The 56,033-nt window shown below is 70.2% G+C and carries 56 protein-coding genes and 1 tRNA gene (1 of these 57 running past the window's edge); 41 read left to right on the top strand and 16 right to left on the bottom strand.

The annotated features are described in order from the left end of the window. Both AC1DVZ_RS09385 and AC1DVZ_RS09380 read left to right on the top strand, forming a co-directional pair. A protein-coding gene (locus tag AC1DVZ_RS09385) for a sodium:solute symporter family protein (protein ID WP_477617917.1) crosses the window boundary here: on the top strand, positions 1-193 show its final stretch. Its footprint begins 1,571 nt before the window's first position; only the last 193 of its 1,764 coding nucleotides appear in the window; its start codon lies off the left edge, out of view; the stop codon is at positions 191-193. A gap of 11 nt (positions 194-204) precedes the next feature. Continuing rightward, entirely contained in the window at positions 205-528 is a 324-nt protein-coding gene (locus AC1DVZ_RS09380; protein WP_477617916.1) for a hypothetical protein, read from the top strand. Between the two features lie 198 nt (positions 529-726). On the opposite strand, the gene AC1DVZ_RS09375 is transcribed toward AC1DVZ_RS09380, so the two are convergent. The 3 genes from AC1DVZ_RS09375 to AC1DVZ_RS09365 form a co-directional block, all read right to left on the bottom strand. Next, on the bottom strand, positions 727-999 hold the full coding sequence (locus tag AC1DVZ_RS09375) for an MFS transporter (RefSeq protein ID WP_477617915.1): 273 nt from the start codon (positions 997-999) through the stop codon (positions 727-729). Positions 1,000-1,226: 227 nt separating this feature from the next. Then, positions 1,227-1,628, bottom strand: coding sequence for a VOC family protein (locus AC1DVZ_RS09370; protein WP_477617914.1), 402 nt, complete (start codon positions 1,626-1,628; stop codon positions 1,227-1,229). Further along, entirely contained in the window at positions 1,625-2,353 is a 729-nt protein-coding gene (locus tag AC1DVZ_RS09365) for a TetR/AcrR family transcriptional regulator (RefSeq protein WP_477617913.1), read from the bottom strand. The genes AC1DVZ_RS09370 and AC1DVZ_RS09365 overlap by 4 nt, the downstream gene beginning before the upstream one ends. A 172-nt stretch (positions 2,354-2,525) precedes the next feature. On the opposite strand from AC1DVZ_RS09365, the gene AC1DVZ_RS09360 reads away from it, so the two are divergent. Beyond that, positions 2,526-3,572, top strand: coding sequence for an NAD(P)-dependent alcohol dehydrogenase (locus AC1DVZ_RS09360; protein ID WP_477617912.1), 1,047 nt, complete (start codon positions 2,526-2,528; stop codon positions 3,570-3,572). 15 nt (positions 3,573-3,587) lie between these two features. On the opposite strand, the gene AC1DVZ_RS09355 is transcribed toward AC1DVZ_RS09360, so the two are convergent. Then, entirely contained in the window at positions 3,588-4,391 is an 804-nt protein-coding gene (locus AC1DVZ_RS09355; RefSeq protein WP_477617911.1) for a dioxygenase family protein, read from the bottom strand. A gap of 193 nt (positions 4,392-4,584) precedes the next feature. Between AC1DVZ_RS09355 and topA the strand changes: the two genes are divergently transcribed. The 12 genes from topA (at position 4,585) to AC1DVZ_RS09295 (ending at position 18,816) form a co-directional block, all read left to right on the top strand. Beyond that, entirely contained in the window at positions 4,585-7,395 is a 2,811-nt protein-coding gene (gene topA, locus AC1DVZ_RS09350; protein WP_477617910.1) for a type I DNA topoisomerase, read from the top strand. A gap of 7 nt (positions 7,396-7,402) precedes the next feature. Continuing rightward, positions 7,403-8,761, top strand: coding sequence for a serine hydrolase domain-containing protein (locus AC1DVZ_RS09345; RefSeq protein WP_477617909.1), 1,359 nt, complete (start codon positions 7,403-7,405; stop codon positions 8,759-8,761). Between the two features lie 283 nt (positions 8,762-9,044). Continuing rightward, positions 9,045-9,818: an ABC transporter ATP-binding protein gene (locus AC1DVZ_RS09340; RefSeq protein ID WP_477617908.1), complete on the top strand. Its 774-nt coding sequence runs from the start codon at positions 9,045-9,047 to the stop codon at positions 9,816-9,818. 5 nt (positions 9,819-9,823) lie between these two features. Then, positions 9,824-10,531, top strand: a complete 708-nt coding sequence (locus AC1DVZ_RS09335; RefSeq protein ID WP_477617926.1) for an ABC transporter ATP-binding protein — start codon at positions 9,824-9,826, stop codon at positions 10,529-10,531. Between the two features lie 80 nt (positions 10,532-10,611). Beyond that, positions 10,612-11,865, top strand: coding sequence for an ABC transporter substrate-binding protein (locus AC1DVZ_RS09330; RefSeq protein ID WP_477617907.1), 1,254 nt, complete (start codon positions 10,612-10,614; stop codon positions 11,863-11,865). 126 nt (positions 11,866-11,991) lie between these two features. Further along, positions 11,992-12,864, top strand: a complete 873-nt coding sequence (locus AC1DVZ_RS09325; protein WP_477617906.1) for a branched-chain amino acid ABC transporter permease — start codon at positions 11,992-11,994, stop codon at positions 12,862-12,864. Next, the gene (locus AC1DVZ_RS09320) at positions 12,861-13,886 is read left to right on the top strand and encodes a branched-chain amino acid ABC transporter permease (RefSeq protein ID WP_477617905.1); all 1,026 of its coding nucleotides are present in this window, start codon (positions 12,861-12,863) and stop codon (positions 13,884-13,886) included. The genes AC1DVZ_RS09325 and AC1DVZ_RS09320 overlap by 4 nt, the downstream gene beginning before the upstream one ends. Before the next feature lie 79 nt (positions 13,887-13,965). Then, entirely contained in the window at positions 13,966-14,739 is a 774-nt protein-coding gene (locus AC1DVZ_RS09315; protein ID WP_477617904.1) for a MerR family transcriptional regulator, read from the top strand. Between the two features lie 63 nt (positions 14,740-14,802). Then, a complete protein-coding gene (locus AC1DVZ_RS09310; protein WP_477617903.1) occupies positions 14,803-15,387 on the top strand; it encodes a GNAT family N-acetyltransferase in 585 nt (194 codons plus the stop codon). Positions 15,388-15,486: 99 nt separating this feature from the next. After that, positions 15,487-16,104 carry a dTMP kinase gene (gene tmk, locus AC1DVZ_RS09305; protein WP_477617902.1) on the top strand — a complete coding sequence of 206 codons (618 nt, stop codon included), beginning with the start codon at positions 15,487-15,489 and terminating at the stop codon, positions 16,102-16,104. Beyond that, positions 16,101-17,240, top strand: a complete 1,140-nt coding sequence (locus AC1DVZ_RS09300) for a DNA polymerase III subunit delta' (protein WP_477617901.1) — start codon at positions 16,101-16,103, stop codon at positions 17,238-17,240. Before tmk ends, AC1DVZ_RS09300 begins: the two co-directional genes overlap by 4 nt. A gap of 34 nt (positions 17,241-17,274) precedes the next feature. Then, a complete protein-coding gene (locus AC1DVZ_RS09295) occupies positions 17,275-18,816 on the top strand; it encodes an alpha/beta hydrolase (protein ID WP_477617900.1) in 1,542 nt (513 codons plus the stop codon). Positions 18,817-18,879: 63 nt separating this feature from the next. On the opposite strand, the gene AC1DVZ_RS09290 is transcribed toward AC1DVZ_RS09295, so the two are convergent. Next, positions 18,880-19,677, bottom strand: coding sequence for an SIMPL domain-containing protein (locus tag AC1DVZ_RS09290; protein WP_477617899.1), 798 nt, complete (start codon positions 19,675-19,677; stop codon positions 18,880-18,882). Between the two features lie 187 nt (positions 19,678-19,864). On the opposite strand from AC1DVZ_RS09290, the gene AC1DVZ_RS09285 reads away from it, so the two are divergent. The 3 genes from AC1DVZ_RS09285 (at position 19,865) to AC1DVZ_RS09275 (ending at position 21,736) form a co-directional block, all read left to right on the top strand. Continuing rightward, positions 19,865-19,938 (top strand) — tRNA-Thr (locus AC1DVZ_RS09285). A 94-nt stretch (positions 19,939-20,032) separates the two neighbouring features. Next, positions 20,033-20,374 (top strand): DUF2200 domain-containing protein, encoded by a 342-nt coding sequence (locus AC1DVZ_RS09280; RefSeq protein WP_477617898.1) that lies wholly within the window; start codon positions 20,033-20,035, stop codon positions 20,372-20,374. Positions 20,375-20,503: 129 nt separating this feature from the next. Next, on the top strand, positions 20,504-21,736 hold the full coding sequence (locus tag AC1DVZ_RS09275) for an RNA polymerase sigma factor (protein ID WP_477617925.1): 1,233 nt from the start codon (positions 20,504-20,506) through the stop codon (positions 21,734-21,736). A 99-nt stretch (positions 21,737-21,835) separates the two neighbouring features. Here the strand turns inward: AC1DVZ_RS09275 and AC1DVZ_RS09270 are convergent, their stop codons facing one another. Further along, positions 21,836-22,471 carry an ANTAR domain-containing protein gene (locus AC1DVZ_RS09270; protein ID WP_477617897.1) on the bottom strand — a complete coding sequence of 212 codons (636 nt, stop codon included), beginning with the start codon at positions 22,469-22,471 and terminating at the stop codon, positions 21,836-21,838. Between the two features lie 250 nt (positions 22,472-22,721). Between AC1DVZ_RS09270 and AC1DVZ_RS09265 the strand changes: the two genes are divergently transcribed. From AC1DVZ_RS09265 to AC1DVZ_RS09250, 4 genes are all read left to right on the top strand, one after another. Further along, positions 22,722-22,928 (top strand): hypothetical protein, encoded by a 207-nt coding sequence (locus tag AC1DVZ_RS09265; protein ID WP_477617896.1) that lies wholly within the window; start codon positions 22,722-22,724, stop codon positions 22,926-22,928. A gap of 28 nt (positions 22,929-22,956) precedes the next feature. Beyond that, a complete protein-coding gene (locus AC1DVZ_RS09260) occupies positions 22,957-23,841 on the top strand; it encodes a diacylglycerol/lipid kinase family protein (RefSeq protein ID WP_477617895.1) in 885 nt (294 codons plus the stop codon). Then, positions 23,838-24,542: an alpha/beta fold hydrolase gene (locus tag AC1DVZ_RS09255; protein WP_477617894.1), complete on the top strand. Its 705-nt coding sequence runs from the start codon at positions 23,838-23,840 to the stop codon at positions 24,540-24,542. Before AC1DVZ_RS09260 ends, AC1DVZ_RS09255 begins: the two co-directional genes overlap by 4 nt. A gap of 122 nt (positions 24,543-24,664) precedes the next feature. After that, complete coding sequence (locus tag AC1DVZ_RS09250; protein ID WP_477617893.1) at positions 24,665-26,809, top strand: catalase; 2,145 nt, start codon at positions 24,665-24,667, stop codon at positions 26,807-26,809. A gap of 10 nt (positions 26,810-26,819) precedes the next feature. On the opposite strand, the gene AC1DVZ_RS09245 is transcribed toward AC1DVZ_RS09250, so the two are convergent. Beyond that, entirely contained in the window at positions 26,820-27,299 is a 480-nt protein-coding gene (locus AC1DVZ_RS09245; RefSeq protein ID WP_477617892.1) for an SRPBCC family protein, read from the bottom strand. 410 nt (positions 27,300-27,709) lie between these two features. Here AC1DVZ_RS09245 and AC1DVZ_RS09240 point away from each other — a divergent pair, with 410 nt between their 5' ends. The 8 genes from AC1DVZ_RS09240 to AC1DVZ_RS09205 all read left to right on the top strand — a co-directional run bounded on the left by AC1DVZ_RS09240 (position 27,710) and on the right by AC1DVZ_RS09205 (position 33,249). Next, complete coding sequence (locus tag AC1DVZ_RS09240) at positions 27,710-28,249, top strand: ABC transporter substrate-binding protein (RefSeq protein WP_477617891.1); 540 nt, start codon at positions 27,710-27,712, stop codon at positions 28,247-28,249. A gap of 234 nt (positions 28,250-28,483) precedes the next feature. Continuing rightward, positions 28,484-28,810 carry a hypothetical protein gene (locus AC1DVZ_RS09235; protein WP_477617890.1) on the top strand — a complete coding sequence of 109 codons (327 nt, stop codon included), beginning with the start codon at positions 28,484-28,486 and terminating at the stop codon, positions 28,808-28,810. Positions 28,811-29,315: 505 nt separating this feature from the next. Further along, positions 29,316-30,398 carry a sigma-70 family RNA polymerase sigma factor gene (locus AC1DVZ_RS09230; protein WP_477617889.1) on the top strand — a complete coding sequence of 361 codons (1,083 nt, stop codon included), beginning with the start codon at positions 29,316-29,318 and terminating at the stop codon, positions 30,396-30,398. Positions 30,399-30,400: 2 nt separating this feature from the next. Continuing rightward, entirely contained in the window at positions 30,401-31,294 is an 894-nt protein-coding gene (locus AC1DVZ_RS09225) for an STAS domain-containing protein (RefSeq protein WP_477617888.1), read from the top strand. Then, positions 31,291-31,677 (top strand): STAS domain-containing protein, encoded by a 387-nt coding sequence (locus tag AC1DVZ_RS09220; RefSeq protein WP_477617887.1) that lies wholly within the window; start codon positions 31,291-31,293, stop codon positions 31,675-31,677. Before AC1DVZ_RS09225 ends, AC1DVZ_RS09220 begins: the two co-directional genes overlap by 4 nt. Then, on the top strand, positions 31,670-31,993 hold the full coding sequence (locus AC1DVZ_RS09215; protein WP_477617886.1) for a phosphatase RsbU N-terminal domain-containing protein: 324 nt from the start codon (positions 31,670-31,672) through the stop codon (positions 31,991-31,993). The genes AC1DVZ_RS09220 and AC1DVZ_RS09215 overlap by 8 nt, the downstream gene beginning before the upstream one ends. Positions 31,994-32,067: 74 nt before the next feature. Further along, on the top strand, positions 32,068-32,493 hold the full coding sequence (locus tag AC1DVZ_RS09210; protein ID WP_477617885.1) for a hypothetical protein: 426 nt from the start codon (positions 32,068-32,070) through the stop codon (positions 32,491-32,493). An 81-nt stretch (positions 32,494-32,574) separates the two neighbouring features. Beyond that, complete coding sequence (locus AC1DVZ_RS09205; RefSeq protein WP_477617884.1) at positions 32,575-33,249, top strand: DUF6766 family protein; 675 nt, start codon at positions 32,575-32,577, stop codon at positions 33,247-33,249. A gap of 10 nt (positions 33,250-33,259) precedes the next feature. On the opposite strand, the gene AC1DVZ_RS09200 is transcribed toward AC1DVZ_RS09205, so the two are convergent. The 3 genes from AC1DVZ_RS09200 to AC1DVZ_RS09190 all read right to left on the bottom strand — a co-directional run bounded on the left by AC1DVZ_RS09200 (position 33,260) and on the right by AC1DVZ_RS09190 (position 36,099). After that, a complete protein-coding gene (locus tag AC1DVZ_RS09200) occupies positions 33,260-33,637 on the bottom strand; it encodes a hypothetical protein (RefSeq protein WP_477617883.1) in 378 nt (125 codons plus the stop codon). A gap of 11 nt (positions 33,638-33,648) precedes the next feature. Further along, positions 33,649-34,326, bottom strand: coding sequence for an HAD family hydrolase (locus AC1DVZ_RS09195; RefSeq protein ID WP_477617882.1), 678 nt, complete (start codon positions 34,324-34,326; stop codon positions 33,649-33,651). A 69-nt stretch (positions 34,327-34,395) separates the two neighbouring features. After that, entirely contained in the window at positions 34,396-36,099 is a 1,704-nt protein-coding gene (locus AC1DVZ_RS09190) for an alpha-amylase family protein (protein WP_477617881.1), read from the bottom strand. Positions 36,100-36,247: 148 nt separating this feature from the next. Here AC1DVZ_RS09190 and AC1DVZ_RS09185 point away from each other — a divergent pair, with 148 nt between their 5' ends. Then, a complete protein-coding gene (locus tag AC1DVZ_RS09185) occupies positions 36,248-38,113 on the top strand; it encodes a GAF domain-containing SpoIIE family protein phosphatase (RefSeq protein ID WP_477617880.1) in 1,866 nt (621 codons plus the stop codon). Positions 38,114-38,208: 95 nt separating this feature from the next. Here the strand turns inward: AC1DVZ_RS09185 and AC1DVZ_RS09180 are convergent, their stop codons facing one another. Beyond that, positions 38,209-38,892 (bottom strand): phosphatase PAP2 family protein, encoded by a 684-nt coding sequence (locus AC1DVZ_RS09180; RefSeq protein ID WP_477617879.1) that lies wholly within the window; start codon positions 38,890-38,892, stop codon positions 38,209-38,211. A 90-nt stretch (positions 38,893-38,982) separates the two neighbouring features. Next, on the bottom strand, positions 38,983-39,423 hold the full coding sequence (locus AC1DVZ_RS09175) for a YkvA family protein (RefSeq protein ID WP_477617878.1): 441 nt from the start codon (positions 39,421-39,423) through the stop codon (positions 38,983-38,985). 397 nt (positions 39,424-39,820) lie between these two features. Between AC1DVZ_RS09175 and AC1DVZ_RS09170 the strand changes: the two genes are divergently transcribed. The 4 genes from AC1DVZ_RS09170 to AC1DVZ_RS09155 are packed head-to-tail and all read left to right on the top strand — an operon-like array spanning position 39,821 to position 44,992. Further along, positions 39,821-43,645, top strand: coding sequence for an ATP-binding protein (locus tag AC1DVZ_RS09170; protein ID WP_477617877.1), 3,825 nt, complete (start codon positions 39,821-39,823; stop codon positions 43,643-43,645). Then, positions 43,632-44,051 (top strand): roadblock/LC7 domain-containing protein, encoded by a 420-nt coding sequence (locus AC1DVZ_RS09165; RefSeq protein ID WP_477613829.1) that lies wholly within the window; start codon positions 43,632-43,634, stop codon positions 44,049-44,051. Before AC1DVZ_RS09170 ends, AC1DVZ_RS09165 begins: the two co-directional genes overlap by 14 nt. A gap of 4 nt (positions 44,052-44,055) precedes the next feature. Next, positions 44,056-44,427, top strand: a complete 372-nt coding sequence (locus tag AC1DVZ_RS09160; protein WP_477617876.1) for a DUF742 domain-containing protein — start codon at positions 44,056-44,058, stop codon at positions 44,425-44,427. 28 nt (positions 44,428-44,455) lie between these two features. Further along, positions 44,456-44,992 carry a GTP-binding protein gene (locus AC1DVZ_RS09155; RefSeq protein WP_477613827.1) on the top strand — a complete coding sequence of 179 codons (537 nt, stop codon included), beginning with the start codon at positions 44,456-44,458 and terminating at the stop codon, positions 44,990-44,992. An 80-nt stretch (positions 44,993-45,072) separates the two neighbouring features. Here the strand turns inward: AC1DVZ_RS09155 and AC1DVZ_RS09150 are convergent, their stop codons facing one another. From AC1DVZ_RS09150 to AC1DVZ_RS09140, 3 genes are read right to left on the bottom strand one after another with little or no spacing between them, the layout of a single operon-like run. Continuing rightward, positions 45,073-46,554, bottom strand: a complete 1,482-nt coding sequence (locus AC1DVZ_RS09150) for an LLM class flavin-dependent oxidoreductase (RefSeq protein ID WP_477617875.1) — start codon at positions 46,552-46,554, stop codon at positions 45,073-45,075. A gap of 35 nt (positions 46,555-46,589) precedes the next feature. Continuing rightward, positions 46,590-46,979, bottom strand: coding sequence for a VOC family protein (locus AC1DVZ_RS09145; RefSeq protein ID WP_477617874.1), 390 nt, complete (start codon positions 46,977-46,979; stop codon positions 46,590-46,592). Between the two features lie 24 nt (positions 46,980-47,003). Beyond that, on the bottom strand, positions 47,004-47,837 hold the full coding sequence (locus AC1DVZ_RS09140; RefSeq protein ID WP_477617873.1) for an alpha/beta fold hydrolase: 834 nt from the start codon (positions 47,835-47,837) through the stop codon (positions 47,004-47,006). 57 nt (positions 47,838-47,894) lie between these two features. On the opposite strand from AC1DVZ_RS09140, the gene AC1DVZ_RS09135 reads away from it, so the two are divergent. From AC1DVZ_RS09135 to AC1DVZ_RS09125, 3 genes are all read left to right on the top strand, one after another. Beyond that, positions 47,895-48,350: an SRPBCC family protein gene (locus AC1DVZ_RS09135; protein ID WP_477617872.1), complete on the top strand. Its 456-nt coding sequence runs from the start codon at positions 47,895-47,897 to the stop codon at positions 48,348-48,350. A 96-nt stretch (positions 48,351-48,446) separates the two neighbouring features. After that, positions 48,447-49,766, top strand: coding sequence for an MFS transporter (locus AC1DVZ_RS09130; protein ID WP_477617871.1), 1,320 nt, complete (start codon positions 48,447-48,449; stop codon positions 49,764-49,766). 367 nt (positions 49,767-50,133) lie between these two features. Continuing rightward, entirely contained in the window at positions 50,134-51,498 is a 1,365-nt protein-coding gene (locus AC1DVZ_RS09125) for a C40 family peptidase (RefSeq protein WP_477617870.1), read from the top strand. Positions 51,499-51,651: 153 nt separating this feature from the next. Here AC1DVZ_RS09125 and AC1DVZ_RS09120 read toward each other — a convergent pair whose 3' ends face one another. Then, positions 51,652-52,209, bottom strand: coding sequence for an inorganic diphosphatase (locus AC1DVZ_RS09120; protein ID WP_477617869.1), 558 nt, complete (start codon positions 52,207-52,209; stop codon positions 51,652-51,654). Between the two features lie 110 nt (positions 52,210-52,319). Here AC1DVZ_RS09120 and AC1DVZ_RS09115 point away from each other — a divergent pair, with 110 nt between their 5' ends. The 3 genes from AC1DVZ_RS09115 to tilS are packed head-to-tail and all read left to right on the top strand — an operon-like array spanning position 52,320 to position 55,934. After that, the gene (locus AC1DVZ_RS09115) at positions 52,320-53,759 is read left to right on the top strand and encodes a D-alanyl-D-alanine carboxypeptidase/D-alanyl-D-alanine-endopeptidase (protein WP_477617868.1); all 1,440 of its coding nucleotides are present in this window, start codon (positions 52,320-52,322) and stop codon (positions 53,757-53,759) included. A gap of 14 nt (positions 53,760-53,773) precedes the next feature. Then, entirely contained in the window at positions 53,774-54,847 is a 1,074-nt protein-coding gene (locus tag AC1DVZ_RS09110; protein ID WP_477617867.1) for a zinc-dependent metalloprotease, read from the top strand. A gap of 43 nt (positions 54,848-54,890) precedes the next feature. Further along, positions 54,891-55,934: a tRNA lysidine(34) synthetase TilS gene (gene tilS, locus AC1DVZ_RS09105; RefSeq protein ID WP_477617866.1), complete on the top strand. Its 1,044-nt coding sequence runs from the start codon at positions 54,891-54,893 to the stop codon at positions 55,932-55,934. The last annotated feature ends 99 nt before the right edge of the window (positions 55,935-56,033 follow it).

The following is a 56,033-nucleotide window of genomic DNA, read 5'->3' as shown; positions in this document are numbered from 1 at the left end:
CATCGTCAGCGTCCTCGTGACATTGGTGACCAAGCCGAAACCCGCCTCCGAGCTCAAGGGGCTGGTCTACTCCGAGACTCCCCGGGAGGACCTCGTCGACCCCGAGGAGGCCTCGTTGCCATGGTTCCAGCGGACCCTGCCGCTGGCCGGGATCGCCCTGGTCATGGTCCTCGTACTCAACTTCGCCTTCTGAGAGGAGTAGTCATGTCCGACAAGAAGTCCGACCCGTCCACCCCGGGTGCCCCGGCCAAGAAGACCGCTGGCGCGTTCGACATCCGCAACATCATCGGGGCCCTGCTGGGCATCTACGGCGTGCTCCTGCTCTTCGCCGGGTTCGCCCTGGACACGGCAGAGGCCAAGACCGGAGGGATCAACGCCAACCTGTGGACCGGGCTCGCGCTCGCCGTCGCGGCCGCGGTGTTCCTCGTCTGGGCACGGCTCAAGCCGATCGTCGTGCCGGACCACGTCGAGCCGGTCGAGGACGACCCGACCCGCCCGGCCCCGCGGCGACGTCCCGGCGGCCACTGACGCCTGCAACGCGACCGGGGACACGACGCGCCGCCGGACAGCGGGTGTGCGCCCGATCTACGCGGCGTTTCGCGTCCTCGGTGAGGTATGCCGCGTGGTCACCACCCGGCATACCCGCACCTCTGGCCACTGGTGCCGCACGTGACCACCGCAGAGACCCCCCCACATGCCACACCTGTGGCCAGAAGTCGGGGAATGTCAGCGGGTCTCGTGCACCGGTTGGCGACGCAGGGCCTGGCTGCCGGTGAAGGCGAGGACCGCCGCGGCGGCGACCCCCAGCGCACCCCCGCACAGCCACATCAGCCGTGGGATCAGCTCGAAGAGGGCTCCGGCGAGCGGTGGTGCGATGACCGTGCCACCGATCGAGGCCGCGCCGTAGAGGCTCTGGTAGCGGCCGTGCATGCCCTCGGGCGCCCGGTCCGAGGTGTGGGCGTTGGCGGTCGGCTTGTAGAGCATCTCGCCCGCGGTCACCACGGCCACGGTCGAGGCGAGCGAAGCCAGGGCCCCACACGGCCGCGATCGATCCTGCGGCGCCCTCACTCAGGCCGCGGTCGGAGACCAGGTAGAGCGGGATGAACACCCACGCCATCGAGCCCAGGGCGTTGACGAACCGGCCGACCAGGAGCCACCGGACCCAGCCCGGGAGGTCCTTCACGCCAGCGTCACCGCGTGGCTTCGCCTGACGAACCGGCCGTGCGTCACCACATGGCCTCGAGGTCGGGGTGTCCGAGAGCAGGCGGGTCGTAGGTGGGCTGGTAGAGCGTCATCGTCCCGGCGCCGGGCACCCTGAGCTGGATCGTCGAGCCCCACTGCTGCTCGGTGACCTCGCCCTCGAACTCGGCCCCGCGCCCACGCAGTTCCGCCACGGTGGCCGCGACGTCGTCGCAGATGAGGGACAGGTCGAACCGCTGGTCCGTGCCGCCGGACCGTCCTTCGTGCTCCCACGTCGCGGGGTGGACCCCGAGCTCGCTCGGGCCAGTGGCGAAGATGAGCCACCCGCCCCCGGTGTCGGTCGCCGGGAACTGCAGGACGTCACGGAAGAAGGCGCGAGCGGCGTCGGGGTCCTCGGCGTAGACGAGGGTGTGCAGTGCTGTGATCATGAGCCCACGGTAGAAGCCCGGCGGCGCTCCAGCCCGTCGAGCACGACATCCAGCCCGAACTCGAACTCGCTCTGGTCGTCGCACCAGCCCAGGGTCGAGCCCGGGTCGTCGTGCGCCACCTCGCCGAGCATCGCCACGAGGTGCGGGATCTGCGTCGCCATGGCCGCGAGCAGCTCCTCCGAGGCGTCGCCCGCAGCGGCGTCACCGGGGTCGAACAGCTCCTGCGAGAAACCGATGACCCGGCTGCCGAGGGCGTGCAGCGAGTGGTGCGTCAGGTCGTTGCTGAACCCGCCGGCCCGCAGGATCGCCACCACGCCGTCGAAGTAGCGGACGATGTCGAGGCTCATCGTCGTGCGGGTCTCGAGGACGCCGGGGGCCCACCGGTGTCGCAGCATGACCTCCCGGGCGGCGAGGGCTCGCGCCCGCAGTGCGCCCCGCCAGTCCTCGGCGGGATCCGGGGCATCGGGCAGCGTGACGGCGGCCAGGATCTCGGCGGCGACCTGGTCGACCATCGCGTCGAGCAGGGCCTCCTTGCCGGCCACGTGGTTGTAGAGCGACATCGCCTCGACGCCGAGCTCCTGCCCGATGCGGCGCATCGAGACCGCCGCGATGCCCTCGGTGTCCGCCACGTCCACCGCGGCACGCATGACGCGCTCACGACTGAGCGGCGTGCGGGGTGCGCCCTTCGCCGGGTCGCGGGTGGCGCTCTCGACAGTGTCGGTCACGGCAGTCTCCGGGTGGGCGGGGTGGGTCCCGGCGTGGGATCCACGGCTGGGTCGTTGTCAGGAATGCTAGCTCTCGGCCGTTGACAGACTTACGGCGTAGGTCTAACTTACACCGTACATTTACACCGTAAGTACGGCATGACCCACCAGCCGATGAACCCAGGAGCCCGCCATGACCGACCTCGACCAGAGCCGCCCGCCCGCGCCGCGCACGAGCCCGGCGCGCGGCATACCCACGACGATGCGGGCCGCCGTGCACGAGCGCTACGGCCCGCCCGAGGAGGTGGTGTCGGTGCGGACCGTTCCCGTGCCTGACGTCGGCGCCGACGATGTGCTCGTGCGGGTGGGCGCGGCCTCGGTCAACGCGCTCGACTGGCACTACGTCACGGGGCTGCCGATGTTCGCCCGCCCCACGCTGGGGCTGCGCCGCCCGAAGCGGCAGACGCCCGGCGCTGACGTCGCTGGAGTGGTGGAGGCCGTCGGGTCCACCGTGACCCGACTCGCCATCGGCGACCGGGTGTTCGGCGAGGTGTCGGGTGGCGGCCTCGCGGAGTTCGTGGTGGCGCCGGCGGACTGGATGGTGCCGGTCCCCGAGGGCGTCGGGATCGAGCAGGCGGCCACCGTGGGGGTCGCCGCCGAGACCGCGCTGCAGGGCCTGCGCGACTGGGGCGGCCTGCGCCCGGGGCAGCGGGTCCTGGTCAACGGCGCGTCCGGCGGGGTGGGCAGCTTCGCCGTCCAGCTGGCCAAGGCCCTGGGCGCCTCGCACGTGACGGCGGTGTGCAGCACCGACAACGTCGAGGCGGCACGACGCGGCGGTGCCGACCGCGTCATCGACTACACGAAGGAGGACCTGCGCTCGCTCGACGACACTTTCGACCTGTTCTTCGACAACGCCGGCAGCCTGAGCCTGCGCGACAGCCGACGCCTGCTCGTGCGCGACGGGACCTACGTCATGGTGACCTCGCCGAAGTCGAAGTGGCTGCGCCCCCTGCCGCGGATGCTCAGCGTGCCGTTCTACTTCGCGTTCGGCAGCCAGCGGGCGCCTGCCTTCAAGGTGGCCTCCCGCAGCGTGGCCGACCTCGAGTTCCTCATCGACCTGGTGGCCGATGGCCGGCTGAACCCTGTCATGGACCGGCGCTGGGCGCTCGCCGATGCCGCAGAGGCACTACGGGTCCAGGGCGAGTTCCACTCGCGTGGAAAGTCCGTCGTCATCCCCTGAGGGAGTCGGATCGGGTCAGGCGAACTGCCAGGACCGCTTGCTCAGGCCGAACCAGAAGCCGTCGATGACGCTTTCGTTCTCGAGGCTTCCCGACTCGTATGCCGCGCCGAGACTGACGTAGAGCGGTGCCCAGTGCTCGGTGCGGGGGTGGGCCTCGCGCGCGGCGGGGGCCTTGTTCATGAAGTCGAGGATCGCGTCGACGTCCTGGCGCTCGAGCGCCTCCGCGGCCCAGTTGTCGAACTCGGCGGAAGCTGCGGGCGGGGTGCCGTCAGCACCTGCGGCCGGGTTGAACCAGCGCAGGTTGTGGGTGGTGAAGCCGGACCCGACGATGAGCGTGCCCTCGTCTCGCAGTGGTGCGAGCTTGCGGCCGAGGTCGAACAGGGCCCGGGGGTCGAGGGTCGGCATCGACATCTGCAGCACGGGGATGTCGGCCTCGGGGTACATCTCGACGAGGGGGACGTACGCACCGTGGTCGAGTCCGCGGGTCTCGTCGCGGTGGACCGGTGTGTCGCCGGAGTGCATCAGCCTGGTGACGTCGGCCGCGAGCTGTGGCGCACCGGGCGCGTCATACGTCACCTCGTAGTAGTGCCGCGGAAAGCCGTAGAAGTCGTACACGAGGGGGACGTCGCCGGAGGTGGCGGACAGCGAGAGGGGCGCTTCCTCCCAGTGGGCGGAGACCATGAGGATGTTGGTCGGCTTGCCGAACCGCGTCGACCAGGTCGCGAGCTGGTCGGTCCACACCGGGTCGTCGGCCAGCGGTGGCGCGCCGTGGCTGAGGTACAGCACCGGCTGGCGGGTGTCGGTCACGGACGGGCTCATGGGAGGAGCATACAACGACTACGGTTGAACATTCAACTACTCCGGTTCCACACTGAGCGACGACCAGCCGACGCCTTGCGGAATGCGGACGCGGCGTGGCGAATTTGACCCTCTCGGATACCGTCATCCGCGATGCCGTGTCCATGCAGCGACGAATCCGCTGCACATGGGGTCAGGAACGGAAGGTTCAACCATGAGTGAGGGGCGCAAGCTCGTCATCGTCGAGTCGCCGGCCAAGGCGAAGACGATCGGCGGCTACCTGGGCAAGGACTGGGACGTCGAGGCCTCGGTCGGTCACATCCGCGACATCCCGACCCCGTCGGAGATGCCCGCCGACATGAAGAAGGGCCCGTTCGGCCGGTTCGGCGTGGACGTCGACAACGGCTTCGAGGCCTACTACGTCGTCGACTCCGACAAGAAGAAGAAGGTGTCGGAGCTCAAGCGACTGCTCAAGGGCGCCGACGAGCTCTACCTCGCCACTGATGAGGACCGCGAGGGCGAGGCGATCGCCTGGCACCTGCTCGAGGTGCTCCAGCCCAAGGTCCCCGTCAAGCGGATGGTCTTCCACGAGATCACCAAGGAAGCCATCCAGCGGGCTGCCAACAGCACCCGCGACCTCGACGTCGCGATGGTCGACGCCCAGGAGACCCGCCGCATCCTCGACCGCCTCTACGGCTACGAGGTCAGCCCGGTCCTGTGGCGCAAGGTCAAGGCCGGCCTGTCCGCCGGACGGGTCCAGTCCGTCGCCACCCGCATGGTGGTCGAGCGCGAACGCGACCGGATGGCGTTCGTCCGTGCGTCCTACTGGGACGTCGAGGGAGACTTCACCCCTGACGGCACCTCCAACCAGTTCGGAGCCCGCCTCAGCGCCGTCGACGGTGCCCGTGTGGCCACCGGTCGCGACTTCGCCGACGACGGCCTGCTCAAGGCCAAGGGTGTCGTCCACCTCGACGAGGAGACCGCGAACTCCATTGCGCGACAGGTGGTCTCGGCCCAGGTCAAGGTCACCAGCGTCCAGGAGAAGCCCTACACGCGGCGCCCGTCCGCACCCTTCACGACGAGCACCCTCCAGCAGGAGGCCTCGCGCAAGCTGCGCCTGTCCTCCAAGAACGCCATGCGGGTCGCCCAGCGTCTCTACGAGAACGGCTACATCACCTACATGCGCACCGACAGCACCACGCTGTCGGAGGCCGCCCTCACCGCGGCCCGCCAACAGGCCCGTGACCTGTATGGCGCGGAGTACGTCCCCGACGCCCCCCGCCGCTACGAGAAGAAGGTCAAGAACGCCCAGGAGGCGCACGAGGCCATCCGTCCCGCGGGGGACAGGTTCCGCACCCCGGCCCAGGTCGCCGGCGAGCTGCGTGGCGACGAGTTCGCGCTCTACGAGCTGATCTGGAAGCGCACCGTCGCCTCCCAGATGGCCGACGCCCGCGGTTCGACCGCGACGGTCAAGCTCGGCGGCACCCTCGCCGACGGCCAGCTCGTGGAGTTCAGCGCGTCGGGCACCGTCATCACCTTCCGTGGCTTCCTCGCGGCCTACGAGGAGGGCCGTGACGAGGAGCAGATCAGCAAGGCCCAGGAGGCCGACGAGGAGCGTCGCCTGCCCAAGCTCAGCGAGGGCGTCGCGATCACCACGCTGCGCGCCGAGGCCGACGGGCACGAGACGTCCCCGCCCCCGCGCTACACCGAGGCGACGTTGGTCAAGGCGATGGAGGAGAAGGGGATCGGCCGACCGTCGACCTACGCCTCCACCGTCGGCACCATCCAGGACCGTGGCTACGTCAACACGCGTGGCAACGCCCTGATCCCGACCTGGCTGGCCTTCGCGGTGACCCGGCTTCTCGAGGAGCACTTCACGGAGCTGGTGGACTACGACTTCACCGCCTCCATGGAGGAGGACCTCGACCGCATCGCCGGTGGCGACGAGCAGCGGGCCCGGTGGCTGCACCGGTTCTACTTCGGAGGAGAGGGCCTGGGGGCCGCCGCGGTCGGCGGCACCGGCGGCGGCCTCGTCGGCGGCTCCGGCCAGGGACTCAAGCACCTGGTCGAGGACCTCGGCGAGATCGACGCGCGTGCGATCTCGACCATCGAGATCGGCGAGGGCATCGTCGTCCGGGTCGGGCGCTACGGCCCCTACGTCGAGGAGACCGTGCCGCGTGGCGTGGACCTCTCGACCGGCGAGATGACCGACGACGCAGCCGTCACGCCGCGTCGCGCCACGATCAACGACGACATCGCTCCCGACGAGATGACTCCGGCCAGGGCTCGCGAGCTGCTCGACCAGTCCGCCGACGACGGCAAGGTGCTCGGTCAGGACCCCGAGTCCGGTCGCGACATCGTCGCCAAGGCCGGTCGTTACGGTCCCTATGTCACCGAGGTGCTGGACGAGGAGACCGCGGCGCTCAAGGGCAAGGCCAAGGTCAAGCCGCGCACCGCCAGCCTGTTCAAGGACATGGACCTCGCGACCCTGGACCTCGACACGGCGCTCAAGCTGCTCAGCCTGCCGCGGGTCGTCGGAGTCTCGAAGGAGGAGGACGGCACGGAGGTGGAGATCACGGCGCAGAACGGTCGCTACGGCCCGTACCTCAAGAAGGACACCGACTCCCGCTCGCTGGCCACCGAGCAGCAGCTCTTCGACATCACGCTGGAGGAGGCCCTGGCGATCTACGCCGAGCCCAAGCAGCGCGGGCGTGCCTCCACGGCTCCCCTCAAGGAGCTCGGCAACGACCCGGTGTCGGGCAAGCCGATGGTGGTCAAGGACGGCCGCTTCGGGCCCTACGTCACCGACGGCGAGACCAACTCGACGTTGCGCAAGGGTGACGAGCCCGAGTCGATCACCCCAGAGCGCGGCGCCGAGCTGCTCGCCGAGAAGCGCGCCAAGGGCCCGACCACCCGCAAGCGGGCCGCCAAGAAGACCACCAAGAAGGCCGCGACCAAGAAGACCGCCACCAAGTCAGCCGCCAAGAAGACGGCGGCGAAGAAGTCAGCGGCCAAGAAGGCCTAGGAACCCCATGCCGATCGATCCGACCACAGCCCGCCGGCTGGACCACCGCCTCGCGGGCGAGCAGTCCGACAAGCGGCTGCCGTCCGTGTGCGCGGGCCTGGTGCGCGGTGGCGAGCTGGTGTGGTCGGGTGCGGTGGGCACGCTGTCGGGTCGCGCCGACGGTGAGCCCGCCACCGCGGACACGCAGTACCGCATCGGCTCGATCACCAAGACCTTCGTCGGCGTCGAGGTGCTTCGCCTGCGTGACGAGGGACGCTTCGAGCTCAACGACGCGATCAGCGGGCACCTCGCCGAGACGGGGGAGACCGCCTTCGGCGGCGTCACGATCGCCCAGCTTCTCTCGCACTCGTCGGGTCTGCAGGCCGAGACCTCGGGGCCGTGGTGGGAGCGGACCCCCGGCGGCAGCTGGTCGGACCTGCTGGCCAGCCGCCCGGCCCTGCGGTTCCGCCCGGGTGCGCGGTTCCACTACTCCAACGTCGGGTATGCCGTCCTCGGCGAGCTGGTGGCCCGGCTCCGGGGTATGCCGTGGGGCGACGCCGTGCGCGCGAATCTCCTTGACCCGCTTGGCATGTCGCGCACCTCCATGCGGCCAGTCGCGCCCGCTGCGCCTGGGTGGGCGGTCCACCCGCTGGCCGACCTGCTGCACGTCGAACCCGAGCACGACGCCGGGTCGATGGCCCCGGCCGGGCAGCTCTGGTCGACCGTCACGGACCTCAGTCGCTGGGCGACGTTCCTGGCCGGTGACACCGGTGGCCTGCTCAGCTCGCAGACGCTTGACGAGATGTGCCTGCCCATCGCCGTCAACGACAACCCGGGTCAGGCGTGGACGGGGGCGCACGGGCTGGGGTGGCAGGTCTGGAACCTCGACGGCGTCCGGTATGCCGGTCACGGCGGTTCGATGCCCGGGTTCCTGGCCGGCCTGCGCGTCAACCGCGGCACGGGCGACGGCTGCGTGGTCTTCGCGAACGCCACGTCGGGGATGGCCCTCGGCAACGACCTGCTGGACCTGCTCGCCGACAACGAGCCCCTGCCCGTCAAACCCTGGTCCGCCGACGCCGACCAGGCCACCGGGCTGGAACTGGTCGGTGACTGGTACTGGGGCACCACGGCATACGACCTGCGCCTGTCGGCCGACGGCCACCTCGTGCTGGGGGAGCCCGGAGCCAACCGCGGCTCCCGGTTCCGGCCCACGGAGACGGGCTGGGTGGGCCTCGACGGCTACCACGAGGGGGAGCCGCTGGTCGTCGTCCGCGGAGCGGACGGCCGGCCCAGCCACCTCGATCTGGGCTCGTTCCGGTTCAGCCGGACCCCCTACGACCCGGCTGCCGACATCCCCGGGGACATCCACCCCGACCGCTGGCACTGACCCCTGCTTCTGTTGGTAGTGGAACTTCCGGATATCCGGAAGTTCCACTACCAACAGAAGCGCCGCCAACAGGGCGGACGGGAGGCGGCGGCCGAGCAGAGACCCGTGCGCAACCCGTCGCAAAGAGGTCATACCGTGACACGGGCGTGATGTGTGCGGAGGACATGTTCTGTCAGGGTTGTGTGGCGAACCCGGCCATATCAGGCGCCTTCGAGCCAGCCTAGGGTTCTGCAGAACGCGACGGCTCCCCCACCGTCGCACCGAGCCGCACGAGGAGGTGCCGGTGCCCCGCGACGCCACCACGGACACGGCAGGAGCCCTGCTCCAGACCCGCGCCCTGACCAAGGAGTTCCGCGGCTTCCGCGCCGTCTCCGACGTCAGCCTCAGCGTGGCCGAAGGCACCGTCCACGCCCTGGTCGGCCCCAACGGCGCAGGCAAGACCACCCTGTTCAACCTGCTGACGGGCTTCCTCGCGCCGACCTCCGGGCAGATCCTGTTCCGGGGCGAGGACATCACCGGTCGCCAGCCCGAGCAGATCGCCCACCTCGGCATCGCCCGGTCGTTCCAGATCACCAGCCTGTTCGACCAGATGAGCGCCGTCGACCACGTCGAGCTCGCCCTGGCCTCGCCCACCGGGATCGGCTACCGGTTCTGGCGCTCGTCCTCCCAGATGCGCCAGTTCCGCGACCGCGCCATGGACCTGCTCGGGCAGGTCGGCCTGGCCGACCGCTCGGGTGCCGCGGCCGGGTCGCTGGCCTACGGGCAGAAGCGGGCCCTCGAGCTGGCCCTGGCGCTGGCCCTCGACCCCCAGCTGCTGCTGCTCGACGAGCCGACGGCCGGGATGGGCCTGGAGGACGTCGACCGCACCATCGCCCTCGTGAAGCAGGTCGCCGAGGGGCGGACCGTCGTGTTCGTCGACCACAACATGCACGTGGTCGGGTCACTGGCCGACACGGTGACCGTGCTCCAGGCCGGGCAGGTGCTGGCCGAGGGCAGCTACGACCAGGTGCGCAACGACGAGCGCGTCATCACCGCCTACCTCGGACAGGCGGGGTGACCCCGATGGCCGGCGAGATCCTCGAGGTCGACGGGCTGTCCGCCTGGTACGGCGAGGCGCGCGTGCTCTCCGACGTCGACCTGCGGGTCGCCCCCGGAGAGGTCGTCACGCTCGTCGGGCGCAACGGTGCCGGCAAGACCACCCTGCTGCGTTCGGTCATGGGCCTGCACCGCCAGGTCGAGGGCACGGTCTCGTGGGCAGGGCAGCCGCTCGGCAGGTCGAGCGCCGACAAGCGGGCCAAGGCCGGCATTGGCTGGGTGCCCGACGACCGCGGCATCTACGCCACCTTGTCGGTGCAGGAGAACCTGCTGCTGCCGCCGATCACGAGCAAGGCCGACGCCTGGAGCCTCGAGCAGGTCTACGAACAGTTCCCCGTGCTGCACGAGCGTCGGGACTTCCCCGGCACCAAGCTGTCCGGTGGCGAGCAGCAGATGCTGGCCATCGCCCGCGTGCTGCGCACAGGCTCGCGCCTGCTCCTGCTGGACGAGCCGTCCGAGGGCCTCGCGCCGGTGATCGTCCAGCAGATCGGCGACATCATCCGCCAGATCAAGGACCAGGGCGTCTCGGTGCTCCTCGTCGAGCAGAACGTGACCTTCGCCTCGACGGTCGCCGACCGCCACTACCTGCTGGCCCAGGGACGGGTCGTGGAGTCCCTCGACAACGACTCGTTCCAGTCCCGCACCTCCGAGCTGCTCGAGTACCTCGGCATCTGACGGCCGCAGCCGATCGCACACGCTCCACCTCGCTCCACAGGACAACCTCGACACCCGCACCAGAACCCCAGGAGGGGAACATGCAGCGCACCAAGACCAGACAGTCCGTGGCCTTCATGGCCATCGCTGTCACCGGCAGCCTCGTGCTCGCCGCCTGTGGCGGGGCCGGCGGCCCCGCCTCCGCCGGCGGAAAGATCAGTGACGACAAGGTCGTCATCGGTCTGCTCAACGACCAGTCCGGCGTCTACAAGGACCTGTCCGGCCCCAACTCCAAGGTCGCGATCCAGATGGCGGTCGACGACTACAAGGCCAAGTACGGCGACAAGGCCGTCGCCAAGGACATCGAGATCGTCGCGGCCGACCACCAGAACAAGCCCGACGTGGCCAACACCAAGGCCCAGGAGATGTACGACCGCGACAAGGCCGACATCATCCTCGACGTGCCGACCTCGTCGGCCGCGCTCGCCGTCGCCACCCAGGCCAAGGCGAAGAAGAAGCTGTTCATCGACATCGGAGCCGGAAGCACGGCCCTGACGGGCAAGTCCTGCAACAAGTACACCTTCCACTGGGCCTACGACACGGCAATGCTCGCCCGTGGCACCGGCAGCGCGGTCGTCGAGGGTGGCGGCAAGAACTGGTCGATCGTCTACCCCGACTACGCCTTCGGCCAGGACATGACCAAGTCGTTCACCGCGTCCGTGAAGGGGGCTGGTGGCACGGTGCAGCAGTCGATCGCGACGCCGTTCCCGAACGAGAACTTCGCCACCTTCATCACGAAGGCGGCGTCGTCCAAGCCCGATGTCGTCGGGATCATGGCCGCCGGTGGTGACCTGGTGAACTTCGTCAAGCAGTACAACCAGGCCGGCATGCAGGACAAGGCACAGCTCGCCGTCGGCCTGATGTTCATCACCGACATCCACTCCCTCGGTGTCGACGCGTTCAAGAACACGACGTTCACCGACGCGTGGTACTGGAACTTCGACGCGCAGAACAAGGCCTGGGCCGACAAGTTCAAGGCCAAGACCAACACCCGTCCCTCGTTCGCCCACGCGGGCAACTACTCGGCGGCCTTCAACTACCTCGAGGCGATCCAGGCCTCCGGGACCGACAGCTCCGACGCCGTCGTGAAGCAGCTCGAGGGCAAGAAGATCAACGACATGTTCCTGCGCAACGGCGAGGTCCGGGCAGCCGACCACAACGTCATCCACGACTCCTACCTCGTGAAGGTCAAGAGCAAGGACCAGGTCAAGGAGGAGTGGGACTACGAGGAGGTCGTCAAGACCATCCCCGCGGCCGACGCCTACGGACCCGCCTCCACCGACTGCACGATGTGACGCTGAGTCACCACGACTGACTGACCAACAGCGGGAGGTATGCCGCCCGCTCGCCTCGAGCGCGCGGCATACCTCCTCGTCACCGCACCGAACCCCGCACCGCACCGACCGCAAACGGGAAGCCACATGACCGCCTTCATCCAGTACACGCTCCAGGGACTGGCCCTGGGTGGCTTCTACGCGCTGGCCGCGCTGGGGCTGGCCGTGATCTTCGGTGTCCTCGGGGTCGTCAACTTCAGCCATGGCGCCTGCTACATGCTCGGCGCGGTGGGCGCGGCCGTCCTGCTGGACGCGACCGGCCTCGGCTTCTGGTGGGCGCTGCCGATCATGACGGTCGCGATGTTCCTGTTCGGTGTGCTCATGGAACGCCTGCTGGTCCGGTGGCTGCTGCGACTCGACCCGCTCTACAACTTCCTGCTGACCTTCGGCCTGACCCTCCTGCTCGTCGACGTGGTCAAGAAGAAGTACGGCGTCTCCGGACTGCCCTACCCGCTTCCGGCCGGCCTGGAGGGGCGGATCACGATGGGGTCGGTCTCGCTGTCGACCTACCAGGTGTTCGCGGCGGTCTTCTCGATCGTCGTCTGCCTCGGCGTCTGGCTGGTCCTGACCAAGACGCGCGTGGGCATGATCGTGCGGGCGTCGACCGAGGACGCCGAGCGGTCGCGCGCCCTCGGGATCAACGTGAGTCGTTGGGTGACACCGGTTTTCGGGTTCGGCATAGCCCTGGCGGGACTCGCCGGCGTGCTGCGCGCGCCCACCGGCTCGGTGAACGCCGACATGGGCAGCTTCTTCATCATCATCCTGTTCGCGGTCGTCGTGATCGGCGGACTGGGTTCGATCCTGGGCGCCGTCGTGGCCGGCTTCCTGGTGGGTCTCGTGGAGGCCTACGGCCAGGGGTATGCCGGCCGGTTCAGCCAGGTCTTCATCTTCATGCTCATGGCGGTGGTGGTGCTGGTCCGGCCCTCGGGCCTGTTCGGCCGCGAGGAGGCTGCGTCATGAGTAGTCAGCTGGAGCAGAAGGTCGAGGTCGAGCTGCCTGCTGCGCCCGTCTCGGCGGCGCGGCGTCCGGTGGTCCGCTGGGTGATGCTGGCGGTCGGGCTCGTGGTGACCCTGGCGCTGCCGTGGTTCATCTACCCGCCGGTGGCGATGGACATCGCGGCGTGGGCGCTGTTCGCGATCTCGGTCGACCTGCTGCTGGGCTACACCGGGCTGCTGTCGTTCGGGCACGCCGCCTTCTGGGGCACCTCGGCCTACACGACGGGCCTGATCGCCAGCCACGTCGGGCTGCCCTTCCCTGTCGCCATCCTGGGCGGGGCCGTGGTCGCGATGGTCCTGGCCGTGCCGATCGGCTACCTGTCCGTCAAGCGCACCGGCATCTACTTCGCGATGGTGACCCTGGCCTTCGCCCAGATGCTCTACTTCATCGCCAACCAGTGGCGCTCGGTGACCGGTGGCGAGAACGGCCTGCAGGGGATCCCCAAGAACCTCGGCCCGCTGACCGACACGATCAACAGCGACTCGTTCTACTTCTACTACGCGGCGCTGCCGATCATCCTGCTCGGTGTCTTCATCGCCTGGCGCACGGTCAACAGCCCGTTCGGCCGGGTGCTCGTCGCGATCCGGGACAACCCGGCGCGGGCCAGGGCCCTGGGCTACGACGTCGAGCGCTACAAGATCATGGCGTTCGTGCTGTCGGCCGGACTCGCGGGTCTGGCGGGTGGGGTGTTCTCGATCAGCCACGGGTTCGCCTCGCTCCAGGAGCTGATCTGGACCACGTCCGGCAAGGTCGTCCTCATCACCGTGCTCGGCGGGATCGGCACGCTCTGGGGTGCGGTGGTCGGCGCTGCCCTGGTGGTCACGCTCGAGGACCAGCTCGCGTCGTCGGGGTTCAACGGGATCGGGATCGTGACGGGCGCGATCTTCGTCATCATCGTGCTGGCCTTCCGGCACGGCATCTGGGGCACCGCCCGCAACGGGCTGAACTCCTGGCTCCGCAGGCGCCGCCACGCCAACGACACCTGACCATCCACGCGCCCTGGCCGACGCGGCATACGAAGAAGGCACTTGACCCTCACGCGGCGTGAGGCGTCACAGTGGTCGCATGACCGAGAGGACACAGACCCTGCTCACCGTGGGGCAGGTGGCCGAGCGGCTCGACGTGACGGTGCGGACCCTGCACCACTACGACGAGATCGGGCTGCTCCGGCCCAGCGAGCGATCGCCGGCGGGCTACCGGCTCTACACGGAGGACGACCTCACGCGCCTGCAGCACGTCGTGGTCTACCGCCGCCTCGGGTTCGCGCTGGAGGAGATCGCACTCCTGTTGGACCACCCCGAGAGCGTCGAGCAGCACCTGCGTCGTCAACGCGCAGCGGTCCAGCAACGGCTCGACGAGATGAGCGACCTCGTCACAGCCATCGACCGAGCACTGGAGAGAGAGATGAACGACGAACACGCCACCGCCGAGGACATGAAGGAGCTCTTCGGAGAAGGCTTCGAGGACGCCCAGTCCGAGGCCGAGCAGCGATGGGGTGACAGTGACGCCTGGCAGCAGTCGCAGCGGCGCACGAAGAGCTACACCAAGGCCGACTGGGAGGCCGTGAAGGCCGAGAGCGACGCCCTGCACAAGGGCTTCACCGACGCGATGGACGCTGGGGAGCCGCCGACGAGCGTGGCGGCGATGGATGCCGCCGAGGCCCACCGGCTCAACATCAACGAGCGGTTCTACGACTGCTCGCCGCAGTTCCACCGCAACCTCGCCGACCTGTACACCAGCGACCCGCGCTTCACGGCGACGTACGACGAGATCCGCCCGGGCATGGCGCACTACGTCCGTGACGCGATCTACGCGAACGCGGACCGCCAGGAGCAGTAGCCCCTTCCACGGGCCGTCGGAGCGATCCGGCGGCCCGACGACCCTGCTGGCTACCCTCGGACGATGAGCACCTCGGCACCCCAATTCAGCTCCGTTCCCTGGCCGGTGCGCACCCGCAGGGCCTCGGTGCGCCCGGTCAGCGCTGACGACGTCGACGGCGTGCTCAGGCACCGGTCGCTCCCCGAGGTGGCCGAGTTCCTCAGCCGTGGACCCCTCGACCGGGCGGAGGTGGCCGCCCGCATCGACAGTGACATGGCGCGGAGCCAGCCGGGTCACCCCGAGCCGCTCCTCGGCCTCGTCATCGAGGTGGACGGTGCAGTGGTGGGCGACGCCATGATCCGTCTCGAACCCGACGACAACGGCATGTGGGTGTCGGTCCTCGGCTACACGGTCCACCCCGACTCGGCCGGGCAGGGGCTCGCGACCGAGGTCGCGGAGGCGCTGGTCCGCCTGAGCTTCGCCGAGCTGGGCGTGGCCATGGTCCGGGCCGACGTGTTCGTCCCGCACCGCGCCTCCCAGCGGGTGGTGGAGAAGGTGGGGCTGCGGCGGGTGGCCGAGAAGGCCGCAGGCAGTGACGGGGACGGCCACCCCCGGATGGACGACTACGTGTATGCCGTGACCGCGGCGCAGTGGGCCGCCTCGCACTGAGCGCCCCCTCGCCCCCTCACGCCGCTCACCCCGCTCACCAGGCCACGCGGCATACCTCCGCGGGTGGGTCGTGTCCCCCCGCTGGCCTAGGCTCGGCCCGTGACCGACGGACTCTTCATCGCCTTCGAGGGCGGCGACGGCGCGGGCAAGTCCACCCAGGTGGCCCTGCTCCGCGAGGCCCTCGAGACCGCCGGGCGCACGGTGACGGTCACCCGCCAGCCGGGAGGGACGGACCTGGGCCGCGAGATCCGCGACCTGGTCCTGCACGGCGCCCACGTGGCGCCCCGCGCCGAGGCGCTGCTGTTCGCGGCAGACAAGGCCCACCACGTCGACCAGCTCATCAAGCCCGCGCTCGACCGTGGCGAGGTCGTCCTCACGGACCGCTACACCGACTCGTCGGTGGCCTACCAGGGGGCGGGGCGTGACCTCGGCGCCCAGGAGATCCACGACCTCAACATGTGGGCGGTCGACGACCTGGTGCCCGACCTGACCGTCGTCGTGGACGTGTCGGCCGAGGAGGGTCGTCGCCGCCGGGGCGACGTCCACGACCGGCTCGAGGCCGAGGAGGACGCCTTCCACCGGGCGATCCGCGCGCACTACCTGGCGATGGCCCAGGGCAACCCGCAGCGATACCTCGTCGTCGACGGGACGCACTCGCCGGAGGCGATCCACGCCAGGGTCGTCGAGCGGCTCCGGAGCATGGAAGCCCTGCCGTGACGGTGTGGCGCGACGTCATCGGGCAGGACACGGCGGTCGCGACCCTGCAGCGCGCGGTCACCGACACCACCGCCATGACGCATGCCTGGTTGCTCACCGGGCCCCCCGGGTCGGGCCGATCGGTGGCGGCCCGGGCTTTCGCCGCCGCGCTCGAGTGCCCCCAGCACGGCTGCGGCGAGTGTCGCGAGTGCCGCACCGCTGTCGACGGCACCCACGCCGACGTGGATGTCATTGCCACTGAAGGACTTTCGATCAAGGTCGAGCAGGCCCGCGAGCTGGCGGCCATGTCGGCGCTGCGCCCCTCGGTCGGACCGTGGCGGGTCATCATCGTCGAGGATGCCGACCGACTGACCGAGCGCGCCGCCGACGCCCTGCTCAAGGCGATCGAGGAGCCGGTGGTCCGCACGGTGTGGATCCTGTGCGCACCGTCGCTGGAGGACGTCGTCATCACGATCCGCTCGCGCTCGCGGCACGTCCGGCTGCGCACCCCGCCTGCCGAGGCGGTCGCCGAGCTGCTGCACCGTCGCGACGGCGTCGAGCTGCCGATGGCCATGTATGCCGCGCGGGCGGCACAGAGCCACGTCGGCCTCGCCCGGCGGCTGGCCCGCGACGAGGGCGCCCGGATCAGACGGCGCGACGTGATCAGCCTGGCGGGACGGATCCATGGTGTCGGCGACGCGATCGGCGCTGCCGCCGACCTCGCGTCGATCGCCGACGAGGAGTCGACGGCGGCGGCGGCTGAGCGCGACTCGGCCGAGCGGCAGCGGCTCATGGAGGTGCTCGGCGCCGACCCGTCGGCCCGCACCCAGCCGCCCCACATCCGCAGCCAGCTGTCCGGTCTCGAGAAGGAGCAGAAGGCGCGGGCCACCCGCCACTCGCGCGACGTGCTCGACCGGTCGCTCGTCGACCTGCTGTCGGTCTACCGTGACGCCCTGATCCTGCACAGCGGGGCCGCCCTCGGGCTGGTCAACCAGGACAGCCTCCCCCTCGTCCAGGGGGTGGCCCGCTCGATGAGCGCCGAGCAGCTGCTCCAGGCGATGGACGCCATCGGCACGGCGCGGGAGCGGATCGGCCTCAACGTCGCCCCACTGCTGGCCCTGGAGGCCATGGCGATCTCGCTGCGGGTGCCGCGGTGAGTCGTCCCCAGCCGCTCGGGATACGGTCGACTGCATGAAGGTGAAGGCGCAGGTCCTGGTGGCTGCTGCCGCCGCACTGGCCGTGGGCCTGTCCGGCTGCTCGATGCTGGGCGGCGGTTCCAGCGAGGCGTCCACCCCGCTGCCGAAGGCCGCGCGGACTGCCCCGCCCGGGTCGGAGGCGCTCGCGAAGTTCTACGGGCAGTCGCTGGCGTGGAAGAAGTGCGGACCCGGACAGTGCGCCGGCCTGTCCGTCCCCCTGGACTACGCCAAGCCCGACGGCGAGGCGATCACCATCCGGGTGCTGCGGATGCGCGCCACCAAGAAGGGGCAGCGGCTCGGGTCCCTGGTGGTCAACCCGGGCGGCCCCGGAGCGTCTGGCATCGACTACGCGGCAGCGGCGGACACCATCGTGGGCAAGCCGGTGCGCCAGCGGTTCGACGTCGTCGGCTTCGACCCCCGCGGGGTCCAGCGCTCCAGCCCGGTCGACTGCCTGAGCGACGCGGCGATGGACGACTTCCTGTCGCAGGATCCCACGCCGGACGACCCGTCCGAGGTGCAGACCTACCTCGCCTCGATGAAGGACCTCGGTGACGGCTGCCTGGCCCGGACCGGCCCGCTGCTCGGTCACATCTCCACCGTGGACACCGCCAGGGACCTGGACATCCTGAGGTCGGCGCTCGGTGACGTGAAGCTCAACTACCTCGGCAAGTCCTACGGCACGCAGCTCGGCGCGGTGTATGCAGGGCTGTTCCCGTCGCTGGTGGGCCGCTTCGTCCTCGACGGTGTCCTCCCTCCCGACCTGACGTGGGAGGAGTCGGCCGTCGGTCAGGCCGAGGGCTTCGAGCGCGCGGCGCACGCGTGGGCGAGGAACTGCGTCGCCAAGGGCAACTGCCCGCTCGGCGACAGCGAGTCCGTGGTCATGACCCGGATGGCGGACCTGCTCAAGCGGCTCGACTCGTCACCGGTGCCCATGCAGGACGGACGTGAGTCCCGGCTGACCGAGGGCTGGGCGACCCTCGGCATCGCCCAGGCGATGTACGACCCGCGGTCGTGGAAGGCCCTCACCGAGGCGCTGCGCCAGGTCGTCGCCAAGGACAACGGCACCAAGCTGATGCTGATCTCCGACCAGTACGCGCGGCGCAGGGCCAGCGGCAGGTACGTCGAGAACCTGCTCGAGGCGTTCTACTCCATCAGCTGCCTCGACAACCCCGGCAGCGCCGACCCGGCGTACTACGAGGACATCGTCGCCAAGGCGAGAGTCAAGGCCCCTGTCTTCGGCCCGGCCCTCGCCTGGGGTGCTGCCATCTGCACCCAGTGGCCGGTGAAGACGGGTCAGCTCCCACACAAGATCAGCGCCGAGGGCAGCGGACCCATCGTCGTGATCGGCACGACGCGTGACCCGGCGACGCCGTACGAGTGGGCCGTCCGCGAGCGCGACCAGCTCGCGAACGCACGGTTGCTGACCTTCGACGGCGACGGGCACACCGCCTACACGCGGTCCAACAAGTGCATCGACAACGCGGTCAACAACTACTACACGAGCGGCAAGGTCCCGGCCGACAACACCAGGTGCTGACCGCGCAACGGCCGCACCGGGCGCTCGGCCGGTAGGCGAGCACCCGGCAGACCGACGGCGGGGTCAGCGGAAGGCGTAGACCACGGTGACGGTCACGCCGACGGTCTCGCTGCCGACCTGGATCGGGACCGGCGACGCCGAGTCCTTGGCGCCTGCGGCGGCGCGCATGTCGTAGTTGACCGGGGGAGGGTCGGCCACGGTCTCGGTGATGCTGACGACGGCGCCGAGGTCGCGGCCAGAGGCCTTGGCGTACTGCTCGGCCTTGGTCTTCGCGTTCGCGACAGCCTGGTCGCGGGCGGCGGTGAGGAGCTTGCCGTTGTCGTCCAGGTCGAGGCTGATCCCGTTGACCTGCACGGCATTTCCACCGGCGTTGACCGCTGCGGTGATGGCGTTGCCCGCCTTGCCGAGGTTGCGGAGGATGGCGGTGACGCCTTCGCTGACGACGTAGCCCTTGATGACCGGGGTGCCGTTCATCGGGTAGGAGTACTCGGGCTGGACCTGCAGGTTGGACGTCTGGATGTCCTTGCCGGCGACGCCGTTCCGGGTGAGCGAGGACTGGACGCGGGCGGTGAGCGAGTTGGCGGCGTCAAGCGCCTTGCCGACGGTGGCGCCGCGGGTCTGGACGCTGAGGTCGAGGCGCAGGGTGTCGGGCTTGCCGGCGACCTGGGCAGTGCCGGTGACGGTGATGCCGGGACTGCTGACCGGGGTGCCGGCGGTGCCGGGGGTGGTCGGGCTGGGGAAGGTGACGAGGGTCGCGGCGGAGGCTTCGCGACCGGAGTGGGAGCCGACCCAGAAGGCGCCTCCCAGCAACACCGCGGCCGCGACGGCGACCGCTCCACGGGACATCGGCTGGGTGGTCATGGGGATGGGACGGTATGCCGCGTGGCCGGGTTCCACCGGCAGCGCGGCCTGCGTTTCGGCGGCGGCGTCGCGGCGCTCGGCCGGCCGCGTGGCGGGTGGTCCTTGGCGGTCGCTTCGGCGGCCTTCTGGCCGGTTCGGAAATCTGCGGGGTCATCCGTATACTCATCGTCCGTGCCTTCGGGCACCCGCCTCCTTAGCTCAGTCGGCCAGAGCGATTCACTCGTAATGAATAGGTCATCGGTTCGATTCCGATAGGAGGCTCGGACAACGCCCCCGACTCCGGTCGGGGGCGTTTCTGCTTTGTGGAGGCGGTCGGCGAGGTGGAAGCGCGGCGTTCAGCATTACGCTCACGAGGATGAGCCGGATCTTCTCCGTGAGTTTCGCGTCGGTGTATCCCCACTACGTGACGAAGGTCGAGAAGAAGGGCCGCACGAAGGCGGAGCTGGACCAGGTGATCGAGTGGCTGACCGGGTTCGACGAGTCAGCGCTGGGCGCTCATCTGGCCGCGGGCACGACCTTCGAGGACTTCTACGCCCAGGCCCGGCTGAACCCGCAGGCGTCGTCGATCACGGGTGTGGTGTGTGGGGTGCGCGTCGAACAGATCGACGACCCGTTGATGCAGAAGATCCGCTACCTCGACAAGCTGGTCGACGAGCTCGCCAAGGGCAGGTCGATGGACAAGGTCCTGCGGACCTGACGCGGCAACGTCGTGAAAGCAGTCCAGTCGTGAAAGCAGTCCACCAGGCGGTGTCGGATCAGGACAGGGCCGTTCGTGGTAGGGGTGAAGGCCACCACGAAGGGCCTCCGAACCACAGGAGATGAACCTCTGACCGTCGACGACGCCCAGCAGGTGATCGCCCGGACCCACCACGAGGAGTGGGCGCGGGTGGTCGCCTCACTGGCCCGACGCTTCGGAGACCTCGACATCGCCGAGGAGGCCGCGGCCGAGGCGTTCGCCACCGCCGTCGAGCGGTGGCCGGCACACGGCATACCTCCCAATCCCGGTGCGTGGCTGACCACCACCGCCAACCACAAGGCCATCGACCGGATCCGGCGGGAGAACAAGCGCGACGGCAAGCAGAAGGAGGCCCACCTGGTGTTCGACGACGACCCGCCCGAGCCTCTCGGCGCCATCGACGACGATCGGCTGCGGCTGCTCTTCACGTGCTGTCACCCCGCGCTCGCGATGGAGGCCCGGGTGGCGCTGACCCTGCGCCTGGTCGGCGGTCTGACGGTGCCGGAGATCGCCCGTGCCTTCCTCGTGCAGGAGACCACCATGGGGCAGCGGATCACCCGCGCCAAGGCCAAGGTCAAGGCGGCCCACGTCCCCTATCGGGTGCCGTCCGCCGAGGATCTCCCGACTCGCGTCTCCGGCGTGCTGGCCGTCCTGTTCCTCGTCTTCAACGAGGGCTACCTCGCGACCGGGCCGGACGCCGGTCCCGTTCGTCACGACCTGACCGCAGAGGCGATCCGCCTCGCCCGGCTGATCCGTGGCCTCCTGCCGGAGGACGGTGAGGTGGCCGGCCTGTTGGCGCTGATGCTCCTCACCGAGGCCCGTCGCACGGCCCGGGTCTCGCCGAGCGGCGAGCTGGTCACCCTCGACGAGCAGGACCGTGGGCGCTGGGACGCCGCGCTGGTCGCCGAGGGCCATCAGCTGGTGCGCGAGCGGTTGGCCAGCGGCGTGGCTCCCGGGCGGTACCAGCTCCTCGCGGCGATCAATGCCGTGCACACCTCCGCCCGCGACGTGCGCGACACCGACTGGTCGCAGGTCGTCGCGCTCTACGACCAGCTCGTGCGCCTCGATCCCTCGCCGGTCGTCGCCCTCAACCGCGCCGTCGCCGTCGCCGAGCTCGACGGCCCGGAGGTGGCTCTGGCGGCCGTCGACCGTCTCGACGACACGCTGGCCGGCTACCACGCCTACCACGCGACGCGCGCCGACCTGTTGCGTCGGATGGGCCGCAGCCTGGAGTCACGTGCGGCCTACGACAGCGCCATCGAACTGGCGGGCAACACCGCCGAGACCGCCTACCTCACGCGCCGCCGTGACCAGCTGGCCTAGCTCTGCCGGCTCACCGAGGCCTGCCTCGGGCTGTTCGCGAGGTATGCCGTGTGGGACGGCACCGATCCCGAGCCCGAGAAGGAGCGGGCCAGGAACCGTTCAGGCCGTGTCCTGGGCATCCTCGTCTGCGGCGCTCTCGAGGCTGAGCAGGATGTCGAGCAGGCAGCGAACGGGCTCCTCGCGGGCGAACGCTGGATCGGCCAGTCCGGCGATGATGTACTCGGCCACTCGCACCAGCTTGGTGTTGTGCTGGTTGGAGTAGGTGCGCAGCATCTCGAAGGCGGCGTCCTCACCGATGCCGAAGCTGAGCATGAGGGCACCCTTGGCCTGTTCGATCGCGGCCCGGTGCTCGGTCGAGGCCAGCACCGCTTCCGCGGCTCCGTCGCGGATCGTCTGGGTGATGTCGACGATGAAGCCCGAGAGTCGTTTGACCTCACCGCCGGCATCTTCGCTCTGGCCCACGAGGACCAGGCGTCGCGTGCGCCCGTCGGGGGCGTTGAGACGGTACTCCAGGGAGAAGGGGCGGGCCCGGGTCAGGACTTCCTGGAACCGTTCCAGGACGACAACGCGGTCGTGCTCGACGACGCGTTCGAGCATCAGGTCGGTGGTCGGGTCCTGTCCGTCGGGGATGCCGTACAGCTCCCGGAGATCGGCTGAGCAGATCCACCGGTCCGCGATGGCGTCGTACTCGAAGAACAGGGCAGGTTCGTCCGTCAGGGACGCGAGAAATGACATCAGACCCTCCATCGCCAGAGACCGCCGCGGGACAGCAACCACAAGTTTCAGAGAGGCCACTTCTTGACCTTCGCCCAAATGATACGAACCGCGGCGGGCCCGTCAAGCCCGTCTCGGCAGAAGTCCGACGAGGACCCGCTCACGAGTGCCTATCACCGCCATAGCTCGAAGTGATGACGCTCGAAAGGCGTACGCCATACGCCTGTGAATGACGTACGACCGCCGCCGCAGTCGGCCCTAGTGTCGATAGATGGTGGACCGCCCCGACGACTCGGAGATGACGGACGCGGTGCTGCGTTCGGAGATCGAGTTGTTGGCTGACCTGATCGCGGCAGTGTCCGACGTCCCCGGCCCGCTGACCGAGGACCAGGTCGATGCCGTCCTGGGTCTGTCCCCTCTCGTTCCACGCGACGATGGGGACACCGGCGGTGCCCCACCCGCCCACATGGCGTCGTGATGGGGAGGGACACGCCTAGGCTGACGACGTGCCCCCCTTTGACCGCGTCGTCCTGATCTTCAACCCCAACAGCACCGGTGATGCCAAGGAGCTGGCCGAGGGTCTGCGAGACGACCTCGCCGAGCGCGCCCCGACGCTGGCCGTCGAACTGCTCCCCACCGAGCACGCGGGCCACGCAGTCGAGCTGTCCMGCGAGGCAGCACGGGTGGGAGCGCCGCTGGTCGTGTCCGTGAGCGGGGACGGCGGTTACAACGAGGTCGTCAACGGCGTCATGCAAGCAGACAACGACCGTGCATTCACCGCGGTGCTGGCGGCGGGGAACGCCAACGACCATCGGCGCACGACCAAGGAACGCCCGATCGCCGAGGCGATCGCCGAGGAATCCGTGAGCCGGATCGACCTCCTCCGGTTCACCGCGGGAGGGGCGGCCGATGAGGTGGTGCGGTACGCCCATTCGTACATCGGCCTGGGACTGACGCCCGTGGTTGCGGTCGACCTCGAAAAGGGAGGCAAGGGCTCGTTGCGGGAGATGGTCACCGTCGTGCGTTCCTTCGCCAAGTTCCGCCCCTTCGAGATCGAGGTCGAGGACGGTACGCGGCAGCGTTTCGACAGCCTCGTCTTCGCCAACATCGCGCAGATGGCGAAGGTTGCCACCCTGGCTGAGGACCAGGGGAAGCCCGACGACGGCCTGTTCGAGGTCATCACGCTGCGTCACACGGCGAAGTGGCGCATCCTGGCCACGGCGATCAAGGCGAGCACCACCGGTCTGGGCAAGCAGCCGAGCGTTCGCAGCTACTCCTTCACCACCGTGACGCCGCTACCCCTGCAGATCGACGGCGAGGTCATCGACCTGCCGGCGGGGGCGACGGTGCGCGTGGACATCGCCCCCGAGGCTCTGCAGACCGTCCTGTGAGCGATGACCAGACCCCAGGGGCCATCCCCGTCGTGGTCTTCGTCCCCGGACTGGGTCTGGACAGCAGGTCGTGGCAGCGGGTCCGCGACGAGCTAAGCGGGCCCAGCGTCGTCGTCCTCCTGCCGTCCATGGGGGAACCCGCGCCGCGCGGCACGGCACTGTCCGTCGAACGTCAGGCCGAACGCCTGCTGCAGAGACTGCCGAGAGGTGCATCGGCCATCCTGGTCGGTCACTCGGCCAGCTGCCCCGTCGTGGTCGAAGCGGCCCGCCACACCGACGACGTGGTGGGACTCGTCCTCGTGGGCCCGGTGACCGATCCCGGGGCCCGTACMTGGCCGCGGATGCTGGCCCAGTGGGCTCGCACCGCCGCTCACGAACGGCCAGGTGAAGCCTCTGTGCTCGCCCCGCAGTACCTGCATACCGGGATCCTGAGCATGCTTCGGGGGATGGATTCGGTCCGTCGCTTTCGCACGGACCTTGCCCTGAGCGGACTGGTTCTGCCTGCGGAGATCGTGCGCGGTGACAAGGACCGAATCGCCTCGCGCGAGTGGTCATCCATCCTGCGACGGGCGTCCAACGGTCGTCTGACCACGATTCACGGCGCCGCCCACATGGTCCCCCTCACCCATCCCTCCGCCGTGGTGGCTGCCGTCGACAGAGTGCGCCTGGCCACCGAGCAGCCGTCCGCCCGCGTTCTCTAGGCGTCACAGGCGTCCCCCGCCGAGCCGGGTTTGCCCGAGCCCTCGGGTGGGTAGGTGCTCGGCAGACAGCCGTGGCCCAACGTCCCGTCGCGAGCTGGTTCGACGCACCGCGAGAGGGAGTCATGCCGAAGAAGAACACGACGAAGAGTGGTTCGAACCGGGCCGGCGCGGGGAAGGGCAAGCCCTCTCCAGCGACGCAGCCCGCCACGCAGCCGGCCACGAGCGTCGGCTCCGGCGGCGAGGTGCACCAGCCGGTGCAGGGTGGTCAGGTTCTCACCACGGCCCAAGGTGCTCCACTGTCCGACGACCAGAACAGCCTTCGTGCCGGCCAGCGCGGACCCACCCTGTTGGAAGACTTCGCCATGCGGGAGAAGATCTTCCACTTCGACCACGAGCGCATCCCCGAGCGTGTCGTGCACGCCCGCGGCTATGGCGCCCACGGCACCTTCGAGACCACCGCAGACCTGTCAGAGGTCACCCGGGCCGCCATCTTCTCCACCGTCGGCAGAAAGACCGAGGCCTTCGTCCGCTTCTCGACCGTGGCCGGCGCCAAGGGGTCCTTCGACCTCGCGCGCGACGTGCGGGGCTTCGCGGTGAAGCTCTACACGACCGAGGGCAACTGGGACATCGTCGGCAACAACATCCCGGTGTTCTTCATCCAGGACGCCATCAAGTTCCCCGACCTGGTCCATGCCGTCAAGGAGTCCCCGGACCGGGCTTTCCCCCAGGCTCAGTCTGCCCATGACAGCTTCTGGGACTTCGTGTCCTTCACCCCAGAAGCGATCCACATGACCCTGTGGCAGATGTCGGACCGGGCGATCCCGCGGTCGTTCCGCTTCATGGAGGGCTTCGGGGTCCACACGTTCCGTTTCGTGAACGCCGACGGGGTGTCGAGCTTCGTGAAGTTCCACTGGCGACCACTCCAGGGCCTGCAGTCGGTTGTGTGGAACGAAGCTGTCAAGATCAACGGTGCCGACCCTGACTTCCACCGGCGGGACCTGTGGAACGCCATCACCAGCGGTGACCTGCCGCAGTGGGACCTCGCGGTCCAGGTGTTCGACGAGTCGTTTGCCGAGGAGTTCGACTTCGACGTGCTGGACGCGACCAAGTTGATCCCGGAGGAGCTGGTACCGCTGCAGGTCGTCGGACGGCTCACCCTGGACCGGGTCGTCGACAACGACTTCGCCGAGACCGAGCAGGTGGCCTTCCACACGGGGAACGTCCCGCCGGGCATCGACTTCTCCAACGACCCGCTGCTGCAAGGGCGCAACTTCTCCTACCTCGACACCCAGCTCTCGCGCTTGGGGACCCCCAACTTCACCCAGCTGCCGGTCAACGCACCCCGCTGTCCGGTGGCGCACTTCCAGCGCGACGGGAAGATGCAGTACGAGGTGCCGCCGGGCCGAGTCAACTACGAGCCCAACGGTTTCGGCGCCGCCGAGCGCGGACCGCGGGCAGACGCGGCAGCGGGTTTCCAGAGCTACCAGGAGCCGCTCGAGGGCACCAAGGTGCGGGTGCGCTCGGCCACCTTCGCCGACCACTACAGCCAGGCCCGCCAGTTCTTCATCAGCCAGACGTCGGTCGAGCAGGACCACATCGTGAAGGCCTACACCTTCGAGCTCAGCAAGTGCGAGATCCCGCAGGTGCGAACGCGCATGCTGGCTCACCTGCTCAACGTGCACGACGACCTGGCGACTGGCGTCGCTGACGGACTTGGTATGCCGTTGCCGGAGCCTGCGATCGCGGCCATGCCGACGCGCACCGACCTGCCGCCTTCGGACGCGCTCAGCATCCTCAAGAAGGGTCCGGGCAGCTTCGCGGGTCGAAAGCTGGGCGTGCTCGTCACCCACGGCACCGATGCCGACGTGCTCACGGCGCTCGCTGACGCGCTCGGCGCGGCCGGCGCCGTCCTGGAGACGATCGCCCCCGTCGTGGGTGGAGTGACGCTGAGCGATGGCTCGGTGCTGCTGGCCGACCAGATGATCGACGGTGGCCCCTCCGTGCTCTACGACGCGGTGGTCCTGCTGCCGGGCGCCAGGGCTGTCGCGGCCCTGGCCGCCCGCAGCACCGCGAAGGACTTCGTCTCGGACGCGTTCGCCCACCACAAGTTCATCGGGTACAACGCCGCCTCACGCCCACTCCTGGAGGCGGCAGGGGTGGGCGACCTGCTCGATTCCGGCTGCGTCAAGGTCACCAGGTCGACTGCGACCACGTTCGTGAACAAGTGCGGTGCCCTTCGCTACTGGGAGCGCGACGTCCAGCCCTGAGGGGCCTGGTTCAGCGCCCGCTGACGCGCTCGCGGTGTCTGCCCTCGGCGAGGTACGCCAACCGCCGCAGTGCCTCCACGTTGCGAGGGCCGATCGCGAACTGGCGCAACGGCGGGGGCAGCAGGGTGCCGGGGCCTGACACGGCATCCTCGGCCATGGCCACTGTGCACGAGTCGTCGCTGCCCGGGATGACCGTGAGGACGACCTTCGCCTCGCCCAGCGGCCAACCACGGGCCTTGAGGACCAGCTCGGTGGGCTCGCTGGAGCTCAGGACGTGCGTCGTGTCACTGATGACGGTGGGCCATACCCCGAAGGAGTGGTGGATGCGCGCGCCCTCGGCCGGCCATTCGCCGTCGACGCCTCTGACTCGTGACGCGCCGACGACCCAGGTGGCGTAGAACCAGCCGTCTGCGAGGACGTCCCAGACGGCTTGCGCAGGAGCATCGATGTCTCGGGTGACGGTGATGACGCCAGTGGTCGGGTGCTCCATGGTCAGCTCATCTTCCGGTCGGGCGGGTGGACGCTGCAACAACAACGGTAGTGCCGTCGGCGACTTCACGACGGGGTGCGAGACGGGACGGTGCCCATGAGGGCTGGGAGCCGGAGGCGGGGAGCATCGAGCCGACCAGCCACCCGGCGCCAAGGGCGATCAGCCCCTATCTGCCGGGTGACGCCTTCGTGGGTCCGACATGACGCGGGCCCCACAGGATGGCGGGATTCTCCACGGCGGGATCGCGGCGCTCATGCGGCCGGCGAACCCGAGATCTCGCGTCATGTGGCTGCCGACCCGCGTCTTCATCTGTGTGGCAGGGAAACCGGTTGGACCCACAGGTCCACGCCTCGCCAACGGAGAACAGGCCCCTACGGAGCCCCCAGCGGGCTCCACCGAAGGAGCAAGTCATGTTGAAGACCAAACTTGTCGGTACCGGCACCGCGATCCTCTTGGCCGGCGCAGTCGGACTCGTTCCCGGCGCCGCGTCCGCCAGTGCCGCGCCCCTGGCGAAGGCCGTGGCTCCGGCTGCACAGCCCGCAGCCACCACCCTGCCTGTGACTGGAACCCTGCCCAACGGCACGGCGTTCACAGGCGCCTTGAGCAACCTGACGACATCGGTCGTCAACGGTGTGGTGCAGCTCTCCGGGACCATCACGGGCACCGGTCTTCCGGCCGGCGGTACGACCTTCACGGCGCCCCTGCAGGACGTGGCCGTGACGCAGGGTTGCAGCATCCTGAACCTGGACCTCGGCCCGCTCAACCTCGACCTGCTGGGCCTGGTGATCGACCTCGCACCGGTCTCCCTGGACATCACCGCGGTCCCGGGTGCAGGCAACCTGCTGGGCAACCTGTTGTGTGTCGTGGCCGGCCTGCTTGACGGCCCTGGTGGCGCCCTCGGTGGTATCGCCGCGCTGCTCAACCGCCTGCTGACCGGTCTCGGCCTCTGAGCCGCGTCAGCACCTGACCTGGCAGTGGCGTCCCTGCGTCACCCCTCACTGCAGGGGCGCCACTGCCACCCCGGCCGAACCGGCCAGCATCCCCTCGTCCGAGCCAGTTGGAGACCCGTCATGACCGTGATCGCCTTCAGACCCCGACCCACGCGTGGTGGGCTGCGTCCGCCGGGCAGTGACGGCATCGCGATCACGGGGACGTTCCGATCTCCCCGTGGGCGCTCTGGGACCATGACCGGCTCCCTTCGGCTCCAGCGGCTGGTGATCGTGCCGCGTGGTGCCTTCGTCACCGGGGTCTTCACCGGCGAGCTGTACGAGCCGGACGGGACGCTGGTCGGCGTGGACAGCCGTCGTGCAAGCGCCCCGGCAGACCTGGTGCCCTGCGACAGCGGCCTGCGGCCCGTGGTCCGACCGTTGCAGCTGGACCTGATGGGGATCGCCATCGACGTCCACAGCTTCGTGATCGAACCCTGGCTTGCCTTTCCGCACGGGGAGAGCCGCACCGGGCGGAGGACACGCAGAGCTCGCTCCGGTCGGGCTCGCGTCGAACCGGTGTGAAGGCCGTCGCTCTGGCTGCGCCGGTCCTGGTGCTCGGGCTCCTTCACGTCCTCCAGAAGCTGGAGACGTGGACGGTGCAGGAGAGTCCTCCGGACGTCGCGAGTCCTCAGGCACCAGGAGCATCGAGCAATGGGTGAGCCGCCTCCGCCACCCACTGGTGGGACTGTCCCCGCCCCCCTGCCACGAGACCCTCCTCCTCCCCCTGGATACGACGACCCGTTGGTGGGCAGCCCCGCTCTCGACAACCTCGTCGCGCCCGACCTGCTGGAGGCCGATGACGAGACCCCGACCGAGGCGAACGAGCAGGGCGCGCACACCGCGTGATGGCGGGGGCAGGGTCAGCCGCACGGCGCCGGGATGCGAGGTTCCTCTTCCGGCGCCGTGCGGTGTCGATTCGGCGCCCGTCGGGCTGCACGAGGGCCTCGACGGTCCAGCTGTTGTGGCGAGGGGGCAAAGCTGCAGGTCAGAGAGGTGGAACTGCTCGTCAAGGCGTAGGGTCGCTCCCGTGAGCACGGCCCGGGCGACCGACGAGCCGCAGGAGTCTGGAGGGGCGGCAGACGTTGCCGCCCTGATCCCCATGCTGCGGCGGATCGTTGCGGCCCGAGTGGGCCAGCACCCCGCGGCGGAGGACCTGGTCCAGGAGACCCTGCTCCGGGTGCTGGCAGCGGAGGACCGGATCGAGCCGGGGATGATCGAGCCGTATGCGATCGCCACCGTCCGCAACGTCGTGGCGACCATGTGGCGCAACGACGACCGAGATGCCCGAAACAGGCATCGCATCCACGACCCCAGCGAGCCGGAGGAAGCCGAAGAGGTCGTCGTCGCGTCCGAGGAGCAGTCCGCGATCACCGAGGCGCTCCGTCGGCTGACCGATCGGGAACGCGAGGTCCTGCTGGCTCACGAGGTGAGCGGTCGACCGACCCAGTCGCTCGCGGACGAGACGGGCAGCACCGCTGGCGCTGTTGCCGCGCAGCTGAAGCGCACCCGGGCCCGGTTGCGGGTCGAGTACCTCCTGGCGCTGGAGCGGGCTGAACCTCCCACGGACCGCTGCCGACCGGTGCTGTTGRCCCTCTCGAGTGCGGACCGACGACGGCAGCGGGAGGTCGACGCGGCTCGCCACCTGCTCGAGTGCGAGCTCTGCGCCCGGCTGAGCCAGCCTCTGCTCGGGAGGGGGCCGGTGCGGGACGACGAGGTCCACGTGTCGATCAGTGCGGACCCGGACATCGTCACGGTTCGCCAGGCTGCTCGGGAGCTGGCGGTCCGAGCAGGCTTCATCGGGACAGACCTGACGCTGCTCGCCACGGCCGTCTCCGAGGTGGCGCGCAACATCGTCCGCTTCGCCTCGCACGGGGAGGTGACGATCGAGCTGCTCGAACGTCCGCGCCCCGGCATCCGGATCGTCGCCCGGGACACCGGACCCGGCATACCGGATGTCGACCTGGCCATGGAGGACGGCTACAGCACCTACAGCGGACTCGGCCTCGGACTCCCCGGAGCCAGACGCCTGATGGACGAGTTCAACATCGTCTCGGAGGCAGACCACGGCACCACCGTCAGCATGACCAAGTGGTTCGACAAGAAGGGATGAGCATGAACGCCCAGAACACGGAGGACCCCGCCGAGCACGATGCGTCCCTGTCCGGCAACCAGCTGCTTCCCCAGCTGGTGGCCCACCTCAGGGAGCATCGCGCCAAGCTGCGCAACGAGTGGGCGTCCCGCATTCGCGATGCGCACCTGCTCGAGGCCATGACTCCTCAGGAGATGATCGCCGAGACCACGTCGGTGTACGACAACTACGTCGAGGTTCTCGAGACAGGCAGTGTGGAGGCGTTGCAGCACTATGCCCGCGACCTCTCGGAGCGGATCATCCCGCGAGGGGTCGAGACCCATGAGGTGGTCGGCATCGTGCTGCTCCTGAGAGACGTCCTGGCGCGCTCCCTATTCGAGAAGTACCAGCGAGACTTCGCCCTGCTCAACCAGATCCTCGACGCCTATGAGCCGGCCGCCAACCGCATCGCCAACACCGTGGCCGTCAGCTTCGTGGACGAGCGCGAGCGGGTCATCCGCCAGCAGCAGGACGCCATCAGGGAACTGTCCACGCCCGTGCTGCCCGTCCGGGAGAGGCTGCTCATCCTGCCGATCATCGGCGTGCTCGACAGCGAGAGGGCCAGACAGCTCACCGAGCAGCTGCTGAGCGGCATCCGCACCCACCGCGCGAAGGTGGTGGTCATCGACATCACCGGCGCACCAGACGTCGACGAGACCGTCGCCAACCACCTGGTGCAGACGGTCGACGCCTCGCGACTGATGGGGGCCAGCGTCATCATCACGGGACTGTCGCCCACGATTGCGCAGACCCTCGTCACCATCGGCGTCGACCTGAGCAAGATGAACACCATCGGCGACCTCCAGGGCGGCCTGGAGGAGGCCGAGCGGCTGCTCGGTTACGCGGTGACACGCAAGGCGGTGACGGACGGCTCGTGAACTCAGGACCGGCCCTCGTCTCCATCCTGCGTCAGGGTGACACCCTCGTCGCGTCGGTCCACACTGCCCTTGACGACTCCGAGATGGTCCGGTTCCAGCACGACCTCGTCCGCCAGATCGGTGAGCACAGGGCGCGCGGCGTCATCATCGACGTCGCTGCCCTGGACGTGATCGACAGCTTCGGGTCGCGCACCCTGCAGTCGATCGCCGACATCGCCCGGCTTCGCGGAGCGGTCACCGTCATCGTGGGCATCCAGCCCGAGGTGGCGTATGCCATGGTGCGGCTCGGCATGGGGATGGGCGAGGTCCCGACGGCGCTGGATCTCGAGGAGGGCCTCGAGTACCTCTCCAGGGTCCGGGGCCAGGTGCACAGGCATGAGTGACGTCGGCGACCTGACCCTTGACTACCGGGCTGCCTTGCAGCGCTACCTGCCTCAGCACAGCGAGGCGGCTCTGACCCTGGGCTACCAGCTGGGCCGCCAGGCCATCGTTCAGGGCGTGAGTCTTCTCGACCTGGTGCACGTCCACCACCTCGTTCTCGCCGAGGTGCTCGAAGACACGCGGGAAGAGGACGTGCGCGGCGTCACGTCTGCCGCCTCCGAGTTCCTGCTGGAGGTGCTGTCGACGTTCGACATGGCACATCGGAGCCTGAGCTCGCCGCCACCCGGAACTGGACCGCCTCCGGGCCCCACCACATGATGGCGACGCCTCCCGGCGTCGGCACCGAGCCCGCCAGTCCACCAGTCGCACTCGGAGTGGTTAGCATCCGATTCGTGCCCACGCCCCTCAGTCGCCGCATCCGCTGCGGAACCGTCCTGGCCGTCACCGCGCTGGTCAGCGTGTCGGGCTGCGCAGGCCAGGGCAACGTCGAGGCCGCCACCGTGGAAGCGACGGCGAGCACGTTCGTCGAGTCCGTGAGCACTGCGGCCGCGAAAGCCTGCGGGCTGCTGGCCCCCGAGACGCTTCGATCCCTCGAGGAGTCTGAGGGTGGGTGCGCGGAGGCGTTGCCGTCGTCCGCCGGGGTGGAAGGCTCCGCCTCGGTGGAGTCGGTACAGGTCTATGGCAAGGACGCCATCGTGCGGTTGTCGACGGACACGATCTTCCTCGCCCGGTTCCCGCAGGGTTGGCGCGTGACCGCTGCCGGCTGCACCCGCCAGCAGGATGGTCGTCCGTATGACTGCAAGGTCAAGGGGGCCTGACGTGCGTGCCTGGTTCATCGGATACCTCCTGTTCATCGGGCTGGGGCTCGCCTTCTGCCTGGCCATGGCGGTGACGCACCGATGAGACCGTGGTTGCGTGAGAACGGCCTCACCCTGGCCTTCACGGGGCTGCTCCTGGCTGCTCTCGTCGGCCAGGCCCTCACCGGGGAGGCGTCGTACAACGAGGCCGCTATGGACGCCGGCCTGCCCACACTCACGGTGGGGCAGTACCTCACGTCGTCGCAGTTCGCCGTGGACGTCGCCGAGAACTGGCAGTCGGAGTACCTCCAGTTCCTGCTCTACATCCTCCTGACCGTGTGGCTGTTGCAGAAGGGGTCGCCGGAGTCCAAGCCGCTCGACAAGGCCGGTCGCGAGTCGGACAAGGAGCAGAAGGTCGGACGCTACGCGGACGTGGGCTCGCCAAGGTGGGCCAAGGTCGGGGGCTGGCGGACCGCGCTGTACTCGCGCTCGCTGGGTCTGGCGATGGGGACGGTCTTCCTCGGGTCGTGGACAGCGCAGCTGGTTGCCGGTCGCAGCGCCTACAACGCCGAGCAGCTGCAGGACCTTCAGGATCCCTTGAGCTGGAGCGGCTACCTGCACGCTCCGGACTTCTGGAATCGCACCTTCCAGAACTGGCAGTCGGAGTTCCTCGCCGTCGGCAGCATGGTCGTGTTCAGCATCTACCTTCGGGAGCGCGGGTCGCCCGAGTCCAAGCCGGTCGGGAGCGCCCACAGCACCACGGGAATCGAGGGCTAGGTCTCCTCCGTCAGCTTCCCGCTGCGACAACCAGCGTCAGGGCACCCAGCAGGCCACTGACCGGGGCCATCACGAAGCGCTCTGAGCGGCTCTTCGACGCCAGGTTGCCCCCGGCCCCGAGGAGGAAGAACGCCGCGATCACCCAGATGGCAACGCGCAGAGCGCCTTCGGCGCCACCGGCCTGCCTGGCGCCAGCCAGTACGACCAACCCGATGACGACGTAGGCAACGATGGCGGCCACGCTGCCGACACGCAGCTGCGTGGGAAGGACCTCGTGCTGGCCACCCCAGGCGAACCGCCCGAGAGGGGCGCCACCGGCCAGCAGCGCCTGCAACACGGCGAGCGCCCCCAGGATCACGCAGACGGCTATGGCGGCAGCAGTGGTCACGACGACTGAGCCTAAGGGGTGTCCGACCGGGCGCTCTCCAGTGCGTGGTGCAGCGCGGCGAGGTCCGCGAAGGTGAGCTTGGCCCCGGCGTCGTGCAGCTCGGGCGCACTGGTCCCTCCGGTCGCGACCCCCACCCCCGCGGCCCCGACCCGTGACGCCGCCTCCATGTCCCACACGGAGTCACCGACCACCACCAGGTCCTCGGGCTCGAGGTCGGCTCGCGTCATGACCGACTCGAGCAGGTCCTGGCTCGGCTTCGAGTTCTGGACGTCGTCGCCCGTGACGATCAGGTCGAAGTCGGGCTGGTCGAGGACTTCGAGCATCGCCCACAGGTCGCGCTCCCCGCCGGACGTGGCGAGCGCCACCGTCAGCCCCGCGTCCCGACACCAGTTCAGGAGAGAGCCGGCACCGGGGAGCGGGTGCAGACGGTCGTGCCAGGTGGCGAACAGTGCGTCGTGGGCGGCCGCGATGGCGCTGTCCTGGCTCCGGTTGCGTCTCTCGCCGAGCACGTGGTCGAGCAGGTGGTCGGCACCCATCCCCACGGCGTGGTGCACCATCGCCATCGGGCGGTCATGACCGAACTGCTGCATGGCCTCCCACCAGCTGATCGTGTGAACGTAGGTCGAGTCGACCAGGGTGCCGTCGAGGTCGAAGACGATCCCGCTGGCACGGGTGAGCACGTCCGACATGCTTCCTCCTCCGGTCGACATCCCACATGCCCTTCAACGCCCCGGCGGTCTCCTCTCTGGCCGGCGCGGTCAGCCGATCCGTTCATCGCCCTCGCGGATGACCTGCAGCCACCTGCACCCGTAGCCATCGAGGTCTACCTCGATCGTTGGAGCCGAAGGCTTTCCGACCGGCTCGAGGCGGTAGTCGGCCAGCAGGTCGGTGAGGTGGACGATCGGCGGCAGGTCGTTCCCCGAGATCGTGGCGAGCGAGAGCGGGACCCGGCACGCCTCGGGGCCGAGGTTGTGGACGGCGATCGTGGCCCACGGGTCGAGCTGGGCGACGTGCGCCAGGACGGAGTCGAACGGCTGCTCGAGGGGGTGAAAACGGCCCCATCCGAGCTCGGGCGACTGGCGGTAGCGGCGGATCAGCTGGGCGATGAACGTCCAGAGCGAGGCGGGGTCGTTGCGCTGGGAGGCCACATTGACGTGGTCCGGCCCGTACGCGCCCTCCGTGAGCGGCCGCGGCAGCCGGCCCTTGGTCGCGCTGGAGAAGCCACCGTTCTGGGCCGGGCTCCACTGCATCGGCGTCCGCACGGCATACCTGCCTGGCACGTCGAGGTTTTCGCCCATGCCGATCTCCTCGCCGTAGAAGAGAACCGGGCTGCCGGGCAGCGAGAACATGAGGGAGTAGGCCAGGCGGATGCGACGGGGGTCGCCGTCCAGCATCGTCGGCAGCCGACGTCGCAGACCGCGGCCGTAGAGCTGCATGGCCGGGTCGGGGCCGAAGGCATCGAAGACTTCCTGGCGCTCCTCGTCGGTGAGCTTGTCGAGGGTGAGCTCGTCGTGGTTGCGGAGGAAGTTCACCCACTGGCTCTCCTCGTCGGCCTCCGGCCTGCCGCGCAACGCCTCGACCAACGGTCGGGCGTCGCCGCGTGCGAGTGACAGCCAGGTCGCCTGCATGGCGATGAAGTCGAACTGCATCGTGAGCTCGTCGCCGTCGGCCCCGCCGAAGAAGGCAGCCTGCTCTGCCCGTGGCACGTTGACCTCTCCGAGGAGGACGACCTCGCTGCCACGCCGGCCGCAGAACGCCTTGACGTGCCGCAGGGCGTCGTGGGGATCCCACTCGAACTTCTGGTCCTTCTTGGGCAGCGTGTCCAGGGCGAAGAGGAACGGGACAGCGTCGATGCGGAACCCCGAGACGCCGAGCTCGAGCCACAACCCCATGACCTTGACGATCTCGTCGCGGACCCTGGGGTTGGCCGTGTTGAGGTCGGGCTGGGTCTTGTAGAAGTTGTGCAGGTACCACTCGTCGGTGCGGGGGTCCTTCTCCCAGATGCTGTCCTCCTTGTCGGGGAAGACGACCATCGCCGACGTGTCCGGCGGTGCTGTCGAGCGCCACACGTAGTAGTCGCGGTAGGGGTTGTCGGTGCTCTTGCGGGCCTGGACGAACCACGGGTGGTGGTCCGAGGTGTGGTTCATGACGAAGTCGAGGATGACCCGGATGCCGCGGGACCGGGCCGTCCTCACGAGCTCGACGAAGTCACCCAGGTCGCCCAGCCGGGGGTCGACGCCGAGGAAGTCGGTGATGTCGTACCCGTCGTCCACGTCGCGCGTCGGGTAGAGCGGCATGAGCCACAGGCAGGTGACGCCGAGGTCCGCGAGGTAGTCGACGCGACGCGCCATCCCGATCAGGTCGCCCTGCCCGTCCCCGTCAGCGTCGAGGAAGGTCTGGACGTCGGCGCAGTAGAACACCGCGGTCTTCCACCACAGGTCGGCCGTCTTGGACATCTGCATAGGTCCTGACTACCACCGTTGGCCGGTGCCAGCCACCCACAACGTCGCTGGTCAGGAGGTCGCGCCGACGCCTTGACCTCGAAAGGTCGTTCGGTCGGTTTCCTGGCGATCCCGCGCCTTGTGGCGCGCTCGCTGCCATCATGTCGGCATGACAGAGGAGTCCGGCACCGAGGCGAGGCTGGAGCACCGTCTGACCGGACTCGCCCGCGTGACGGCTGAGCTCATCCGAGCGGCCAGCGCGGAGGACGTCACGAGGATCGTCGTCGAGCACAGCTCGGAGGCCGTGGGGGCGACGATGGCCTCGCTCAGCCTCAGGGACGGCCCCGACGTCGTCCGGCTCATGGGACTGCGGGGTGGCGACGAAGGAGACGCGGAGGCATTCGCGACCTACCCCTTGTCGATGCCGAGTCCGGCTGCCGATGTCATCCGTTCCGGGCGACGGCTGCTGTTGGCCGGACGCGCCGCGATCCTCGAGGCGTACCCGGACACCCCGCGGATCGACCGCGGGGAACGCTCGGTGCTGGTCCTGCCGTTGAACATGTCGACCGACACCCTGGGGGCGATCGGGCTGTCCTTTCCCGGGCGGCGGGAGTTCGAGCCTGCGGAGCTGGACTGCCTCGACATCCTGGCCGACACCTGCGCCCAGGCGTTGCAGCGCGTGCAGGCCGAGCAGGAGGCAGCCGACCGCCAGACCAAGCTGACCTTCCTGGCCGAGGCCTCGGCCGAGCTCGCCAGCAGCCTCGACTACGAGTCCACCCTGGCGCGGGTGGCCCAGCTCGCGGTGCCGAACTTCGGGGACTGGTGCGCGATCGACCTGGTCAAGGACAACCGACTGCGCCGCCTCGCGGTGGCCCATGTCGACCCGGCCAAGGTCGCGTACGCGCACGAGCTCGCGGAGCGGTACCCCAGCGACCCGAACTCCGGCAGCGGCGCGTGGCAGGTGATCAGGACGGGGCGCAGCGAGCTCATCGCGGAGATCACCGACGAGATGCTCGTCGCTGGAGCCCGGGACGACGAGCACCTCCGGATCGCGCGAGAGCTCGCGTTGTACAGCGCGGTCACGGTCCCGCTCATCGCTCGCGGCCGGACCCTCGGCGTCATCACCTGGGTGAGCGCGGAGTCGAAGCGCCGGTACACGCAGGCCGACCTCGAGTTCGCCGAGGACATCGCGCGCAGGGCGGCCGTGTCGATCGACAACTCCGAACTCCACAGCGAGACGCTGGCCGTCGCCGTCCGGCTGCAGCACGCCGTCCTCCCGGCTGCCTTGCCGGTGATCGACGCCTGCGATGTCGCGGCGCGCTACCTGCCGTCGGGCCGCACGGAGGTGGGGGGCGACTTCTACGACGTGATCGTCCTGGCAGACGGCCGGGTGGCCCTCTTCGTCGGAGACGTGATGGGCCGTGGGGTCGAGGCCGCGGCGTCGATGGCGCAGATGCGGGCATCGGTTCGCGCCTACATCGCCGCGGATCCGCTCCCGGACGTGGTGCTGACCAAGCTCGACCTGATGCTCACGGCGTACGGCGACGACCAGTTCGTGACCCTGGCGTACCTGCTGGCCGACCCGGCACGGAACGAGCTGCTGTTCGCGAACGCCGGACACCCGGCACCGATTCTCCTGCGAGCCGACTCGTCGGTCGAGCAGTTCCCCAGCGCTGACGGTGGTCCGCTGGCCATAGGGGAGGGGCTGCGCCGTCGGCACCGGGTGCGGTTCGATCCCGGCGACACCGTCCTGCTCTTCACCGACGGGCTGATCGAGCGGCGCACCGAGGACATCGACGTCGGCCGGGAAAGGCTCACGGCTGCCGTCGCCGGTCTCGCGGACCAGGACCTGTTCCGGGGCCTGTGCGGCACCATCGCGGCGGTGGGGGACGAGACGCATGACGACGACGTGGCCGCGGTGGCACTCCGTCGGCACGCCGCGGCGCCGACGGAGCAGACACTGTCGACGGTGCCGGCGGTGCGAACCCTGGAGAACATTGCCGCCGGTGCCGACGATCTCGAGCCGTCGGCCTGAGGAGCGCACCGGGCCCCTGACCGCACCGGCCCTGCGAGTGCACTCGAGGCCTTCGACTGCACCGCGCCCTTCGACTGCACCGCGCCCTTCGACTGCTACCTGCCCTTGCGACGCAGGTACGCCCAGGCGAGCAGCGCGCACGCCAGGCCGTTGACCACGCCCACGACGATGTCGGTCAGGTGGTGCATGCCTCGGTAGAGGCGAGCCCACGCCACGAGCACCGGGATGACGAGGCACAGCGCCGTCACGACCCGGCGCAGCACCGGCGAACCGATCCGCTGGGCCAGGAGGGCGAAGCTGACGTAGAGCGCCGTGGCAGCACCGACGTGACCGCTCGGGTAGCTCGAGGTCGGGGGAGCCGGGTCGAGGTGGGGCACGTGTGGCCTGGGCCTGGCCACGACCGCCGTCGCGATCACGAAGACGGTGGCCTGGAGGGCGATCGCGATGGCCGGAATGACGGCCACCCACCACTGGCGCGTACGCCACCAGAGGAGACCGACGGCGATCACACAGACGCCGATGACGATCTCGGTGTTGCCGATGTGTGACCACACCAGCGTCACGTCGTCCCACCGTGGGGTGCGCAGGCCCTGGGTGTCCTTGCTGATGTCCTCCTCCGCGGGGAATCCGTCGAGGGGCCCCCTGATGAGCAACCCGATGCCCACGATCGCGGCCCAGAGGGCCACGGCCGGGGTGACGGCACGGAGGAACACGTCCCGAAGCGCGGAGCCCACGGTCGGTGTGGAGCGGTCGTCGGTGTAGCGCGTCAGGAAGGCCATGTCGTCCTACTCCGGTCGGGTGCACACAACTTCTCGAGCCTAGCGCCCGACTGCGTGGGACAGGCTCCTGACCTGCGCAGATGCAGCGGATCAGTCGCGGAGTCCGGCCAGGGCGCGGACCGCCGCAAGGCCTTCGGGGGTGCCGGGCCAGTGCCGCTCCAGCGCCTCTGCCCCGGCGCGACGGGTGACTGAGCGCAGCACCAGCGCCACGAGGATGGCGTCGTCGGCATAGCCGATGACAGGCAGGAAGTCGGGCACGACGTCGACCGGGCTGGCGAGGTAGGCGAGCAGCAGCCACAGGCGAACTCGCGCTCCACGCGGCACGGAGGAGTCAACGGCCAGGCGTCGCAGCAGGCGAAGGAGGTCGGGCAGCAACCGCAACGCCTCTCGCAACCGCAGGTCGTCCGGACGGACCCACCACAGACCCACGACCAGGACCACCCACAGCAGCACCAGCCCGCCTCCGATGGCTGCGGCCGTCGCCCACCCCGGCGTGCCGAGGTCGGGCAGGGCGATCTGCGACGGGACCATCCGCACAGTCTGGCCGAGCACGCAACGCACCGGTGCACCCCGACCTCGTCACCTGCCCCTCCTGGCGAAGGTCTTCGCGGGCGTCGGAGGGCTGACTTTGCGTGGTCCCGTGCCGGCGACCCTCGTATACCGGCGACGTGGCTGGCATGCTGTTTTGCCTCTCCGGGGCGTCCTAGTCCGTTTGGTCAGTTCTACGGAGGCCAAACGTGCCAACCGCCGCTGGATACCTATCCGTGCCCCCCGTGGACGCACGTATGTTGCCGTTCGCCCAAGTTTTCGTCGTGAGGAAGGTGGCTCCGTGTCCAGACTGCAGTCGGCGGCTGGCCGTGTCCCCCAACGCTGGTCGTTCGGTCAGTGGCCCCTCCGCCGCAAACTGGCTGCCGCCATCGTCCTTCCTGTGCTGCTCTCCTTCGTCTTCGGTGGTCTGCGCGTCAAGAACGACTTCGACTCCTCGCAACGGCTGTCGCAGGCGGCGGACACGGTCCTCGTCATTCGCCCTGTCGTGGAGTACAACCTTGCCGTCCAGCGGCTGGCCGCGGCCGGGAGCGTCGGCGGCGGCGGCGTCATCTCCGCCATCACCAAGTACGAGTCCGCGGCAGCGGACCTCCGCATCGCCCTCAAGGTCGACGGCGTGCCGGACTCGGTCAAGGCCAACGCCCAGACCGCCCTGTCGCTCGGACAGGCGGTGCGTACGGCCAAGACGCAGAGCGGGTTCTCGGACACCGTCATCGACAAGTCGGGCAACACGGCGAGCCTGATGTCCTCCGCCGTCAGCGACCTCGGCCTCAGCGACGACTCGGCGTCGGCCAAGCTCGTCGTGGCCCTCCAGGACGCCATCGCTGCCCAGCGTGCGCTCACCGGCGAGCAGCTCAACCTCGCCAACACCGACGACGCGGCCGCCAGCCTGCGTGCCGTCGGTCAGGTCGGCGCCGAGACCGCCGCGCTCACGCGACTGCTGTCGGCCACCACGTCCGACCAGACCGGTCAGGTGCGCCAGCTCCTCAACGAGAACGGCCGGCGCGGCTACACGCTCCAGCAGGCCTCCCCGGACAAGGCTCAGCTCGAGGGGCTCGGCACCGTCATCGAGTCCAGCAACGCGGCCTACACCAAGCTCATGGACGGGCAGCTGACCTCGCTCGAGACCAACCTCCGCCAGCGCGCGTCGCAGCACCGCACCAGCGCCATCCTCAACGCCATCATCGTGATCGCTGCGCTGACGGCTGCGTTGGCCCTCGTGCTGGCCCTCATCCGCTCGCTCCTCATCCCGATCCGCGCTGTGCGGCAAGGCGCCCTCGAGGTCGCCACGAAGCGACTGCCCGAAGCGGTTGCCGCCATGCGTGACGGCACTGAGCTCCCCGCCTTCGAACCGATCCCGGTCCACACGACCGAGGAGATGGGTCAGCTCGCTCGGGCCGTCGACGACCTCCACACCCAGGCCCGCACCCTCGCCGGCGAGCAGGCCCGCCTGCGCCTCCAGGTCGGCCACATGTTCGAGACGCTGTCGCGCCGGAGCACGTCCCTCATCGACCAGCAGCTCAGCCTCATCGAGCGCCTCGAGAGCGACGAGGAAGACCCCAAGCGCCTCCAGAGCCTCTTCCGCCTCGACCACCTCGCCGCCCGTATGCGCCGCAACAGCGACTCGCTGCTGGTGCTCGCCGGCACGTCCACGCGTCGCGGCATGTCCGGCTCGGTGTCGGTGTCCGACGCCGTCCGTGCGGCCGTGTCCGAGGTCGAGAACTACGAGCGCATCGACATCGGCGACACGTCCAACGACCACGTCCTCGGTGCGGTCGGCTCCGACCTGATCCACCTGGTCGCCGAGGTCGTGGACAACGCCCTGTCCTACTCGCCGCCCACCTCCCGCGTGGCGATCCGCGGTGCCCGCACGCCCGAAGGCGGCCTCCTCATCGAGGTCTCCGACCGTGGCCTGGGTATGCCGCCCAAGGAGCTTGCCGCCCTCAACGACCAGCTCGCGCACGGTGGCGACATCACCGCGGACACCGCCCGTCGAATGGGCCTGTTCGTCGTCGGAAGCCTCGCGAAGCGGCACGGTATCGCAGTGCGGCTGCGCCGCAACGGTGACGACAAGCAGGGCATCACGGTGTCGGTGCACCTGCCCGCCTCCCTGCTGGCCGACAGCAGCAGGGGTGAGCGCCCGGCCCGGCCGGCCGCTGCTCCCGCCCCTGCCGATGCACCGGTCGCCGCTTCCCTCGCGGCCCCGCCCACGCCTGCCGTCGGTGGCACCACGAAGTCCGGCCTGCCCACCCGCGTCCGCGGCGCCAGCGGTGCCACGCCGAGCCCGGTGCCGGGTGCAGCCAAGAAGGTGCTGCCCACTCGCACACCCGGGGCGCACGGTCCCACGGCCGCGAACGGCATACAGACCCCCGCCAAGCCCGTCATCGACGGTGCCGACGCGGCGGTGGAGGAGAAGGCGCCCACCAACGGCCACGCCGTCGAGGACAAGGTCGTCAACGGCGCATCCGACAAGCCCGCCGTGAACGGCGCGCCGGCCGCGACCGAGGAGACCGTCCCGGGCCCGCAGGGTGCGGCGGACGCTCCGACCGCGGCTGTCGTCGAGGCGGAGGTCGCGGAGGCCGCCACCGACAGCCAGGACGCTCCTGCCGCAGAAGCGGCCTCGGGGCCCCAGCTCTCGCCGTCCGGGCTGCCGGTCCGCAAGCCGCGGGCCACCGGGATCACCGAGTACCGCGAGTTCGAGGACGCTCCGTCCACGCCACAGGAAGAGGCGCCGACCAAGCCCGGTGCCAAGTCGGGCGCCCCCGCCGCCAAGTCCGGCAGGCTCAGCTGGCTTCCCGGTCGCGCCAAGGCAGCCGCCGAGGCTGCCCGGATCGAGGCCGAGGCCGACGAGCCCCGTCAGATGCCCTCCAACCTGTCGGCCTGGCTCGAGCACCGCGCCAAGATCGTCGAGGCCGGCAAGGCCCGTGAGCTGGAAGCCGACGCCCCGGCAGCCGACGGCGAGACTTCAGCACAGACCGACCTCGTGCCGGTCGACGCGGTCGACTCCGATGACTCGAGCGACGCGAGCGACTCGAGCGACTCGAGCGACTCGACCACAGAGATGCACGTGCCCGAGGAGTGGGTGGCCGAGGTCGCCTCTGCCGGGGCTGCGGACCCTGCGTCCGACCTGGGCTCCGATGACTCTCCTGTCGCCGAGACCGGAGCCGAGCCGGCCGCTGACGGGGCCTCCGATGTCCCTGTCGACGCACCGGCTGAGGTGTCCGCCGAGGTGTCGGCACCGGTCGACAGCATCGATGTGGTCGAGGCTCCGGTCACCGGGTCGGCCGGCACCACGCCGCTGCCGACCCGCGTCCCGGGGGCCACGTCCGCCCATGCCTCGCAGGACCCCTCGGCTGGGGCGACCCTCTCGCGGCCGGCCATGCGGGCGCACAACACGTCCTTCTTCGGTGCTCGTCGGGCCCGCGACGCGGCGGCCGCAGCGCCGTCGCCCGAGGAGTCCGTCGCCAGCGCGGAGGCTGCGGCCACCGAGGCCGTGACCGACGCCGCGACCGAGCCGGTCGCCGTCGTCGAGGTGGCCACCGAGTCCGTCACCGACGCCGCGACCGAGACGGTCGACGTCGTCGAGGTGGCCACCGAGGCCGTCGCGTTCCAGGAGCCGGCCGTCGAAGCAGTCGCCGAAGCCACCGAGGAGAGCCTCGACCAGAGCGTCGAGGCGGCAGCCGAGGAGACCACCGAGGTCGTCGCGTCGATGACGCCCGAACCTGTCGTGGCTCCCGAGATGGCTCCCGAGATGGCCGTCGAGGCCGTCGAGCAGCCGCGTCGCGAGGAGGCGGTCGAGCCGGAGGGTGTCGACGCACAGGTGGGCTCGCCCCGCCCCGCAAGCCTCAACGACACCCCCATCTTCCGAGCGATGATGTCGCGCTGGCTCACCGACGACTCGTCGGTGCCCGCATCGGCATCGTGGTCCACCAACGAGGCTGACCAGGCTTGGTCTGCCGCCGCACGGATCGAGGAGACCCAACCCCTGGAAGAGTCCGCAGCCGGCCTCCCCATGCGACGCCCGGGCAGCTACCTGATCCCCGGCGCCGTTGACGAGGCCGACGAAAAGCCCGCTGCCCCCGCAGCATCGCGACGCGATCCCGAAGCGATCCGCCGCAACCTCAACCGCCACAAGAACGGTGTGAGCTCCGCTCGCACCGAGGCACAAGATGGAACACACCGAGAGGAAGCCGATGTACACCACTGACGCCATGGCCCAGCCCAAGGGCGAGTACGACTGGCTCGTGGCCAAGTTCACGACGGAGACCCCTGGCGTTTCACACGCCATCCTGGTCTCCGCCGACGGGCTTCCCATGGCCGCCAGCGAGCAGCTCCCCGTCGATCGCGCCGAGCAGATGGCAGCGGTGGCCTCGGGCATGGCCAGCCTCGCCTCGGGTGCGGCGCGCCTCTTCCAGGGCGGCACTGTCCTCCAGTCGGTCATCGAGATGGAGCTGGGCTACCTGCTCCTCATGAGCGTCGGAGACGGCTCGCACCTGGCAGCACTCACCAGCACCGACTCTGACATCGGTCAGGTCGGCTACGAGATGGCGGTCCTGGTTGACCGCGTCGGCAAGATGATCGACGCGTCTGCCCGGACCCCGATGTCGGGCTAGACCCATGGCGCCAGACGGACGCGAAGTGTCGGCGGGCCCTCGCCTGGTCCGGCCGTACGCGCTGACGTCCGGACGCACCGAGTCCGTGGTCGACCTCCCCATCGAGGCCACGTTCGAGGTGCTTCCCTCCGGACGCACCACGACCTGGCCCGAGGGCGACCTCTCGGGGCGGATCATCGACCTCTGTGTGGCCAAGGAGTCGGTGGCCGAGGTCTCGGCAAAACTGCACATCCCACTCGGCGTCGCCCGGGTGCTCCTGGGTGACCTGGTCACCGCCGGGCACCTCAAGACGCGAACGACCATCTCCGAAAACACGACATCCGACGAACGACGTGAACTGATTGAAAGGACACTCAGTGGACTACGCGCCCTCTAGCCGCAACAGCGCCTCGACGAAGATTGTCGTGGCCGGCGGGTTCGGCGTCGGCAAGACCACCTTCGTTGGTGCCGTCTCCGAGATCGATCCCCTGCGCACCGAGGCTCTTGTCACCAACGAGTCCGAGGGCCAGGACGACATCTCCAAGGTGCAGCAGAAGCACACCACCACGGTGGCGATGGACTTCGGCCGCATCACCTTGGCCGAGAACCTCGTCCTCTACCTGTTCGGCACTCCTGGCCAGCGCCGCTTCTGGTTCATGTGGGACGACCTGGTCAAGGGCGCCATCGGTGCCGTCGTGCTGGTCGACGTCCGTCGCCTCGACGACAGCTTCGCCGCCGTCGACTACTTCGAGGCCAAGGGCCTGCCGTTCATCGTCGCGCTCAACCAGTTCGACGGTTCGCAGGAGTTCGGCCCGGACGAGATCCGCGAGGCCCTCGCGATCCCGTCACACATCCCCGTCATCGCGGTCGATGCCCGCGACCGCGAGTCCGCCAAGCGGGCCCTCGTTCGCATCACCGAGTTCGCGCTGACGCAGCTCACGGGCGTGTCCGCCTCGGCCTGACCCCAGCCCGTCACCGGACGGGCGTGCTCGCCCCCTCGCCGGGTGCCACTTCGWCGAAGTGGCACCCGGCGAGGTCGTGTCTAGCGGCCCGTCAGGACCCCCGCGAGCCGCTCGACGTCCTGCGGTCCGTCGAGGTCGGGCAAGCCGACGAAGACGGTCCGGACGCCGCGTTGCGCCAGCGTGAGGAGGCGCTCGTGGTGCTGAGCCGCCTCGCCCGCGTGGTGACGCGACGCGAACGTCGCGGCCGGGGTGCGACCCCGCAGCAGCTCGACCCGTCGCCAGGTGTCGTCGCGGTCGGTGCCGACGACAGGCAGGTCGAGCACCGTCACAGCCACCTCACCCGGATCTCGCCCCGCCCTCTCGCAGTGCCTGCGCAGCACGGAGAGCTTGCGCTCGAGGGTGGGCAGGTCGCTGGGGAGGTTGCAGGCGTCCGCGAGCTCCGCCGCGATACGCAGGGTTCGCCGCTCGCCCGCGCCCCCCACGATGATCTGTGGCTGGCCCACAGGCCGTGGGTATGCCGTGGTCTCGGGCAACGTCACACGCCTGCCCTCGTGCGCCTTGGTGCCCTTGCCCCACAGGGCGCGGATCGTCTCGATCGAGGCCTCGAGCTGGTCGAGCCGCTCTGCCGGCGGCGGAAAGGGCAGTCCGAACGCGAGGTGCTCGCGCTCCCACCAGCCCGCCCCGAGACCGACGAAGGCGCGACCCCCGGACAGGACATCAAGAGTGGCAACGGTTTTCGCGATGATGCCGGGAGCGCGGAAGGTCACTGGCGAGACGAGGGTGCCGAGTCGCAGGTTCGTGTCCAGGCCGGCGAGCATGCCGAGCGTCACCCACGGCTCGGGGATCGGCTCCCAGGCCCGGTCCACCTGGGGGATCTGGATGAGGTGGTCCATCAGCGCGATCCCGCTGAAGCCGAAGTGGTCCGCCGCCAGGGCGACCGAACGCAGCCACCCGGCCGGGTCCGCACCCCAGGGGAAGCGGGACACCTGGATCACCACCTCCAGCCCGAGGTCGCCCGCTCCTGCCCCCGACTCCGGGCCCGTCGACTCCGCGCCCGTCGACTCCGCGCCCGTCGATGCCGCGGGCGCCGTGGCGCCAGCCGCTCCGGGTCTCGCCGGGGCGGAGGTGTCGGTGACGATCCGGACCGCGTCCCAGCCCTCGTCCGCGAGGGCCTCCCGGACACGCCCGAACGTCGCGAGCTGCCGGCCGAGGACAGCCGCTGGGACGGGTCGGTCCCGCTGGGCGTTGCGCGCACGGCATACGGCGGGGGTTGTCTCGAAAAGCACTGCGACGCAAGGAAGTCCCGCGGTGCGGCCCTGCTCGCGAAGGCGGTCGCGCAGGTCCGGGTCGAGGCCCAGGGTGTCGACGACGACGGTCAGTCCGCGGCGGGCTCGCGCAGCCACGACCTGGTGCAGGAGCGCGAACGCGTCGGCCGAGGCGTCGAGGTCGAACTCACCACTGCCCACCACCGCGCGCAGGGCGTCCGACGACACGACCTCCTGCTGCCGGTAGTGCTGCGCGGCCCAGGTGGACTTGCCTGCGCCGCTGGGGCCGACGAGCACGACGAGCGCCGGGTCGGGCAGCGGTGGCGCTGTGGTCAGGCTTCTGCCCTCGGCGCGTGGCTGACCAGCCCTACGAGGTTTCCCTCGCTGTCGCGGATGAAGGCCATCCACTCGTCGGTGCCCTCAGGCCCGAGCGTGTCGTCGGTGTGGCTGAAGATGACGTGGGGCTCGGCCTCGACGACGACGCCGTCGGCCCGCAGCTCCTCGATGCGGGTGGGGACGTCCTCCACGGCGAGGTAGAGCAGGGCCGAGCTCGCACCCTGCTCGAGGAGCAGCCGGGTCGCACCGAGCCCGAAGAACAGCAGCCCCGGTGGGTCGAACCTGGCGAGCGGTGGCGACCCCAGCAGCCGTTCGTAGAAGGCTGCCGCTCGGTCGAGGTCCTCCGCGTGCTGGGCCACCTGTGCCAGTCCGGTGCCACCTGTCATCGCACCCACCTCCTGCGCGTGAATCTACTGCTGGAGGGTGCGCCGCCGCTCGAGGATGACCGCGGCGACCTCCTGCGGATGTGTCTCGGGCAGCCAGTGCCCGGCGTCGAGCTCGGTGAAGGTGTAGTCGGCTGCGACGTGGCTCCGGGTGCGCTCGGCAGCCGCGCGGCCGAGTGCCGAGTCGTGCCGACCCCAGACGTAGGCCGTGGGCGTCGAGATGCGACGGGAGGCGCCAGCTTCGTCAGAAGCATTGCGGCGCAACGGAATCGCGCGGTACCACGCCAACCCGCCACGGGCCATGCCCGGGCGACGGAACCGCGCGGCATACCTCTGCACGTCCTGCTCGGGCAGGCCCGAACGGCGCAGTGCGGCGGGCAGGCGACGCCGCAGGACGAGCTCCGGCAGGGCCGGGACCTGGAAGAACGCCATGTACCAGCTCCGCCGGGCCTGGTCGGCGTGACGCAGTGCCCAGGCGATGGCTCGGTGGTGCGGCGTGGAGACCACCGTGAGGCTCAGCAGCCGTTCGGGGTGGCGCTCGGCGAAGGCCCAGGCGACCGACCCGCCCCAGTCGTGGCCCACGAGGTGCACGCGCGTCTGGCCCAGGGCGTCGGCCAGGGCCAGCACGTCGGCCACGAGCTCGCTCATGCGGTAGGCCTCGCGACCACGGGGCAGCGCACCCGGCGAGTAGCCTCGCTGGTCGAACGCCACCACCCGCAGGCCGCCGTCGGCGAGCAGGGGCGCCACCGTCGACCACGTGTGCCGGTCCTGGGGCCACCCGTGCAGCAGGACCACGACATCGTCACCGGCGCCGCTGTCGGCGACGTCGAACACCAGGCCGTCCCGCATGAAGCGCTCCACGCGGTGAACCTACCGGCCGGCGTCACGGGGGCGGGCACGAAGAGTGGGGCGTGCATGATGAGTCCTGTGTCGACCTTCCACTTCCACCACCGGTGGCGCGTGCCCGCGCAACCCGGGCGGGTCTTCGACGCCCTCGCGGACGTGGAGCGGTACGCGCTGTGGTGGCCGCAGGTGCGCTCCGCCGAACGCATCGACGACCACTCCGGGCGCACCGACATCCGCAGCTTCCTGCCCTACACGCTCCACCTGGTGCTGCGACGGGAGGTCGAGGACCCCTCGACCGGTCACCTGCGGGTCGAGGTCAGTGGCGACCTCGAGGGCTGGTGCGAGTGGCGGGTCCGCGCCGGTGACGACGGCGCCACGGTCGCCGAGTTCGACCAGGAGGCCGTGGTCACCCCCATGCTGCTCGCCCGGACGGCTCGGGTGACCGGACCGTTGCTGCGCGCCAACCACGGCTGGATGATGAGATCCGGGCGGGCCGGTCTGGCGGACTACCTGGCAGGGCGCCCATAGGCGCACTGCTCGGACTCGCCGCCGGGTCACTCGGGCCCTCTCGCGCCACCGTGACCCGCGGTGCCCGCGGGGTGGGGGGGTGCGGGACACTGGGGCGTGACCAGACCTGCCGCCCAGTTCGCACTCGGGGGTCGGCGGGCGTGGATCGTGTATGCCGCGTCGGTGTCGGTCTACGTGCTGGCGGTCTTCCACCGCAGCTCACTCGGGGTGGCGGGGCTGCTGGCCAGCGAGCGCTTCGACATCGCGGCCACGCAGCTGTCCGTGTTCACGATGGTGCAGCTGCTGGTCTACGCGGCCATGCAGATCCCCGTCGGCGCGCTGCTCGACCGGTTCGGGCCCAAGCGGCTGCTGCTGACCGGCGTGACCATGATGACGGTCGCGCAGCTGGGGTTCGCCTTCGCCGACTCCTTCGTGGTGGGTATCGCCGCCAGGGTGTTCGTCGGGATCGGCGACGCGATGGTCTTCATCCCCCTCCTGCGCCTCGTGGCCCTGTGGTTCCCGCCGCTGCGCATCCCGATGGTCTCCCAGCTCACCGGGCTGCTCGGCCAGCTGGGCGCGCTGGTGGCGGCCACGCCCCTCGTCTACGCCCTCCACGAGTGGGGCTGGACGCCGTCCTACGCGGGTGCCGCGCTGTTCGGCGTGGTCCTGGGGGCGATCGTCCTCGTGGTCGTGCGGGACTCGCCCAACCCGGACCACGAGCTCGACCAGATCAAGGTCCGGGCGCTGGCCCGCAGCGTGCGCGCCGCGTGGCGCACCCCCGGCACGCGGCTCGGGCTGTGGTCGCACTTCTCCGCCCAGTTCGGCGCCACGGTGTTCGCCCTGCTGTGGGGCTACCCGTTCCTCGTGGCCGGGCAGGGGCTCTCGCCGAAGGCGGCCGGCGTCCTGCTGATGCTGATGACGGTGACGACGGTGGTCACCAGTCCCCTCATCGGTGGGTTCGTCACGAAGTACCCCTTCTCGCGCTCGACCCTCATCCTCGGGATCGTCTTCTCGATCATGACGGTGTGGGCGGTCGTGCTGCTCTGGCCCGGGCGGGCGCCGCTGCCGCTGCTCGTGCTGCTCGTCGTCATCACGGCCGTCGGTGGTCCCGGGTCGCTGGTGGGATTCGACCTGGCCCGGACGTTCAACCCGCCCACCCGGCTCGGGAGCGCGACGGGGATCGTGAACGTCGGCGGCTTCCTCGCCTCGCTCTCGACCGTGACGCTGATCGGCATCATCCTCGACAGGGTGGCGCCCGGTGGGCCGAGCACCTACGACGTGGACACCTTCCGCGCCGCCATGTCGGTGCAGTACCTCGTCTGGGGCGCCGGGGTGGTGCAGATACTGAGGTACCGGCGCAAGACCCGACGGGCCCTGCGGGAGAGCGATCCCGAGGCCTACGCCGCCCTGCGGGCCGGCGAGGCCATCACCCCCTGACCCCGCGACTCCTTCCGACTTCTGGCCACCCGTACCCCACCCCCGGGGCTGTTGAGGGGTTTGGTGCCAGATGGGTGGCCAGAAGTCGCGCTGGACAGTGGGGCTGGAACGGCCGTTCAGGGCTCTCACCTGCGAAAATGCGGATTTCGTTACCGATTCGTGACCATTTCTGGACAGGTGATCGAAGGAGTCCCACTGCCTGCTGAAAGACATGCGTGTAACTCCCCGAACCACACGCATGTCATTTCTCGTACTCGCTCGTAAGGCGTGGGATTTGTGTGACTGGAGTGTTCCGAGTGAAAACCCGGCTCTAGTCTCGTGCGGCTGTCCCAACCAGACCGGTCACCCGACTCGAGAGGCATCCCCCGTGCCGAACGCCCACCCCGCACGCCGCGCGCTCCGCAGCGCCGCGACGCTCTCCGTCGTGGGGATCCTGGCCGTCACCACAGGGCTGTCCGCCTCCGCCGACCCGGGCCCGGTCTACCCGTCCAAGTCGCAGGTCGACAAGGCGAAGTCGGCCGTCGCCAGCACGTCCGGCAAGGTCTCGAGCCTCGACGCGCAGTACGCCACGGCCAGTGCCCGGCTGAGCCAGGTGCAGGAGAGCGCGGCAGCAGCGGCCGAGGCCTACAACGGGGCCCGCTACGAGCTCGACAAGCGCACCGCCGAGACCGCCGCCGCCAAGAAGCGCGCCGCCCAGGCCCAGGACATCGCCGACGCCGCGGGGCTGCAGGTGCGTCGCTACGCCGCAAGCGTCTACCAGCAGGGCGGCAACCTCGGCGAGCTCGAGGCCTACCTGTCCAGCACCGGCCCGCAGGACCTGATGGACCGCGCCACCGCCATCGAGGCCGTGAGCGACTCCCGGACCCGCACCCTGCAGCGGGCTGCCGCCTCCTCGATCGTCGCCGACACCATGCGCAAGCAGGCCGCGAGCGCCGAGGCGGCGCAGGCCAAGGCGGCAGCGGCCGCCCAGGCGGCTCGTGCCGCGGCGCAGGCCCAGGCCGACCAGGCCCAGGCCGCAACGGCCCAGATCCAGCACCAGCAGCAGGCCCTCACCGTGCAGCTGGCCAGCCTGCGCAAGACCTCGGTCGCCCTCGAGAAGCAGCGCCAGGACGGTCTGGCTGCCGCAGCAGTCGCCCGTGCAGCCGCGGCCGAGGCAGCCAGGCAGGCCCGCCTCGCCGCCGAGCGCGCCAAGGCCGCCCGCACCGCGGCCGCACGGAAGGCCGCCCAGCAGGCCGCAGCCCGTGCCGCCGCCGAGGCGGCTCGCCAGAGGGCCGCTGCCGAGGCCGCCGAACAGGCTGCCCGCGACGCCGCCCAGCAGAACCAGCCGAAGCCCGCGCCGCAGCCCGACAACCCGCCGCCGCCGCCGTCCACCAACGGTGGGGTCTCCGCGGTCATCGCCTACGCCCGGGCCCAGATCGGCAAGCCCTACGAGTGGGGCGGCGACGGTCCGAACACGTTCGACTGCTCCGGCCTCACGATGCGCGCCTGGCAGCGAGCCGGCGTCGGCCTCTCGCACTACACCGGTGCGCAGTGGGACGAGACCTCACGGGTCGCCATCAGCGACCTGCGCGCCGGTGACCTCGTCTTCTTCGGCAGCTCCGGCCCGAACAGCCACCACGTGGGTCTCTACATCGGCGGCGGCCAGATGATCGAGGCGCCCTACACCGGGGCCAACGTCCGCTACGCCTCGATCTACCGGTCGGACCTCGTCTCCTACGGCGGTCGGCCCTAGCTCCCCTCGCGGCGCGGCCAACCGCCCGCCGCACCGCCGCCGCGCCTGCGCCCTGACGCACGCGGCATACCCACCCCAAGCACCAGGCCCCCAGGCTGACGTGACGTCGCCTGGGGGCCTGTGTATGCCGGGTGCGCGCCGCGGCGCGCGGGCTCAGTCGGTGGGCGGCTTGGCCTCGGACATCGGTTCGGCGGACACGTCGGGCATGCGCCAGCGAGCGGTGGTCATGCCGGCCTCCTTGGCCCGCTCGATGGCCTCGCGCACCACCTGCTCGGCCTCTTCGCGTCCGGCCCAGTGGGCGCCTTCGACGGACTTGCCGGGCTCGAGGTCCTTGTAGGTCTCGAAGAAGTGCTGGATCTCGAGGCGGTCGAAGCTGCTGACCTGCTCGAGCTCGGTGATGTGTGCCTGGCGCGGGTCGCCCGCGGGCACGCAGAGGATCTTGTCGTCACCGCCGGCCTCGTCGCGCATGTGGAACATGCCGATCGGGCGCACGCGCACGAGGCAACCGGGGAAGGTGGGCTCCTCCAGGAGCACCAGCGCGTCGAGGGGGTCGCTGTCCTCGCCGAGGCTGTCCTCGACGTAGCCGTAGTCGGCCGGGTAGCGCGTGGAGGTGAACAGCAGGCGGTCGAGCCGGATCCGGCCCGTCTCGTGGTCGACCTCGTACTTGTTGCGGTGCCCCTGCGGGATCTCGATGGTGACGTCGAACTCCACGACGATGTCCCTTCCGTTGTGCGCATGCCTGAGACGTGGTGCGCGCGCCTATGACCTAGGCTCGCGGCTAAGTGTTCCGTATGACGCAAGTCCAGCGCTGAGGGGGTCGAGTGCGTCGCATCCTGGCCGCCCTGCTGGCCGTGGTGGTGCTGGGGGTGGCCTACGCAGCGCTCGACGTGTTCGACATCGTGCCCGGGATCCTGACGCGTGACCAGCCCCGCGCCGCACCGACCACCACCACCCCCACGGGCACCGCGACGCCCACCGCCGCTGCGGTTCCCACCATCGACCCCGCCGCGCAACCGCTCGAGCCCGCGTCCGCCAGTGCGCCCATCCCCGACCCTGCGGCGCTGGCCACAGCGCTCGCGACCGTCGTCGCCGACCCGGCCCTGCGTCCCGGGCCGGGCATCGTGGTTCGCGACGCCTTCACGGGTCAGACCCTGCTCAGCAAGGACGCCACCCGGGCACGGGTGCCCGCCTCGACGGCCAAGCTGCTCACCGCCCTTGCCGTCGACACGACGCTCGACCCGCTGGCCACCCTCCCCACGACCGTGGTGCAGGGCACCACGCCCGACGAGATCGTGCTGGTCGCGGGTGGCGACACGATGCTGGCCAGGGGCAAGGGAACCCCGACCGCCGTCGAGGGTCGCGCCGGCCTGGCAGACCTGGCGGGTCAGGTCGCCTCGGCCCTGCAGGCCGCCGGGACCACGCAGGTCACCCTCCGGCTGGACACGACCTACGCCAAGGGTCCGCGCTGGGCGCCGGGCTGGAACCAGGCTGATGTGAGGGCGGGCTACGCCGGCGGGGTCTCGATGCTGGGACTTGCGGGCCAGCGGGCCGAGCCGTTCAAGCCGGCTCCACGCAACCCCGAGGCCGCCGTGGGCGCCGCCTTCGTGGGCGCCCTGGCCAAGGCCGGCATCACGGCCACCCTCGCCCCGGAGGCCACCTGGTCCACGAAGGTGCCCGAGGGCGTCACCGAGCTGGGGCGGGTGGAGTCGGCACCGGTCGGTGACATCCTCGCCCTCGCCCTCGACGACAGCGACAACGCCCTCACCGAGGGGCTCGCGCGTCAGGCAGCCGTGAAGGCAGGGGGTTCCGCGACCTTCGCGGCAGCGGTGTCGCTCGTGAGGAAGGCGGTGCTGGCCCAGGGCGTCGACCTCACGGGGGTGGTCCTCAAGGACACCAGCGGGCTCACCTCAGGTCAGGCGATCCCGCCGCAGGTGCTCTCCGACGTGCTCCAGCTCGGAGCCGACGGGTCGGTCCCGGCCATGCAGGACACGATCGCGCGGCTGCCGGTGGCAGGCCTGTCCGGCACCCTGGCGACCAGGTTCCACGCGAAGAGCACGCGCGCCGTCGCCGGCCTGGCCCGCGCCAAGACCGGCACCCTCACCGGTGTGAGCGCCATGGCCGGCACCGTGATCGACGCAGACGGCCGGGTGCTGTCCTTCGTCGTCCAGGCCGACCGACTCCCCGGGGGCGTCGGAACGCTCGATGCCCGGGCCGCGTTGGACCGCTTCGTGGCGGTGCTCGCGACCTGCGGGTGTCCCTGACCTACCGTGAGGGGATGACCGTGTCCGAGGCAGCAGCTCCGAAGACCACCCGCTACGTCGACTGGCAGTTCGCCAAGGCCACCGGGACGCGGCTGGTGCCCGCCGGACCCAAGGTGACGGTGGCCGAGGCCGCCGAGGTCGTCGCGTCCGTGCGTGCCGCGGCTCTTCGGGCCCAGCAGCCCGTGGCCGAGACCGCCCGGCTGCACGCGCCGGGCGACGCCCCCGGGCCGGTCGTCGTCGACCGACGCACCTGGATCTCGCTCAACGCGGACTCGATGTCAGCGCTCATGGATCCCGTCTTCGGCAAGCTGGTCGACAGCCAGAAGACGCCACCGAACCAGACGATGCAGGCCATCGGCGGCAAGGTCACCGGCGGGGAGGCCGGGGCGCTGCTCGCCTTCATGTCGAGCAAGGTCCTCGGCCAGTACGACCTGGCCCCCGGTGGCACGCCCCAGCTGATGCTCGTGGCACCCAACCTCGTCCAGGTCGAGCGCGAGCTCGGCCTCGACCCGGTCGACTTCCGGCTCTGGGTCTGCATGCACGAGGAGACCCACCGCGTGCAGTTCACGGCGGTGCCGTGGCTGCGCGACCACATGGTCGAGCGGGTCCGCACCCTGGCGTCCGACCTGGTCCCCGACCCCGAGTCCCTGCAGGAGACGCTCTCACGCCTCACCAAGCAGCTGCCCGACGCACTCAAGAGCGGGGGCGCCGGCCTCACCGACCTGATCGCCTCGCCCGAGCAGCGCGCCGAGCTCGCCGGCGTCACTGCCGTCATGTCGCTGCTCGAAGGGCACGCAGACGTCGTCATGGACGAGGTCGGTCCCCAGATCATCCCCTCGGTCGCCCACATCCGCAGCAGGTTCAACGAGCGCCGCAAGGGCGTCGGTGCCTTCGACCGGGTGCTGCGCCGACTCCTGGGGCTCGAGGCCAAGATGCGGCAGTACCGCGACGGCGCGATCTTCGTCCGCGAGGTCACCGCGGCCGTCGGCACCGACGGCTTCAACCGCATCTGGGAGTCCCCCGAGACGCTGCCGCTGCCGGCCGAGATCGCCACGCCCTCGGCCTGGGTCGCCCGGGTCCACGGCTGACCGGTGGCAGCACACGCTCCCCTCCGGACGCCGGGGGCCTGAGGTGGCCGGGCCCCACCCCGCCACTGCGGCGATCCGTGTCGCCGTGCGCGCGACCCTGGCCGAGTGCGAGCCGGGGGACCTCGTCCTCGTCGGGTGCAGCGGGGGAGCGGACTCGCTCGCGCTCGCGGCGGCGGTCGCCTTCGAGGCGCCCAGGCTGGCGGTCCGGGGCGGCGCGGTCGTGGTCGACCACGGGCTGACGGCAGGGTCGGCGGCGGTTGCCCGACGGACGGCCGAGCAGTGCGAAGCCCTTGGACTGGCACCGCTGAGCCGGGAGGCGGTCGAGGTCGTGCAGGGCCCTGACGGGCTCGAGTCCGCGGCACGTGACGCCCGCTACGCCGCCCTCGACGGAGCCGCCGACCGGCACGGCGCGCGCCTCGTGCTCCTCGGCCACACCCTCGACGACCAGGCGGAGCAGGTCCTGCTGGGCCTCACCCGAGGGGCCGGTGCCAGGTCCCTGGCGGGTATGCCGCGCGCTCGCGACCGCTTCCGGCGTCCCCTTCTCGCGGTCACCAGGGCGCAGACCCGCTCCTCGTGCGCGGCCGAAGGGCTGACCTGGTGGGACGACCCGATGAACGACGACCCGGCCTTCACCCGCGTCCGGGCCCGCCGGGCGCTCGTGGACCTCGAGCGCGACCTCGGCCCCGGTGTCGCCGCCGCCCTCGCGCGCACGGCCGACCTCCTGCGGGAGGACGCCGACCACCTCGACGCCCTCGCCGACGCAGCCCTCGCCACCCTTCTCGTCGTCCCCCCTCTCCCGGGTCGATGTAAAACCGCCGGGGAATCCCCGCGTGTTTACATCGACCCGGTGGTGGTGGGGGTCGACGCGATGCTCGCGCTGCCGCGGGCCGTGCGCACGCGGGTCTGGCGGCGCCTCGCCGTGGCGGCCGGTGCGCCGGCGGGGCAGGTGAGCACCCGGCATACCCAAGCGTGTGACGCCCTCCTCACCCAGTGGCACGGACAGGGTCCGGTGAGCCTCCCCGGTCCGCTGCAGGCGACCCGATCGGGCGGCCGGGTATCCATCGCCCCACCTGCTCGGGTTGAATAGCCCCGCACCACCCGACAACTGAGGGAGTTTGAGCCGTGGACGCTGCCCACATGGGAGCCGATCTCGAGAAGGTCCTCATCACCGAGGAGGAGATCCACG

Source organism: Pedococcus sp. P2_E5, from assembly GCF_056403895.1.
This window is presented reverse-complemented; position numbering and strand designations above follow the sequence as displayed.

Bases quoted from the DNA above. Each gene is read 5' to 3' on its own strand.
- AC1DVZ_RS09165 (WP_477613829.1), top strand. From the start codon at position 43,632: ATGTACACCACTGACGCCATGGCCCAGCCCAAGGGCGAGTACGACTGG.
- AC1DVZ_RS09110 (WP_477617867.1), top strand. From the start codon at position 53,774: ATGACCGTGTCCGAGGCAGCAGCTCCGAAGACCACCCGCTACGTCGAC.
- AC1DVZ_RS09295 (WP_477617900.1), top strand. From the start codon at position 17,275: ATGAAGGTGAAGGCGCAGGTCCTGGTGGCTGCTGCCGCCGCACTGGCC.
- AC1DVZ_RS09180 (WP_477617879.1), bottom strand. From the start codon at position 38,892: ATGGCCTTCCTGACGCGCTACACCGACGACCGCTCCACACCGACCGTG.
- AC1DVZ_RS09235 (WP_477617890.1), top strand. From the start codon at position 28,484: ATGACCGGCTCCCTTCGGCTCCAGCGGCTGGTGATCGTGCCGCGTGGT.
- AC1DVZ_RS09215 (WP_477617886.1), top strand. From the start codon at position 31,670: ATGAGTGACGTCGGCGACCTGACCCTTGACTACCGGGCTGCCTTGCAG.
- AC1DVZ_RS09190 (WP_477617881.1), bottom strand. From the start codon at position 36,099: ATGCAGATGTCCAAGACGGCCGACCTGTGGTGGAAGACCGCGGTGTTC.
- AC1DVZ_RS09330 (WP_477617907.1), top strand. From the start codon at position 10,612: ATGCAGCGCACCAAGACCAGACAGTCCGTGGCCTTCATGGCCATCGCT.
- AC1DVZ_RS09380 (WP_477617916.1), top strand. From the start codon at position 205: ATGTCCGACAAGAAGTCCGACCCGTCCACCCCGGGTGCCCCGGCCAAG.
- AC1DVZ_RS09240 (WP_477617891.1), top strand. From the start codon at position 27,710: ATGTTGAAGACCAAACTTGTCGGTACCGGCACCGCGATCCTCTTGGCC.
- AC1DVZ_RS09290 (WP_477617899.1), bottom strand. From the start codon at position 19,677: ATGACCACCCAGCCGATGTCCCGTGGAGCGGTCGCCGTCGCGGCCGCG.
- AC1DVZ_RS09145 (WP_477617874.1), bottom strand. From the start codon at position 46,979: ATGACAGGTGGCACCGGACTGGCACAGGTGGCCCAGCACGCGGAGGAC.
- AC1DVZ_RS09355 (WP_477617911.1), bottom strand. From the start codon at position 4,391: ATGAGCCCGTCCGTGACCGACACCCGCCAGCCGGTGCTGTACCTCAGC.
- AC1DVZ_RS09205 (WP_477617884.1), top strand. From the start codon at position 32,575: ATGAGACCGTGGTTGCGTGAGAACGGCCTCACCCTGGCCTTCACGGGG.
- AC1DVZ_RS09325 (WP_477617906.1), top strand. From the start codon at position 11,992: ATGACCGCCTTCATCCAGTACACGCTCCAGGGACTGGCCCTGGGTGGC.
- AC1DVZ_RS09315 (WP_477617904.1), top strand. From the start codon at position 13,966: ATGACCGAGAGGACACAGACCCTGCTCACCGTGGGGCAGGTGGCCGAG.
- AC1DVZ_RS09225 (WP_477617888.1), top strand. From the start codon at position 30,401: ATGAACGCCCAGAACACGGAGGACCCCGCCGAGCACGATGCGTCCCTG.
- AC1DVZ_RS09335 (WP_477617926.1), top strand. From the start codon at position 9,824: ATGGCCGGCGAGATCCTCGAGGTCGACGGGCTGTCCGCCTGGTACGGC.
- AC1DVZ_RS09245 (WP_477617892.1), bottom strand. From the start codon at position 27,299: ATGGAGCACCCGACCACTGGCGTCATCACCGTCACCCGAGACATCGAT.
- AC1DVZ_RS09280 (WP_477617898.1), top strand. From the start codon at position 20,033: ATGAGCCGGATCTTCTCCGTGAGTTTCGCGTCGGTGTATCCCCACTAC.
- AC1DVZ_RS09270 (WP_477617897.1), bottom strand. From the start codon at position 22,471: ATGTCATTTCTCGCGTCCCTGACGGACGAACCTGCCCTGTTCTTCGAG.
- AC1DVZ_RS09175 (WP_477617878.1), bottom strand. From the start codon at position 39,423: ATGGTCCCGTCGCAGATCGCCCTGCCCGACCTCGGCACGCCGGGGTGG.
- topA (WP_477617910.1), top strand. From the start codon at position 4,585: ATGAGTGAGGGGCGCAAGCTCGTCATCGTCGAGTCGCCGGCCAAGGCG.
- AC1DVZ_RS09320 (WP_477617905.1), top strand. From the start codon at position 12,861: ATGAGTAGTCAGCTGGAGCAGAAGGTCGAGGTCGAGCTGCCTGCTGCG.
- AC1DVZ_RS09195 (WP_477617882.1), bottom strand. From the start codon at position 34,326: ATGTCGGACGTGCTCACCCGTGCCAGCGGGATCGTCTTCGACCTCGAC.
- AC1DVZ_RS09370 (WP_477617914.1), bottom strand. From the start codon at position 1,628: ATGATCACAGCACTGCACACCCTCGTCTACGCCGAGGACCCCGACGCC.
- AC1DVZ_RS09135 (WP_477617872.1), top strand. From the start codon at position 47,895: ATGAGTCCTGTGTCGACCTTCCACTTCCACCACCGGTGGCGCGTGCCC.
- AC1DVZ_RS09310 (WP_477617903.1), top strand. From the start codon at position 14,803: ATGAGCACCTCGGCACCCCAATTCAGCTCCGTTCCCTGGCCGGTGCGC.
- AC1DVZ_RS09345 (WP_477617909.1), top strand. From the start codon at position 7,403: ATGCCGATCGATCCGACCACAGCCCGCCGGCTGGACCACCGCCTCGCG.
- AC1DVZ_RS09250 (WP_477617893.1), top strand. From the start codon at position 24,665: ATGCCGAAGAAGAACACGACGAAGAGTGGTTCGAACCGGGCCGGCGCG.
- AC1DVZ_RS09360 (WP_477617912.1), top strand. From the start codon at position 2,526: ATGACCGACCTCGACCAGAGCCGCCCGCCCGCGCCGCGCACGAGCCCG.
- AC1DVZ_RS09265 (WP_477617896.1), top strand. From the start codon at position 22,722: ATGGTGGACCGCCCCGACGACTCGGAGATGACGGACGCGGTGCTGCGT.
- AC1DVZ_RS09160 (WP_477617876.1), top strand. From the start codon at position 44,056: ATGGCGCCAGACGGACGCGAAGTGTCGGCGGGCCCTCGCCTGGTCCGG.
- AC1DVZ_RS09185 (WP_477617880.1), top strand. From the start codon at position 36,248: ATGACAGAGGAGTCCGGCACCGAGGCGAGGCTGGAGCACCGTCTGACC.